At 39.3% G+C, this 57671-nt stretch carries 46 protein-coding genes and 1 riboswitch (1 of these 47 running past the window's edge); of the genes, 21 read left to right on the forward strand and 25 right to left on the reverse strand.

Translation table 11 applies throughout. The annotated features are described in order from the left end of the window. The first annotated feature begins 232 nt into the window (after nucleotides 1-232). The 3 genes from BIV60_RS29460 (at nucleotide 233) to BIV60_RS04560 (ending at nucleotide 3392) form a co-directional block, all read left to right on the forward strand. Nucleotides 233-397 carry a hypothetical protein gene (locus tag BIV60_RS29460; protein WP_177177213.1) on the forward strand — a complete coding sequence of 55 codons (165 nt, stop codon included), beginning with the start codon at nucleotides 233-235 and terminating at the stop codon, nucleotides 395-397. Nucleotides 398-1018: 621 nt separating this feature from the next. Beyond that, complete coding sequence (locus tag BIV60_RS04555) at nucleotides 1019-2497, forward strand: S8 family serine peptidase (RefSeq protein WP_071354540.1); 1479 nt, start codon at nucleotides 1019-1021, stop codon at nucleotides 2495-2497. A 172-nt stretch (nucleotides 2498-2669) separates the two neighbouring features. Continuing rightward, the gene (locus BIV60_RS04560) at nucleotides 2670-3392 is read left to right on the forward strand and encodes a DUF421 domain-containing protein (RefSeq protein WP_071354541.1); all 723 of its coding nucleotides are present in this window, start codon (nucleotides 2670-2672) and stop codon (nucleotides 3390-3392) included. Between the two features lie 132 nt (nucleotides 3393-3524). Here the strand turns inward: BIV60_RS04560 and BIV60_RS04565 are convergent, their stop codons facing one another. The 3 genes from BIV60_RS04565 to BIV60_RS04575 are packed head-to-tail and all read right to left on the reverse strand — an operon-like array spanning nucleotide 3525 to nucleotide 6515. Then, entirely contained in the window at nucleotides 3525-4412 is an 888-nt protein-coding gene (locus BIV60_RS04565; protein ID WP_071354542.1) for a glycine betaine ABC transporter substrate-binding protein, read from the reverse strand. Beyond that, a complete protein-coding gene (locus tag BIV60_RS04570; protein WP_071354543.1) occupies nucleotides 4413-5264 on the reverse strand; it encodes an ABC transporter permease in 852 nt (283 codons plus the stop codon). It lies immediately after the preceding gene. Between the two features lie 3 nt (nucleotides 5265-5267). Further along, nucleotides 5268-6515 carry a quaternary amine ABC transporter ATP-binding protein gene (locus tag BIV60_RS04575; protein WP_071354544.1) on the reverse strand — a complete coding sequence of 416 codons (1248 nt, stop codon included), beginning with the start codon at nucleotides 6513-6515 and terminating at the stop codon, nucleotides 5268-5270. Between the two features lie 247 nt (nucleotides 6516-6762). On the opposite strand from BIV60_RS04575, the gene BIV60_RS04580 reads away from it, so the two are divergent. Continuing rightward, nucleotides 6763-7296 carry a GbsR/MarR family transcriptional regulator gene (locus tag BIV60_RS04580; RefSeq protein WP_071354545.1) on the forward strand — a complete coding sequence of 178 codons (534 nt, stop codon included), beginning with the start codon at nucleotides 6763-6765 and terminating at the stop codon, nucleotides 7294-7296. A 622-nt stretch (nucleotides 7297-7918) separates the two neighbouring features. Here BIV60_RS04580 and BIV60_RS04590 read toward each other — a convergent pair. The 10 genes from BIV60_RS04590 to BIV60_RS04635 form a co-directional block, all read right to left on the reverse strand. Next, nucleotides 7919-8653: an SH3 domain-containing protein gene (locus tag BIV60_RS04590; protein ID WP_071354547.1), complete on the reverse strand. Its 735-nt coding sequence runs from the start codon at nucleotides 8651-8653 to the stop codon at nucleotides 7919-7921. A gap of 273 nt (nucleotides 8654-8926) precedes the next feature. Then, entirely contained in the window at nucleotides 8927-9514 is a 588-nt protein-coding gene (locus BIV60_RS04595; protein WP_071354548.1) for a 3D domain-containing protein, read from the reverse strand. A 577-nt stretch (nucleotides 9515-10091) separates the two neighbouring features. Beyond that, the gene (locus BIV60_RS04600; RefSeq protein WP_071354549.1) at nucleotides 10092-10574 is read right to left on the reverse strand and encodes a sigma-70 family RNA polymerase sigma factor; all 483 of its coding nucleotides are present in this window, start codon (nucleotides 10572-10574) and stop codon (nucleotides 10092-10094) included. A gap of 333 nt (nucleotides 10575-10907) precedes the next feature. Beyond that, on the reverse strand, nucleotides 10908-11987 hold the full coding sequence (locus BIV60_RS04605) for a YkvI family membrane protein (protein WP_071354550.1): 1080 nt from the start codon (nucleotides 11985-11987) through the stop codon (nucleotides 10908-10910). Between the two features lie 79 nt (nucleotides 11988-12066). Next, entirely contained in the window at nucleotides 12067-13170 is a 1104-nt protein-coding gene (gene menC / locus BIV60_RS04610; protein WP_071354551.1) for an o-succinylbenzoate synthase, read from the reverse strand. Then, nucleotides 13167-14000 carry a GNAT family N-acetyltransferase gene (locus tag BIV60_RS04615; protein ID WP_071354552.1) on the reverse strand — a complete coding sequence of 278 codons (834 nt, stop codon included), beginning with the start codon at nucleotides 13998-14000 and terminating at the stop codon, nucleotides 13167-13169. The genes menC and BIV60_RS04615 overlap by 4 nt, the downstream gene beginning before the upstream one ends. Next, the gene (locus BIV60_RS04620; protein ID WP_071354553.1) at nucleotides 13984-15138 is read right to left on the reverse strand and encodes a M20 peptidase aminoacylase family protein; all 1155 of its coding nucleotides are present in this window, start codon (nucleotides 15136-15138) and stop codon (nucleotides 13984-13986) included. The genes BIV60_RS04615 and BIV60_RS04620 overlap by 17 nt, the downstream gene beginning before the upstream one ends. A gap of 99 nt (nucleotides 15139-15237) precedes the next feature. After that, nucleotides 15238-16092, reverse strand: coding sequence for a MurR/RpiR family transcriptional regulator (locus BIV60_RS04625; protein WP_371261504.1), 855 nt, complete (start codon nucleotides 16090-16092; stop codon nucleotides 15238-15240). 258 nt (nucleotides 16093-16350) lie between these two features. Next, on the reverse strand, nucleotides 16351-16623 hold the full coding sequence (locus BIV60_RS04630) for a hypothetical protein (RefSeq protein WP_071354555.1): 273 nt from the start codon (nucleotides 16621-16623) through the stop codon (nucleotides 16351-16353). 113 nt (nucleotides 16624-16736) lie between these two features. Next, nucleotides 16737-17264 carry an NUDIX hydrolase gene (locus BIV60_RS04635; RefSeq protein WP_071354556.1) on the reverse strand — a complete coding sequence of 176 codons (528 nt, stop codon included), beginning with the start codon at nucleotides 17262-17264 and terminating at the stop codon, nucleotides 16737-16739. 345 nt (nucleotides 17265-17609) lie between these two features. On the opposite strand from BIV60_RS04635, the gene BIV60_RS04640 reads away from it, so the two are divergent. Then, nucleotides 17610-18185 carry a transposase gene (locus tag BIV60_RS04640; protein ID WP_071354557.1) on the forward strand — a complete coding sequence of 192 codons (576 nt, stop codon included), beginning with the start codon at nucleotides 17610-17612 and terminating at the stop codon, nucleotides 18183-18185. Between the two features lie 16 nt (nucleotides 18186-18201). Further along, the gene (locus BIV60_RS04645) at nucleotides 18202-19722 is read left to right on the forward strand and encodes a YifB family Mg chelatase-like AAA ATPase (RefSeq protein WP_071354558.1); all 1521 of its coding nucleotides are present in this window, start codon (nucleotides 18202-18204) and stop codon (nucleotides 19720-19722) included. 754 nt (nucleotides 19723-20476) lie between these two features. Here the strand turns inward: BIV60_RS04645 and BIV60_RS29465 are convergent. Both BIV60_RS29465 and BIV60_RS04650 read right to left on the reverse strand, forming a co-directional pair. Continuing rightward, entirely contained in the window at nucleotides 20477-20626 is a 150-nt protein-coding gene (locus tag BIV60_RS29465) for a hypothetical protein (protein ID WP_177177214.1), read from the reverse strand. Between the two features lie 16 nt (nucleotides 20627-20642). Further along, nucleotides 20643-21404: a LamB/YcsF family protein gene (locus BIV60_RS04650; protein ID WP_071354559.1), complete on the reverse strand. Its 762-nt coding sequence runs from the start codon at nucleotides 21402-21404 to the stop codon at nucleotides 20643-20645. Between the two features lie 248 nt (nucleotides 21405-21652). On the opposite strand from BIV60_RS04650, the gene pxpB reads away from it, so the two are divergent. From pxpB to BIV60_RS04670, 4 genes are all read left to right on the forward strand, one after another. Beyond that, nucleotides 21653-22387 carry a 5-oxoprolinase subunit PxpB gene (gene pxpB / locus BIV60_RS04655; protein ID WP_071354560.1) on the forward strand — a complete coding sequence of 245 codons (735 nt, stop codon included), beginning with the start codon at nucleotides 21653-21655 and terminating at the stop codon, nucleotides 22385-22387. Further along, on the forward strand, nucleotides 22384-23373 hold the full coding sequence (locus tag BIV60_RS04660) for a 5-oxoprolinase subunit C family protein (RefSeq protein ID WP_071354561.1): 990 nt from the start codon (nucleotides 22384-22386) through the stop codon (nucleotides 23371-23373). Before pxpB ends, BIV60_RS04660 begins: the two co-directional genes overlap by 4 nt. A gap of 517 nt (nucleotides 23374-23890) precedes the next feature. After that, on the forward strand, nucleotides 23891-24547 hold the full coding sequence (locus tag BIV60_RS04665) for a 5-bromo-4-chloroindolyl phosphate hydrolysis family protein (RefSeq protein WP_071354562.1): 657 nt from the start codon (nucleotides 23891-23893) through the stop codon (nucleotides 24545-24547). Further along, nucleotides 24544-25722, forward strand: coding sequence for a toxic anion resistance protein (locus tag BIV60_RS04670; RefSeq protein ID WP_071354563.1), 1179 nt, complete (start codon nucleotides 24544-24546; stop codon nucleotides 25720-25722). Before BIV60_RS04665 ends, BIV60_RS04670 begins: the two co-directional genes overlap by 4 nt. A gap of 50 nt (nucleotides 25723-25772) precedes the next feature. Here the strand turns inward: BIV60_RS04670 and BIV60_RS04675 are convergent, their stop codons facing one another. Continuing rightward, nucleotides 25773-26585 carry a M15 family metallopeptidase gene (locus BIV60_RS04675; RefSeq protein WP_083402097.1) on the reverse strand — a complete coding sequence of 271 codons (813 nt, stop codon included), beginning with the start codon at nucleotides 26583-26585 and terminating at the stop codon, nucleotides 25773-25775. Nucleotides 26586-26895: 310 nt separating this feature from the next. On the opposite strand from BIV60_RS04675, the gene wecB reads away from it, so the two are divergent. Further along, nucleotides 26896-28038 (forward strand): non-hydrolyzing UDP-N-acetylglucosamine 2-epimerase, encoded by a 1143-nt coding sequence (gene wecB, locus BIV60_RS04680; protein ID WP_071354565.1) that lies wholly within the window; start codon nucleotides 26896-26898, stop codon nucleotides 28036-28038. A gap of 79 nt (nucleotides 28039-28117) precedes the next feature. Then, a riboswitch (cyclic di-GMP riboswitch) is annotated at nucleotides 28118-28201 on the forward strand. 327 nt (nucleotides 28202-28528) lie between these two features. Here wecB and BIV60_RS04685 read toward each other — a convergent pair. Both BIV60_RS04685 and BIV60_RS04690 read right to left on the reverse strand, forming a co-directional pair. Beyond that, nucleotides 28529-28699: an acyltransferase gene (locus BIV60_RS04685; RefSeq protein ID WP_071354566.1), complete on the reverse strand. Its 171-nt coding sequence runs from the start codon at nucleotides 28697-28699 to the stop codon at nucleotides 28529-28531. A 201-nt stretch (nucleotides 28700-28900) separates the two neighbouring features. Further along, nucleotides 28901-29953, reverse strand: a complete 1053-nt coding sequence (locus BIV60_RS04690; protein WP_256218299.1) for a multicopper oxidase domain-containing protein — start codon at nucleotides 29951-29953, stop codon at nucleotides 28901-28903. Between the two features lie 476 nt (nucleotides 29954-30429). On the opposite strand from BIV60_RS04690, the gene BIV60_RS30185 reads away from it, so the two are divergent. Both BIV60_RS30185 and BIV60_RS04700 read left to right on the forward strand, forming a co-directional pair. Next, nucleotides 30430-30561 (forward strand): hypothetical protein, encoded by a 132-nt coding sequence (locus tag BIV60_RS30185; RefSeq protein ID WP_256218300.1) that lies wholly within the window; start codon nucleotides 30430-30432, stop codon nucleotides 30559-30561. A 743-nt stretch (nucleotides 30562-31304) separates the two neighbouring features. After that, on the forward strand, nucleotides 31305-32159 hold the full coding sequence (locus BIV60_RS04700; RefSeq protein WP_071354569.1) for a CPBP family glutamic-type intramembrane protease: 855 nt from the start codon (nucleotides 31305-31307) through the stop codon (nucleotides 32157-32159). Nucleotides 32160-32186: 27 nt separating this feature from the next. Here BIV60_RS04700 and BIV60_RS04705 read toward each other — a convergent pair whose 3' ends face one another. Next, entirely contained in the window at nucleotides 32187-32543 is a 357-nt protein-coding gene (locus BIV60_RS04705; RefSeq protein WP_141770402.1) for a hypothetical protein, read from the reverse strand. Between the two features lie 895 nt (nucleotides 32544-33438). On the opposite strand from BIV60_RS04705, the gene BIV60_RS04710 reads away from it, so the two are divergent. Next, a complete protein-coding gene (locus BIV60_RS04710; protein WP_071354571.1) occupies nucleotides 33439-35838 on the forward strand; it encodes a S8 family serine peptidase in 2400 nt (799 codons plus the stop codon). A 42-nt stretch (nucleotides 35839-35880) separates the two neighbouring features. Here BIV60_RS04710 and tagU read toward each other — a convergent pair whose 3' ends face one another. Beyond that, the gene (gene tagU, locus BIV60_RS04715; RefSeq protein ID WP_071354572.1) at nucleotides 35881-36807 is read right to left on the reverse strand and encodes a polyisoprenyl-teichoic acid--peptidoglycan teichoic acid transferase TagU; all 927 of its coding nucleotides are present in this window, start codon (nucleotides 36805-36807) and stop codon (nucleotides 35881-35883) included. A 323-nt stretch (nucleotides 36808-37130) separates the two neighbouring features. Between tagU and BIV60_RS04720 the strand changes: the two genes are divergently transcribed. Beyond that, a complete protein-coding gene (locus BIV60_RS04720; RefSeq protein WP_071354573.1) occupies nucleotides 37131-41270 on the forward strand; it encodes a bifunctional 2',3'-cyclic-nucleotide 2'-phosphodiesterase/3'-nucleotidase in 4140 nt (1379 codons plus the stop codon). Between the two features lie 118 nt (nucleotides 41271-41388). On the opposite strand, the gene BIV60_RS04725 is transcribed toward BIV60_RS04720, so the two are convergent. Continuing rightward, entirely contained in the window at nucleotides 41389-42597 is a 1209-nt protein-coding gene (locus BIV60_RS04725; RefSeq protein WP_071354574.1) for a HupE/UreJ family protein, read from the reverse strand. 225 nt (nucleotides 42598-42822) lie between these two features. On the opposite strand from BIV60_RS04725, the gene BIV60_RS04730 reads away from it, so the two are divergent. From BIV60_RS04730 to BIV60_RS29470, 6 genes are all read left to right on the forward strand, one after another. Next, nucleotides 42823-49383, forward strand: a complete 6561-nt coding sequence (locus BIV60_RS04730) for a lamin tail domain-containing protein (RefSeq protein ID WP_083402099.1) — start codon at nucleotides 42823-42825, stop codon at nucleotides 49381-49383. A gap of 164 nt (nucleotides 49384-49547) precedes the next feature. Next, on the forward strand, nucleotides 49548-50819 hold the full coding sequence (locus BIV60_RS04735) for a serine hydrolase (RefSeq protein ID WP_071354575.1): 1272 nt from the start codon (nucleotides 49548-49550) through the stop codon (nucleotides 50817-50819). 110 nt (nucleotides 50820-50929) lie between these two features. Next, nucleotides 50930-51643, forward strand: coding sequence for a polysaccharide deacetylase family protein (locus tag BIV60_RS04740; protein ID WP_141770403.1), 714 nt, complete (start codon nucleotides 50930-50932; stop codon nucleotides 51641-51643). Nucleotides 51644-51812: 169 nt separating this feature from the next. Next, complete coding sequence (locus BIV60_RS04745; protein ID WP_071354576.1) at nucleotides 51813-53231, forward strand: MBOAT family O-acyltransferase; 1419 nt, start codon at nucleotides 51813-51815, stop codon at nucleotides 53229-53231. Between the two features lie 18 nt (nucleotides 53232-53249). Further along, nucleotides 53250-54452 (forward strand): DHHW family protein, encoded by a 1203-nt coding sequence (locus BIV60_RS04750; RefSeq protein WP_071354577.1) that lies wholly within the window; start codon nucleotides 53250-53252, stop codon nucleotides 54450-54452. 453 nt (nucleotides 54453-54905) lie between these two features. Continuing rightward, the gene (locus BIV60_RS29470; protein ID WP_177177215.1) at nucleotides 54906-55082 is read left to right on the forward strand and encodes a hypothetical protein; all 177 of its coding nucleotides are present in this window, start codon (nucleotides 54906-54908) and stop codon (nucleotides 55080-55082) included. Nucleotides 55083-55087: 5 nt separating this feature from the next. Here the strand turns inward: BIV60_RS29470 and BIV60_RS29475 are convergent, their stop codons facing one another. The 4 genes from BIV60_RS29475 to BIV60_RS04765 form a co-directional block, all read right to left on the reverse strand. Next, a complete protein-coding gene (locus BIV60_RS29475; protein ID WP_177177216.1) occupies nucleotides 55088-55252 on the reverse strand; it encodes a hypothetical protein in 165 nt (54 codons plus the stop codon). Nucleotides 55253-55409: 157 nt separating this feature from the next. After that, nucleotides 55410-56933 carry a DUF6056 family protein gene (locus BIV60_RS04755; RefSeq protein WP_071354578.1) on the reverse strand — a complete coding sequence of 508 codons (1524 nt, stop codon included), beginning with the start codon at nucleotides 56931-56933 and terminating at the stop codon, nucleotides 55410-55412. 82 nt (nucleotides 56934-57015) lie between these two features. After that, the gene (locus tag BIV60_RS04760) at nucleotides 57016-57423 is read right to left on the reverse strand and encodes a GtrA family protein (protein WP_071354579.1); all 408 of its coding nucleotides are present in this window, start codon (nucleotides 57421-57423) and stop codon (nucleotides 57016-57018) included. A gap of 9 nt (nucleotides 57424-57432) precedes the next feature. After that, on the reverse strand, nucleotides 57433-57671 hold the 3' portion of the coding sequence (locus BIV60_RS04765) for a glycosyltransferase family 2 protein (protein WP_071354580.1). It continues 697 nt past the right edge of the window; 239 of the gene's 936 nt are visible here — the last part of the coding sequence; its start codon lies off the right edge, out of view; its stop codon occupies nucleotides 57433-57435.

Genomic DNA, 57671 nt, shown 5'->3' on the forward strand with positions numbered 1-57671 from the left:
GCATCTTTTCGTAAGAACATTTGCGAAAATTGCCTAGAAACTTAGTAAATGATCCTTATTATGGTCTAAATCCAACAAAGTTTACGAAAAGAGCCTTAATAAAAAAAGGTAGAGGAGGAGATAAACTTTATTGAAAAGAAGATGGCTGATTTCGTTAAGTTGTATTGTTTTTCTTGTAGCTATAATACGCTAAATAGTTAGGCTTATTATAGAGGATGGCAGATCTAAAGTTATGGTTGTTATAAAAAATGAAGCTGATAGAGAGTATTGGAAAATATTTAAATCAGGAGCAGAAAAAGCATTTGATGATTTTAAGATAGATGGTAAAGTAGTTGCACCTGTTTCTAAATCTCAAATTACAGAGCAGGAGATTAAGCTATTGAAGGTGGTTTTGTGATTTAAAAATTTTTTGTCCGAATCCGTAAGAATTAGCAAACCTTTTTAATTTTAAAAGCTTCCAAAAGCTTTCTGAAGTTTGGACTAGCCTTTAGACAATAAGAAATAATCATCTATCCGACCTTGCCCCGATACACAAAAAGGGTAAGGTTGTTTAGTTTTCGCTTGAAGCTTTCATGGTAATAAAAGTAAATATTACAAGGGAAAATTTAATAGTTCAATGAAGATGAAAAAATAGAAATCAAATAATCTATAAGGTAAATAGATTATTTGATTTCTAAGATAGGCCGATTCAATATTTGCAATCACTATTTTGTCGATTGGTTATACAAAAGCTATTTAATTGCACCTTCATTTTATTGGGGGCAATCAAAAACAAAGTGACAGGCACCGTTTGTGGACATTTGACTGTTTTGTCCACGATAGATGGACAGTGTATTTTTAAAGGAGAAAATGGTAGAAACGCAAGAAGAATTTTCCCTTTATTAGACAAATTTTGCTATGTATTACCAATGTTCGTGCTGTTAATGTCAATCTTTATCGAGAAGTATTTGTTTCCAACAAGAATTAGTAGATTTAAAATTAAGAATGTTAGGATAAGAAAATTTAGGAGGTCTTTCTATTGAAAAAAAGAAAAAAAGGAGCGGCTCTTGTAGCCAGCAGTGTTTTAGCCATTTCTCTAGCATCTTTTAATCTTCACACATCTGCTGCAGTACAAAGTAAAAACTACCTCATTGCTTACAATCAATCACTACCTAAAGACTATCAAACTGCCATTAAAAATGCCGGTGGGGAGGTCTTAAACGCTATTCCGGAAATTGGTGGATTAGAAGTTCGTTCGTCTGATCCTAATTTTCTAAACAATTTAAAGCCTAATTCGGGTATAGCTGCTGCTAATGTGGAAATGTCTCATAAATTGGATGATGAGCAACCTGCGGGGGCGGATGGAAAGCCTGTTACACTTCATCCTGATGCTGATGGTACATATTGGAGCTCACAATGGGATATTCGTCATTTAACCAACGAAGGAAAATCGTTCAAAATTGAATCTGGTGGTACAGAAACAAATGGAAAGGTCACTCATAAAGCCATTGTCGGGGTAATTGACACAGGTATTGATGCCAACCACCCTGACTTAAAAGCAAACTATGTCGGTGGTCAAAGCTTTGTTCCTAAAGGTGGCTATCCAGGGAATGACTTGTCTGAAACAGGTAATCCTAACGATGTGCTTGACCGTGAAGGCCATGGTACTCACGTGGCTGGTTCTATTGCGGCCAATGGAAAGGTAAAGGGGGTCGGACCTGATTTAGGAATTCGGGCATACCGAATTTTTGACTCAAGCGGTAATGCTCCAACCGGACCAATAGTCGAAGCAATTGTTCAGGCAGCCAAAGATAAAGTGGACGTTATTAATATGTCAATTGGCGGATTTGATAATTTGAAATATTACTATGAGGGATCTCGTTATAGTGATATTGCCGATGTTTTACTTTGGAAACGGGCAGTTAAATATGCTGTAAATAATAATGTAACTGTTGTAGCTGCTGCTGGAAATGAATCACTGAATTATGCTGATAAAAAATCACTTACTGATTATATGAATGAAAACTATGGTAGTGCAAACTTAGTTTACAAAGGGGTATCGATTGAAACACCTGGAGGGGTTCCAGGAGTTATTACCGTATCTTCGTCCAATAAGTGGTCAACAGATCAATTAGCCTTCTATTCAAACTATGGAAATAGTTTCATTGATGTTGCTGCTCCTGGAGGTGACAACGGTCCATTATATGCTCAGACAGGTGATTTAAGTAAACGTGATTTTACGTATCGTGCGTTGTCTACATGGCCAACATATTTGGCCCCATATTTCACAACAATTGACCCTGAACATCCAGGTTACGCCTATTTGCATGGAACTTCCATGGCTTCTCCAAAAGTTGCCGGTATTGCAGGGGTTATTAAAGCATCACATCCAAACTATAATCCTGCTCAAGTTCAAGCTCTAATTGAAAAAACGGCAATAGATTTAGGGAAACCGGGACATGATCAATATTATGGGCAAGGTGAAGCGAACGCTTATAACGCCTTGACTGGTAAATAAATAAACTTAAGACTTACCTAAAATGCATGCTAAAAATATTTTGGGTAAGTCTTTTTTTATTGGTGGAAATAGTAGTATCTGGCACGATGCGAAATTTTCATATGATACTTTTTACGCATGTTTACAACTGCAAAGGCAAATAATGACTTCATGAGTACTACAGTTGTGAAGGATGAATGAATTGGAGCACTATGTGATTTTATCAATATTTCGTACACTTGTTTCCTATTTTATTTTAATGGTCGTCACCTACTGGCTGGGAAAACAGGTCAACGCCCATAAAAACTACTATAATTTCGCCTTATCGATTTCCATTGGTTCTTTTATTGCAAACATGGCTTTTGATATTGATCTTAAATTTTTTCCGATGCTTGCCTCTTTTCTGACACTGATGATTATTTATTTTGCCATGTCTTATATTTCAGCTAACAGCAGACTTTTTCGCAAATGGTTCTCCGGTCAGCCCACGGTTATTATTGAAAATGGCAAACTTTTAGATTCTAATATGAAGAAGGTAAAATACACGCTCGATCATTTGAATTTGCAATTAAGGGAGCAGGGAATCTTTGATATTGTTGAGGTGGAATATGCACTACTTGAGGTCAGTGGGAATTTATCTGTTTTAAAAAAAACACCTTATCAACTTGTTACCAAAAAAGATCTTAATCTTAATCAGCCTAATCAAAAAAATACTCTTCCAATAGAACTGATTATGGATGGAGAGGTCATCGAAAAAAACCTTAATGGACCTTATTCCAGACAATGGCTAGAACAAGAATTGAAAACCAGAAGATTAGAAATAAAAAACATTCATTATGCGGTCATTGGAACCAATGGTTCTTTTTTTATTGACCTTTATCAGGACCATTTGAAGTCACCGGTCGATAAGGAGTAGGGATTGTTTATCAGGAAGGTTTTTGTCTAAAAAACAGATCGAAACGCGGATAAAAGTCTTCAATTCGATGATAAAATGTAAGTTAGCATCAAAAAACGGGTGGAGACAGGCACCACCCGTTTTTTGTAGAATTTACTTTTTCAAGTCTTCAATCGAATTGATATCCATGTATTTTGGAACAACAAGGCCGAGTTTTGTACCTGCGAGGTTTTCACCCAAGTCTTCAAACTTCCCTTTATATTTTTTGTAGTAATCGGCATGAGTGGATGGGAGCCATGCTGCTACAGAGGCATCAAGGCTTCCGTCAGCAATGCCAGTCCACATTGGGCCTGCCTCTACCTGTCTTAATGTGACTTTGTAACCCATGTCAGACAAGACTGTACCAAGAACATTGGTGCTGGCAATTTCACTGTCCCATGCAACATAGCCGAGGGTAATTTTTTCGCCAGAGCCTTTCTTTACATCCTTCGTCCATTCTGCAACTTTATCCGCATTTTTCTTCACCCAAGTAGCGGCAGCATCTTCAGGTTTGTCGCCATTTTCAATGTTGCTCATCACTGCATTCATATCATTTGGAGTCCAGTGGAATTGATCAATAATCTTATAGGCTTCTGGCAGATCATCTTTTAGGCCGTTGCGTGCAATCGTATGAATCGTCTCATCTTTCCCAAAAGAACCCTTTGGATCATCCAAGTATTTCAAATCAAATTTGGCGAACATCCAATGCGGGGTCCAGCCGGTGACAATAATTGGTTCTTTTTTATCGTAGGCTTTTTTCAAAGCAGCTGTCATTGCGGCACTCGAGCCTTCAACAAGAGTCCAATCATCCAACCCGTAATCTTTAATGGCTTTAGCAGATGCCTTCATTAATCCGGCGCCAGGGTCAATCCCGATGATTTTATAATTCACGCTGTCTCCGACGGTTTTTCCCTTGCCATCCCCATTTGCTTTATCTGAACCACATGCGGCAAGTCCTACGGTCAATAGAGCTGCGAGTAACATCAATATCCACTTTTTCATTTAGGCAGTTCCCCTTTGTTTTTTATTTTTTCCTATATGTTGTGTAATCCGGTCAAGAATGATGGCAATCACAACAATCGAAAGACCGGCTTCGAACCCTTTCCCAATTTGAATCTGAGTCACTGCTCGGTAGACATCCGCACCGAGACCCGGAGCCCCGACCATGGAAGCAATGACGACCATGGAAAGCGCGAGCATTATACTTTGGTTAATTCCTGCCATGATGGTTGGCATTGCAAGAGGCAATTGCACTTTTAGCAATCGCTGTCTAGTTGTAGAACCAAAAGCCTCGGTCGCTTCGATAATATCAGCTGGAACCTGCTGGATACCGAGAATCGTTAAGCGGATGGTCGGCGGCATCGCAAAAATGACCGATGCAACAACCCCTGGGACGACACCGATATTAAAAAAGAAAATGGCTGGAATCAGATAGACAAAGGCAGGCATTGTTTGCATAAAGTCCAGAACCGGTGTCACAGTTTGTTTGACTGCCTGTTTTTGCGAAGCCCATATTCCAATCGGTATTCCTAATACAATCGAAATGATGACGGCTGTTAACACAAGAGCTAATGTTTCAAGCATTGGGTCCCAATAGCCGAGATTGGCGATTAAAAAGAGACCGACCAATGTAAAAAGCGCAATTCCCTTGTTGGCAATTTTCCAGGCAAGCAGTGTTAATAGAATCATAAATATATAGGAAGGGATATAGCCAAATCCTTTGACTAACCCATCGACAAAAGACTCGAGCACTCCAGTAATGCCGTCAAATGCCACAGCAAAGGCGGTTGTCAGCCAATTGACAAACGCATCTACCCAATCAGCAATTGGGAGTTTAGGAAACCATTTTTCCATGTACTATACACCTCTACTTTCTTGGTCGGATGCGACCTCGGATTTCGCGGTTTCGAATTGATTGATGGTTTCATTGTTTCCCGCGAGCGCAGCAATGACGGCTCCCCTGACAAGAATTCCGGTCAGTCGCTGTTTTTCATCGACAACTGCTACCGGAATGGAGGCAGTGGAGACTTTTTCGAATAAATCCGTTAACAAAGTATCCGGTGACACAGTTGCAACATCTGTTTGTAAAATTTCTTGGACTAACGCGCCGCGCTCAAGGGCATCTTTTGCTTCAGAGGCGGTAATCGCTCCGAGCAGGTTTTTCTTTTTATCCACGACATAAATACTCGAGATTCCTAGTTCTTTCATCATTTTTAGTGCAACCCTTGGACCTTTTTCAATCGAAACAGACTCGGCACGTTTCATCACGTGTCCGGCTGTTAATACCTTGGAAAGGTCAACATCCTCTACGAATCTCTCAACATAGTCGTTTGATGGATTGATAAGAATTTCCTCCGGTGTTCCAATTTGGACAATCGAACCATCCTTCATCAAGGCAATGCGGTCGCCAATTCTCAGTGCTTCATCCAAATCATGGGTGATAAAGACAATCGTCTTTTTCATGGTTGCTTGAAGTTCGAGTAGTTCATCCTGCATATCCTTGCGAATGAGGGGGTCGAGTGCACTGAAGGCTTCGTCCATAAGGAGGATATCAGCATCATTTGCGAGAGCCCGCGCTAATCCAACCCGTTGCTGCATGCCGCCGCTCAGCTGTTTCGGGTACTGGTTTTCATATCCCTCAAGCCCGACAAGCTTTAAAGCTTCAAGCGCTTTTTGTTTACGGGTTTCTTTTGCGACGCCTTGAACCTCCAGCCCGTATTCGGTATTTTCTAATACGGTTCGATGGGGGAGGAGAGCGAATTTCTGGAAGACCATGCTGATTTTTTTACGGCGCACGTTCCGAAGCTGCTCTTTGTTCATTTTTACAATATCTTGCCCGTCTATAAGGACTTCGCCGGATGTGGGCTCAATCAAACGGTTGATCATCCGCACCAATGTGGATTTGCCGCTACCGGACAGACCCATGATGACAAAAATTTCGCCGGCTTCGACTTCGAAATTGGCCTGGCTGACTCCAACGGTTGCGCCGGTTTTCTTTAAGATGCTCTGTTTGGTTTCCCCTTCTTTTAAAAGTTGAAGGGCTGTTTTTGATTTTCCAAAAACCTTTGTGACGTTACGAACTTGAATTTTATAGTTGTTACTCATGGATTCACCTCAATTTTTCCAACTGACTACTCTATTGTAGGTTATTTTGGATTTATTGGGCAATCTTGGTATTGCGCCAAATCTGTTCATAAAGTACGTACAGAAAAAACTTTATAAAGTGAATTCTAATTTTTCTTACAATTACTCCGGAATGCTCCCAAATCCTCCCTAACTGGCTCCTTTACTTTTCAATTTTTCATGATAATCTAATAAAGGACACGATTGTAAAGTGAGTGTGAAGAGGATCATGGATGGAGAACAAAAGCTTGAGCATGCCCGCGAGCGGGTGATTGAGGCGATTTCTCAAAATATGAATTTATATGGAGTTACGGAATCCGTTGGACGTTTATATGGGGCTTTATATTTTCAAGAGGGTCCTTTAACTTTAGATGAAATGAAGGAAGAGCTAGGGATGAGCAAGACGAGTATGAGCACATCCGTCCGAAGTCTTTTAGAGTTGAAAATGGTTGGAAAGGTTTGGCGGAAAGGAGTCAGGAAGGACCTCTATCAGGCCGAGCCAGACTGGTATCAAACCTTTATTGATTTTTTTACGATTAAGTGGAGAGCCGGCATCTCGATTAATGTCTCGGCGATGGAAAAATCACTCCGGGAATTACGGCAGCTTTTAGAGGATGATAGTGTCGAGGAGCTGACGAAAGAGAAGGTCCGGTTGGACATTGAAAAACTAACTGCTGCCCTTGAATACTATGATTGGGTGAACCGGTTAGTGGATAGTTTTGAGTCTGAGGAGATATTTGAGTTTATTCCGAAGAAGAGATAGCTTGTATGAAGGAAACCTTTAAAGTGGGTTTCCTTTTTTTCGGAAGATTGCTTTGATTGGGGACAAAATGAACGGCGATTTTGGGTAAAGTGTCTTCAATAAGCACGATAGGGGACAAAATCAGAAGTGAAACTGGTAAAGTGTATTCAATAAGCACGATAGGGGACAAAATCAGAAGTGAAACTGGTAAAAGTGTCTTCAATAAGCATGATAGGGGACAAAATCAGAAGTGAAACTGGTAAAGTGTATTCAATAAGCACGATAGGGGACAATATCAGAAGTGAAACTGGTAAAGTGTCTTCAATAAGCACGATAGGGGACAATATCAGAAGTGAAACTGGTAAAAGTGTCTTCAATAAGCATGATAGGGTACAAAATCAGAAGTGAAACTGGTAAAGTGTATTCAATAAGCACGATAGGGGACAAAATCAGAAGTGAAACTGGTAAAAGTGTCTTCAATAAGCACGTTAGGGGACAATATAAGAAGTGAAACTGGTAAAAGTGTCTTCAATAAGCTCGATAGGAGACAAAATCAGAGATGCAACTAAGAAAAATGTCTCCTATAACAACATTTCATATTGCAAAATAAAAGAATCACCCGCCATTGGCGGGTGACCCTCCTTTACTTCTTCTTTAAGCCTTTTAAAATTGTAACAGTTTTTCCTTTATTGGTTGTTTTCACGAGTCCGATGTTTTGGGCAAAATAGGAGGTATAGCCGGAATCCTCTTTGACGACAACACAATTTTTAAAGGTCCCGGCCGGGGTTTTGACGGTTTCCGTCATAGAAGAAATCCGTGCCTTGCCATCACCTTCATAGCCGATATCCCATGATTGTCCTACTTTTACCGGGTATTTAATCTCGATATAGTATTCGGATTCAATCCACCCAGTGTACAAACCTTTGCTGTCTTCGTGAACAATGAACAATTGTTTTCCATATGTTTTAGAGGATTGATACCATTGATCCCAGCTATGATCATATTTTTTTCCGGTGGAGATTAATTGATAGGTACCATCTTGACCTTGATAAGTGTATATTTTGGTTTTGTCGAGTAGGTAGCTAGGACGTTTTCCATCCGTGAATTTCAGATATATCGTGTACACATAGGCTTTTTTCGATTTGTAGCGAATTTCGGACCATTTTCCTTGCCCTGTTTTCGAATAAACGGTGATTAAGGAGCCTTTTTTTAAGGAGCCTATTTTTTTGGCATTAAGGCTCGGTTTTTCTCTTACATTTAATATACTTGCCGTTACGGTTGCGGTCGATTTTGAAACCGCCTCTGCAGGGATATTAAATGAAATAAAGATCCCAAATAGTAGAGTAAGTAGAATCGTTACTTTTAACAGAGATTTCAAAGCTACCCCTCCATTTCTTTTATTACTATAATTGTAACCAACTGGAAAATAGAGGGTAAACCAATATAATAACAAATATTCAGACAATCCACGACGACAAAGCATGGAAAATGTAGAAGATTGGAGAGTTTTGAAAAGGGACGTTAGGTTTCGACAAAATTCGGGTGGTGATAGGCGCCGCATGAGTTTTGTCGAATCAAATTACCATAATTCCTTTCGTAACAAAAAAATCCCAAATGTGCGATTTCTCGACACTTGGGATTTTTTAAATTACTATTTTAATATTTTCACTTTAACTGTTTTTCTGCCCCATTGAATGGCTTGTTTATGAGAAGGCATAAAGACATCGATTTTTTTTCCTCTAATGGCGCTGCCTTTGTCAGCCGCAATCGCATAGCCGTAACCTTCAACATAAACCTTCGAGCCTAGTGGAATCACTCTAGGGTCAACTGAGATTACTTTTTGATTTGGATTCTTCTTTAAGTTAAGGCCTGTATACGTTTTTCCTGAGCAGCCCGCGCAACTAACAGTATAAGCAGAAGCAGATACCGTAATAACCTTTACTACTTTTTGTGAGTTCTTTGCGGTTACTTGGTTGGAAGTCTTTTTAACCGTTTTGGCATTCGTTGCTTTACTAGTGGCCGGTTTGGTAATATTTAATTTCTGATTCGGACGAATGATATCAGATTTAAGGTTGTTCCACTTTTTCAGATTAGTAATAGAGACGTGGGTTGTTTTGGAAATCTTATAAAGGGAATCGCCTTTTTTAACAGTATATGTATTGGATGCTGCAGATGCGCCACTATTATGTGCTAGTAATAGAAATGCTGCAAGACTTAAAGTCGTGAGGAATTTTTTCATAATTCAAACTCCTTTTCTTTGATACTACAAAGATACCATAGTAGTGTTACAGTTATATTTCAATAGTTTACAAGTTTCATGACATTTTTCTTAAATAAACGGTTTTTTATGACGAAATAGTGAAATATTTACCTTAGTTTGGAATTAACCGGAGAATATTGGAGTATTTGCGGGGGATGTGAAAAAATCACATGGTGCCTTACACCTATGTGATTTTTTACATTTGGCTCTTTTCAAAAAGATTGTTGTTTTTGAAATAAGTTTTGAAAACGCAACCTGTTGATAAACAGGTTGAATTGGAACGGAAGGTGCGAGACTCCTGCGGGAGCAGCGGGACAGGTGAGACCCCGCAGGAGCTGTGCTCCGAGGATGCTCACCGCTCGCCCCGCGGAAAGCGAGCATCCCTACGTTCCAATCAACCACCTTATTCAAGAGCAACAAAGTTTACAAAAACAGCCTTACATTTTTATTTCACTTTTATTTTTGAGGTAGGATTATCGATCTGGGCGGATACGCCTGCTTCTAATTTTTTGGAACTGTACAAGTTTTGTAGGATGTTCCTTTTTCATTGTTATTTTTATTGAATAATCTTCTCCTTTAACTTTTCCCTTGCCCCGGCACGCCAGTTTTTCACGGCTGTCATGGAGACCTTTTCTCTTTCGGAAATCTCTTTTATCGACAGATCCTGTAGTGCAGTATACAGGACCCACTTCTTTTGGTTTGGCGTCATGGCAGTGCAATAGGATAAGATATTTTCTTCCTCTAAAGGATGATCGATGACGATGTCCTCGACGGAATTCCAGAATTCTTCTTTTGGACAGACGCAATTTTCTTCATACTTGTTTGCTTTTGTTAATTCTAATAGAAGGAACCCTCTAATATAGTTGTAGACATAGTTGGTGAAGTTTCCTTTTTCAGGGTCAAAGCGATTGCTTGCCTTCCAAAGGGCAATCAATCCTTGCTGGTAGAATTCATCCCAATTTTTATAGATATGCAGTGTGTTAATGATTTTATGGATCATCGGCTTATACTGGACAACCAACTCATCAAAGCTTTCCAAGGGGAAATCCTTTCAGAAAGCGCGCTTCACTTGATATTCCCGGGTACCTCTACCATAACGAGAAAAGCATTTTCTATCGAATCGTTCTTTTTCAAATTTGATGGAGAAAAACGATTAAAAACTCAAAATTCAGGTTGAAATTTGAATTTTGGTTGGAGAATGAATTATTTCATTCCATTTTCATATGATTTTTGGATAGAGATTTTTCGATAGGTGCTTGCAACACCTGAATTTTTTCGCAAATAAGGGATTGACCGAAAAATGGTCAATCCCTTATTTGTAAGCTCTCATTGAAAACTTTTCGAATGGTGAGAGCACTATATTAAATTAGTTTTACCCAACAATTCTCGTATTCTTATCAAACTCGTTATTTTTTCGCGAACGGAACCAGGAAACGATGATTGCGGCAATCAACGTAAAGCCAAGATAGCCCATGACCGGGTAAACGGTGCTAACTAATTTAATGAATCCGACAAAGCTGGCGGCAAAAGAGAGCACGCCGAAGCCAACGACCGCTGGTTTGAATTTATTGGAAGCGGGTTTTACCAAGCGAACGGAAAACGCATAAAGCATCCCAACCGCTGTATTGTAAATCATTCCAAGTAAGGCTATCGACATTAACGCACCAAGAACTGGATGCATGTGGTTGGCCAGCATCAGGGTAGGCATGTCCACGCCCTTCAACTGATCCATTTTGGCAAACATCCCAATGTTGATTAATAATATTAATAACCCTAGGCCAAGACCGCCGAGAGTCCCTCCATGTCCAGCCACCTTCGAATCCTTCTCAGTTCCTCCCATAACCGCAAGCATCGCTGCTCCGGCAGCAATATTATAGGAAACATAAAGAAGTCCGCCCATTAACCAATTCGATGCTGCCTGTGGTTGTGCTTTTGCAATCGCATCAAGATTTGTAAAGCTTTGGTCCATTGTAAATAGGGAATAACCCGTGATAATCAAGACAAGTATCATTAAAAACGGTGTAATCATACTAATGATGTTCAGCAATTTTTGTACATTCAAACAAACGGTTAAAATCGTTAGAGCGGCCATGACAATGTTTCCAACCATTGCCGGCAGGCCGAATTGCTGTTCAAAAATCGAGCCGCTTCCGGCCATCATTACGACCGCTACGCCGAACAGGAAGAACGTGATGATAAAATCGACCACAACCCCTAAATAGCGTCCGCAAATATGATAGATTACATCTTTATGTGAATCTGTTTCAAGGCGTGAGCCCAATTGTGTCAGCTGCATGCCCAAAAAGGCGAAGAAAAAGGTTGCGATGATTCCTCCGGCCAATCCCATCCAGCCAAAGCTCGTAAAAAATTGTAAAATTTCCTGCCCGGATGCAAACCCTGCGCCGACGATAATTCCGACATATGCCCCGGCGATTTGAAAACTTTTTTTCATTGTCAATTCCTCCTTTTAGTATTTTTTAAAGATTTTGAAAATTCATTCCGTAAAGAGAGGAGGCCTTCTCCTCTCCAAATTAATAGCTTTGCTTCTTCACCGTAAATGAATCGATTGTATCCAGGTTTGGTTCATAGCCAATTCCTGACTGGCTTGGTACGGTAATCAGTCCATTATGAACCGTAACCTCGGGATCAATAATATCCCGTTCCCAATAGCGTGAAGATGCTGCTGTATCCCCGGGCATCGTGAAGTTCGAGAGCGTTGTCAAGGCGATATTATGTGCCCTGCCGACGCCGGCTTCGAGCATTCCGCCACACCAGACTGGCAACCCATGCTCCATGCAAAGGTCGTGAATCCGTTTTGACTCTGTCAAACCGCCTACTCTGCCAATTTTAATATTAATAATTTTACAGCTTCCTAGACTGATGGCTTTGCGGGCATCCTCATAGGAATGAATACTTTCATCCAAACAAATCGGCGTAACCATTTGTTTTTGCACAAGTGCATGGTCGACAATGTCGTCAGAAGCGAGCGGCTGTTCAATCATGGTCAAGCCGAACTCGTCCAGTTGTTTTAACAACTCCAAATCTTGCAGGCGATAAGCCGAATTCGCATCGGCCATTAGGTGGGTGGTTGGAAAATGGCGGCGGATTTCACGTATGACATCGACATCCCAGCCTGGCTTTATTTTTACTTTAATGCGGCGATAGCCTTCCGTAACGGAGCTGTCAACAATTCCTAACAAATCATCGACTGATTTTTGAATGCCGATACTGATGCCAACTTCAATTTCCTTTTTCTTTCCACCGAGTGCAGTTGCGAGTGGCAGATTTTCCTTTTTCGCATATAGGTCCCAAATTGCACCCTCAATGGCTGACTTCGCCATATTATTTTTTCGAATCGGTTCGAGTAGGGTGGTGACCTCATCAGGGTGGGAGATTTCCTTATCCTTAATCATCGGAATCAAGAAATCCTCGAGCATATGCCAGTTTGTTTTTAATGTTTCTTCATTATAGAGCGGGGAGGTGAAAGCAACGGATTCACCCCAGCCTGATGCACCATTTTCATCCTGCACTTCAACTAAAATAAATTCTTTATCTGTAAAGGTTCCAAAGCTTGTTGTGAAAGGAAAGTTCATTTTCATTTTTAAGTGACGGAGAATAACCTGCTTAATGATCATTTAAAAGGCCTTCTTTCTACCGGAAGTAAATCCCGTTTTTTTAGTAGGTAATAGACGACAGGCTCGTCACCTGTTTTCACAATTCTTACGGCGGCAAACCCATTTTCGAATAGGGCTTCAAACAATTCCCTTGTCTTTAGGCGCCAATCAAGAGCAAGCTCCGGGGCATCCTTTTTCACTTGCTGGAACTGCTTTGGTACGGGAACAAGCAATGCCAAGCGGCTGAAAAAGCTGCTTGGGTCCACTTCGGCAAGCTGGGGAAGACCATTTGTGGTTTGCAAATACGGTACCCGATCAATCGCTGATAGCTCATCCTGATGTGCTTCTTCAATATAGGGGTTGCTAATCCACCACTCCACTTGAAACCGATCTGATGGCAAGCCCTGATTGAGGCCGTCTTTCATGTCACCATAGCAATTTTTTACATAAGTACTGCAAATTGCTTTCAGTTTTGTCAAATTTAAAAAGGCATTCACGCTTTCGAGTGGGTCATACGTCCAAGTCAGTAAATCATACCCTTTCTCAATCGCTGCATTCTTCTGCGCCTTTTTTAAAAATTCACCTATGCCTTGCCCGCGAAAGTTTTCTTCAATACCGAGCATATGGGAGCATAGGTAGGGCTTGCCGTTTATGAAACCCGGGAAACCGTAACTAAAACCTACCAATTGATTTTGGTGGTAGGCTCCAACAACAATCCCGCCGTTTTTGACAGCAGTCAAGGTTTGGTGGATTGGAATTGCTTGATCTTTCCAGACGGATTTTTCCATTTGTTGGACTTGTTCGAGTTCTTCAATGGTCGTAAGCTGTTTAACTTCAACAGTGCTGTTCATATTGCTGTGGAGCCTCCTTTTCCAAATGTTCAAAGGTATTTATGATTGTTTTCGCTAAAATTTCAATGCCTGAGAATATCGCTTCATGATTAAAAGTCATTTTTGGGTGATGCAGACCCGGGTAGAGGTCACATCCGAGACCAAGCATGGTTGCTTTTATTTGAGGTCGTTTGACTGTGTAAAAGTGGAAATCTTCACCACCGCTTGAAGGATAGGGGGCTGTGGCATTTCCGAGCGTATCGATGATTACTTTTTCCATCAGCTGCTGAGCTAGGGGATCAACTTTTGCTGCTGCGACACTGGCTTTGGTTTCTAGCGGAATTTCCACGTCGTATAGGCTTGCAATTGCTTGGCTGATTTTTTTTACTTTAGTTGTCAATGACTCCATAACCTCATTTGTTTGCGCTCTCAGGTCCAGATGGAAGCTCGCGTGTCCCGGGATGAGATTACTGCTTTCTCCGCCTGCATGGAATTTGGTCATCTTTACGGAAGAAGGGACCATAGGGTCAACGTGAATTTTCGCAATTTCGTTGATTAGGGACGCCCCGATTTCGATTGCGTTTTTACCTAGATGCGGTCTGGCCCCATGTGCGTCCTCGCCAATTATTTCACCGGCGATAAATTTTGCTGCTCCGTGAAAAATGGCAGGTGTTGCGGTGCCATCCGGGATTTCCTGGATGGGGCGAAGGTGGACGCCATATAAAAAGTCAAGGTCATCGACAAGCCCTTTTTCCACCATTTTCAGGGCTCCGCTACCTTTTTCTTCTGCGGGTTGGAATAGGACCTTGAGTTTTCCACTAGGTTGATAGTTTAATTTTTTGAGAAGTAACAGGACCCCGATAATCATGGTCATATGGGCATCGTGGCCGCAGGAATGATTGGCTTGAAATATGCCGTCGACTTCCTGCCAAAGAGCATCGATATCGGTCCGAAGTCCGACCTTATGCGGCCCATCGCCAATTTCTACTACGAGACCTGTGCAATCGTCAAATGTTTGCGGCCTAAAACCGTGTTGCTGTAAAAGATTTTTTATGTAGGCAGTAGTCTCTACCTCTTCCCAACTTGCCTCAGGATGCTCGTGCAAATGATCAAAAATTTCAAGTAACAGTGGCCGTAACTCCTCAAGCTCAGCTCTCATACAAACCGCCTCCTAATATTCAGTGACTATATTCGGTGACAGGCACCGTTCGTGGACTTTTTGGTCATTTTGTCCATATGAGGTGGACAATTAATGTTTTTAGTCGCAAAATAGATGGTCGACATTAAGTGTTTCGTATTGTTGTTTTCGTTTTTCGAATTGTTCTTTATTCTGTATCGATACATTTGCTACTAAGGCATTTAATAATGAAAAGAGTGATGGCATGGCATCGAGTGTTGATTTTTCCGGTTGTGATATTGCTAAAATCACATCCGCATGCCGGGAAATCGGAGCGACCGATGAATCGGTGATTCCAATTACGGTTGCTCCTCGCATTTTTGCCAGTTCGGCCATTTTAACCGTTTCTTTTAAATAACGATGGAAGGAGATGGCTAAAAACACAGTTTGTTCATTCATCCGGTCCAAGGTTAATAAAAGATCATCGGTATCTGGTTTATATAAGAAAACATTTTCCCGCATTACTCCCATTGTGAACGATAGCCAGTGGGCCGCGGCGTAGGAAGAGCGCAAACCGGTAATAAAAATCTGCTTGGCTTGAATCAGCCGATTAACGGCTTCTTGAAAATCACCTTCATCCAATTGCTCAGCAGTCCGCCGAATATTAATGCAATCTTGTTCCATTACATTTGAAAAGAAGTGGGGCTCACTAACCAATTCAAGCTTATTGGAATAGTATTGGTCTAAACTACTTTGCGGTAAAAGCAGGCTTTCTCTGATGGTTTTCTGCAGGTCGGAAAACCCATTAAATTGTAAAGAATAGCAAAACCGAATGACAGTTGTTTCACTAACTCCAACAGCCTTTCCAATTTCCCCGGCCGACTTTATCGCAAATTGCTGTGGCTGGTCCAGCAAGTATTTAGCAATTTTTTGCTGGCTTTTGGAAAGGGTTGAGAACTGACCTTTGAGACTTTCTAGAAATAATATAAAAATCACCCTTTCATACATGGTGAAGTATAAGGTTCAAAAAAGATAACTATGAAGTGCAAACTTCATTTTAATGTAATAAAAAATAACATAATTCAGAAAATTTAGCAACCCATAAAGTGACAACTCATAAAGTGACAGGCACCGTCCGTGGACATTTGGTTTGTTTTGTACGTGTGGGGTGGATTTATTACTGAGGAGCATAAAATGAAGGGTAAAATGTGGAGGAGTGTGTGAATTTTACTATAACCCATAGCTTCGTGCATGTTATGAATCTTCAATGTCTTTGTCCGAGCCTCGATCCCCATCTGAATAGTGTCCTTCAGAAGAGTATTCTCTTTCGTATGAAATGCCATTATCTTTATAATCACTACTTTTCGCACCTTGTTTTCCAGCACCACTGCTTGGAAAAAATAAAAAGGCAACAATGATCGCTACAATTCCAAGAAACTTCTGTCCGGTTACAATAAGATATATGCCATCCAAGAAAAAAAGGCCGCTAATCACTTTTAACAGAACCCTTAAAGTTTTCAGAGCCATTCCCCCTAAAAAGCTAAATATCACGTATATAAAAGAATATTATCGATATTGAATTTTAATACATTTCCTTTGTGTTACAAAATTAAAAGCAAAAAGAGAGCCGAGGCCCTCTTTTAATCTGTAATAAACTTATATCGTAAAATAGCCGCCAATCCGGCCCCATGCTTAAATTCCCCAAGTTTGATCAAGCTCTTCAATTCTTCCATGTTAATTTTATGTAACTCAATTTGTTCACTGTTTTCAAGGTTCTGTTCGGTAGCAGTTAGGCCAGCAGCGGCAAATAGGAATATTTCTTCACTGGTTGAGCCAGGAGAAGGATAAAAGCTCCCTAAATCAAGCCAATGTTCGGCTGAATATCCTGTTTCTTCCTCTAACTCCCTTTTAGCGGTTTCGATAGGCGGGAGGTCAGCTTCGTCAATCATTCCTGCAGGAAGTTCCCATTCCCAGCTCTTTATAGCATGGCGATATTGCTTTAAACATATTACTTTATTATCTTCTGTAATCGGCAGAACACAAACCCCTTTTGCAAAGTCTAAATAGGAAAAGGTTTTTTCCTCTTCATTTGGCAGGGTGACCTCATCGATGATGACTCCAAAACGGTCTATCTTTTTCTTGTTTGAATTGTTTATCTTCCAAACCATTACATACACCTCATTCAAATTTTCGTGGGAGAGCCCCAGTGATACATTCATTTTATCTCAAAATTCGGTGACAGGCACCGTTCGTGGACATTTTGCTTTTTTGTCCATGTAGGGTGGGCAACGCAGGGGCGCATAAATCCCCGTTTTCTCGACAATTTTTTAAAGGTTCGGCAGGGTTTTAACAGAAAAGGTCGAATAGTTTAGAATATAGGGCAGGAGTTTATCCTCTAGATATAACCTCAGGAATTTCAGCTCCTCAATCCCTCTAATACCTCAGCATGGATTGAAGATTGAAAGTCCTGTCATCACTTCCAATACCAATCCACTAATTAAGGAGTGACCACAATGGCTCGTAAGCCCCGTGTCTGGCTGCCAGGCTTTAAGTACCATATTTACAGCCGCGGAATTCGAAAACTACCACTATTTCTAGATGACGGCGACCGTAATAAATATCTAAATCTAATAAAAGAAATTAAGGAAGCATACCCCTTTATTATTCACACCTACTGCCTGATGACGAATCACACCCATCTCCAACTTGAAACCATCGACACATCTCCGAGCATCATCATGAGCCAGCTCAACACCAAATACGCCCGATACTTCAACAAAAAATACCACTACAGCGGCCATCTTTTTGAGCGACGCTTTAATGCCGAGTGGATTGACTCTGCTGCCTATGAGCTTGACCTCAGCAAATATATTCACCTTTATCCGGTAAAAGCCGGAATTGTTGAACGCCCCGAGGATTACCCATGGAGCAGCAGCCGCGCCTATCTTCTTGGCGAGCCTAATTCGCTCATCGGTACGCATCAGATTTTTTCCTACTTCCCAAACCCATCATCCCAGCATTATCGTGAATTTCTCGAAAAACCATTTATTGATGAAGCCGCAAAACAATTTACCGTAGAATTTTCTTGAAAGGAAGATTAATAAAATGTGTGCAAAAGTAACAAGCATCGGTTTGAAAGGACTCGAAGGGTATCGTGTACATGTAGAAGTCGGGGCATTTGTCGGCAATGATTCAATCAAAATCGTCGGCTTGCCCGATGCGGCCGTGAAGGAATCCAAGCTCCGCATTCTAGCCGCCCTTCGCTCCCTCGGGTACACCTTATCAGGCCAGAACATCATCATCAATCTATCCCCGGCCGAGCAGAAAAAAAGCGGTCCGACATTTGATTTTCCGATGGCGGTCAGTGTGCTTATAAGTTTAAATGAACTGACCATGTCAATCCCAGAAAGCACCGGCTTCATCGGCGCGCTCTCCTTAGATGGCCAAATCCAGCCTTTCGAAGGGATGCTGGCAGCCGTACTAGCCGCCAAAAAGCTTGGCCTGCGGAAGCTTTACCTTCCCTTTGACGCCAAACTGCCCTTCTTGAAATTTCCTGAAATGGAACTCATCTATGTTTCCTCATTAAAAGAAGCCATTGCCCATCTTGAAGGATGCTGGCAGCCACCCGCCCATCATCAGCCAGAACAACCTGAAACCGCGAAAAACTGTCTCGATTTAGCACAAATCATCGGCCAGCGCTATGCAAAAAATGCCCTGGAAACAGCGGCTGCCGGTGAACATCACGTGTTGATTACCGGGCCTCCAGGCTGTGGGAAAAGCTTGCTAGCGGAGTGTTTTTCGACGATTTTACCGCCTTTGACGAGGGATGCCCAACTCGAAATGATTAGCCTTTACCAGCTGAGAGGGTATAGCATTGACGCTCCGAAAATGCCTCCATTTCGAAACCCGCATCATTCTGCTTCTGCTGTTTCAATTATTGGCGGCGGAACCTTCCCAAAGCCGGGCGAAATATCGCTAGCCCATCGAGGAGTCTTATTTTTAGATGAAATTGCCGAGTTTTCAAAAATAACATTGGAGATGCTCCGGCAGCCCTTGGAAAGTGGGAGTGTGTCCATTAGTCGCACCAACGCTACTATAACCTATCCCGCTTCCTTTATTTTGTTGGCAGCAATGAATCCATGCCCTTGCGGGTATGCCGGGTCGAACAGTCATTATTGCATCTGCACTGCAAAGCAAATCCGTGCTTATCAAAATAAGCTTTCCGGCCCCCTGAGGGATCGATTCGATCTTCAGCTTTTTATGAAACCTGAGGATTTTCGTTCCGTAAAGGGGGAAACGGAGGAGTCTTCAGAAACTGTACGAAAGAGGGTGGAGATGGCAAGAGAGAAGCAATACGATCGGTATGGGGAAGAAATTTGTAATAGCAGGGTGCCTTATGAGGTTTTAGTAAAATTGAGCCCGTTAACCAGTGAGCAGCAGCGTACACTTCAACAGATTTCCATCAAGAAAAACTGGAGCAATCGCACTTTTATTAAAATCATCCGCCTTGCCAGAACTATTGCCGATTTACAGGGAATCAGAGAAATTAAGGATCAAAATATTTGGGAAGCCATTAAATTGAACACAGGTGTGAGCGGGAGACGGAAAAGCAGTATTATTTTATAAATGGAAAGGGGATGTAGAGGCGTTATTCTACATCCCTTTTTCCGGTTTATTCATATCCTCTTTTTTCTGATTATTTTTCTGTTCCTTTAGGATTTGGAAGTTCCTGGACATCAATATCTATTACTGCTCCTGTTTCAGGTCCAGCGTAAATTTGGACTTTTCCAAGTTGTTTTGTTTGAATGATATCTATCAACTACATGCGGGCCGGCTCAAACCCAGGTAACGATTACTGGGAATTCTTTTGTGGCGTTCCCCCGGTTTCGGTGACCATTAAATAACTAATGACAATATATTGATGACAGGCAATGCCCGTGGACAGCTCACTGGATTTGTCCGTGTGGAGTGAACAGAGGGCTTTAAAAAGCTCTCTGTTATTTCTAGAAAAATAGTTATTTCGCTAGAATTGAAGAGTAAGTGTAAGTGTTTCTTTGATATGATAAAAATTTACGTTAATAAGAATGTTTAAGGGATGGAGGGATGATATGTATAACAGATCTTCAACCCTTAATCAAACAGTCACTAGATAACTTAAATAGTAATATCGAAGCACAAACTATCTTACATTAAGATACCTCCGTGCCATCAGAAGATATTATAGCTAAACACTACGAAGAATATATCCCAAATCCAACTAATATCCATTTAAGCCTAAAAGATTACCAAATCGTACCAACAGGATCTGAAAAAAAGATCGTTAAGAGCAAAAATTAACCAAAAATAAAAGAGTGGCCGACAATGGGCCCACTCTTAAACATTAATCTACCGTCCGCCTACAATGGACAAATGTGTCAATTTGTCCACAGATTATTCCAGCAGGATTCATATTTTTATAGCTGTTCATTTTGAATCCCTTACCAAACATACGGTAACCGATATTACCCGCAGCTAGTTGGAATACAATCATTGAGGTACCTCCCAATCTATGTGTTGATGGATGAAACAGCGATTTCGTTCCGTTCTAGTGTTTCTTTAATATATTTTGCAAAAGCAAGTGCATGTTCACCATCACCGTGGATGCAAACCGTATCTGCTTTTAATAAAACCTCAGTGTTTTGCTGTGACGTTACTTTGCCTTCGGTCACCATTTTGATTACCTGTGCGACCGATTGTTCTTGATCTGTGATTAAGGCATCCGGCTGTGATCTGGAGGTTAATGTGCCATCCGCCTGATAGGTTCGGTCGGCAAACACTTCATGTGCAGTAGTAAGACCAACTTTCTCCCCAGCCTTTACCAATTTACTGCCGGCAAGTCCAAATAAAACTAATTTAGGGGAAACATCATAGACTGCTTGAGCAATAGCTTCAGAAAGCAACGCATTCTTTGCGGCCATATTGTACAAGGCACCGTGCGGTTTTACATGTTGCATATCCTCGTTAAACACGGATAAAAATCCTTGGAGTGCGCCAATTTGATAGACCACCATATCATACGCTTCCTGCGGGGTAATCTTCATTTCACGGCGGCCAAAGCCATTTAAATCGGGAAGACCGGGATGAGCGCCGATTTTTACTTGATTTTCAATCGCCAGCTTGACCGTTTCTCTCATGATGCTTGGATCCCCGGCATGAAAACCGCAGGCAATATTTGCAGATGTCACATACTTTAAAACTTCTTTCTGTTCGGCCAAGCGATATCTGCCAAAACTTTCACCGATATCACAATTTAAATCAACCTTAAACACATTTTATCCTCCTTCTATTCTTGATGTTTCTCCAAAACTTCAATTTTGAAATAGCGTTTTCATAGGAAAGTTATTCTATCATAAAATAAAAAATCTGAGTAGACTGAATCAGGAATTTTCGAAAAATATAAACAGGTTAATTTTTATAAAATAAACAACTTGTTTTTTATACACTGAATATTAAAATTGTTTTTATATCTATTATTTTTAAAAAGTTCCGAATATAGAAGCTAATCGGAGGTTTTTACATGTTTTCTCATATAAATAAAGACGTTATCAAGCCTTTGGGTGATTCGGCTCTGATTGTACAGTTTGGCGACGAAATCAACCCGGCCATTCATCAAAAAGTCCAAGCGTTTTCAGCCTTGTTAAACCATATCCCATTTGAGGGCTTTGTGGAGTCGGTACCCGCTTTTACGAATTTAACCATTTATTACAATCCAGTAATTGTGAATCGTTCAAGTTTGAGTCCTCAACCAATGACACCGTTTCAAAAAGTGAGTGCGAAACTTAATGAATTGCTGAAGCAATTGAATGAACAGCAGGTTTTTGAGGGAAGATTGGTAGAAATTCCTGTTCTTTATGGAGGAGAATACGGTCCGGATTTAGGTTATGTCGCCTCTTTTCATAAAATAACTTCCGAAGAAGTCATCCAAATCCACACCGGAAGTGAATGTTTAGTGTACATGATCGGGTTTGCTCCAGGGTTTCCCTTTATGGGGGGAATGGATGAGCGAATCGCCACGCCAAGAAGAGAGAATCCAAGGAACACGATTGTACCTGGATCAGTCGGAATTGCCGGAAAGCAGACGGGCATTTATCCGCTCGAAACACCTGGCGGCTGGCAAATTATTGGCCGCACCCCGCTTGAGTTATTCCGGCCGGATTTGAATCCTCCTACCTTACTAAGAGCTGGTGATAAAATTAAATTTTTCCCTATTACGCTCGAGGAATTTAACGAATATAAGGGGGTGATTAGATGACGATAAAAGTTCTTCACCCGGGTCTTCTAACGACCATTCAAGACTTGGGTAGATATGGTTCGCAAAAATTTGGAGTGATTGTCAGCGGAGCGATGGATTCTTATTCACTCCGGGCTGCCAATCTGCTCGTCGGAAATAAAGAAAATGAAGGGGCACTGGAAATCACTTTATTCGGCACTTCACTTTTATTTGAAGAGGATAGGGTCATCGCGATCACCGGCGGAGATTTACAAGCTGTGATAGACGGTAAAAAAGCAGCAACATGGCGGCCGATTTTGGTTAGAAAAGGATCTGTTTTACAATTCAAATCGGCCATCCATGGGTGCCGCGCTTATGTTGCCTTCGCTGGCGGCATTGCTGTTCCCGAGGTAATGGGCAGCAAAAGTACCTATCTCCGCGCCGGAATTGGCGGATTTAAAGGCAGGGCATTAAAAAAAGAGGATATCATCGAGTTCGGTGAAATGAGCAAACTCAGTCAATCGATATTTACAATGTGGGAAAACTTGAAAAGCAACCCAACCTGGTCCGTCAATTACACAAAACTGGTTAACCTACAGCAATCTCAAACGATTCATGTCATCAGGGGCTCCGAGTTTGACTGTTTTGATGAAAAAAGTAAAAGACGACTGTTTCAGGAACCGTTTAAGCTCACGACCCAAGCGGATCGGATGGGCTATCGCATCGAAGGGCCCCAGCTTTCTTTGGAAAAGAAATTTGAATTATTGTCGGAAGGTGTTACATTTGGAACGATTCAAGTACCGCCAAGTGGAAACCCGATTGTCTTAATGGCCGACCGGCAGACAACTGGAGGCTATCCAAAAATCGGGCAGATTATGACCGCTGATTTATCAAGTATGGCTCAACTGCAGCCGAACGCGGTGATTCATTTTAAAGAAATTTCCCATGAGGATGCGGAAAAAGAACTACTAGCGAAGGAAAAAATCTTGGACGAGATAAAAGCAGGGATTCGCTTTAAAATATTGTGATGAGAGGAAAACAATGAATGAAATATTAAACTAAAACAAGTGGAAACAACGATTCCATAAAGCATTGCAAAAAAATGAGGTTTTAAATAGTGGCGAATTTAATACAAATTTCCTTGAAAATTCCATTATAGATAACTGGGCAAAATCTTCTAAAAAACATCCCCTATAATCCTGAGAGCTAGATAGTAGAGGATGATTTTTTAGATGAAATGATTAACATTCGACTTTAAGAATTGTCCAGCTTAAAAATAAAGTTGCTGCTTTTCCTATTATAATATCAAATTCTGGGCAGGGATTGTAGGTATTCATTTCGCTGACACATAAGCTAAAATATACGTCTCAAGTCTTAGTCTTTTTTACATTTCCAGGTCAATGGAAAGCAGGATATTTTTCGTGTATTGTGGAATTATGGAAGAGCAGTATGTGATTCCGCACAAATTTTCTATTTACATGAAACATTCTTTTCCTATTGCTCGTATGAATATAGAGGACGAATAAAGTCAGGAGTCGATTTATCATGAACCCGATTATTTCTTTGATTATCCGATCGTTTGTGGCAGTACCGGTCACGGCCATCGTTTGGCTGCTCAGCTTTTTTCCATTCGGCCAAACCTTTTTGTTTTCGAGTACAATCGCAATTGCTGCCGGGGTGATCACGCATTTGTTCCTCGGCTTATATATGCAAACTCGTTTTTTGAAAAAACATCGTCTTACCAGAAAAGAATATCTTTACTTAATGAAAAATTTATCGGAGGCGAAGCGAAAAATCCGCCGCTTGAATAAGGCCCTGTTTGGAATCCGCGATATTGCTTCTGTAAAGCAAAGGATTGAAATTTTCCGGATTTCAAAAAAAATCTATAAAATCACGATGAAGGAACCGAAACGATTTTACAAAGCCGAGCCATTTTATTTTTCCCATCTGGACTCTGTGGTAGAGCTCTCTGAAACCTATGGGTTCCTCTCCACACAGCCCAAAAAGAATGCGGAACTCGAACTATCGTTAATCGAGACGAGAAAAACCTTAAATGAATTGAACAAAACACTGGAAGAGGATTTGTATAAAGTGATTTCCGATGATATCGATCATTTGAATTTTGAAATCGATGTAGCAAAACACACCCTTAAGAAGGAAAAGGATGCAAAATTCCATGAAGAAAACAGGTGGCTGAAATGAACGAACACAATGTAAATAAACAAGGAAATTTATTTGATGATAAACTGGCCGATCCATTTGGGGATTTGGAGGCAGTCCAAACTCCAAAAACTTCCCTTCAGAAAGCCCAGTCAGAAGAAAGGCCGGTAAAACTCATCGATGTCATCCCGGAAGAAAACCGGGCCAGGGCCTATCAAATCGCCGAGCAAATTGACCCGACCAATCACCAGGCCATGATTTTATATGGAACGCAGGCACAAGGAAAGTTATTATCTTTCTCTCATGCAATGCTAGAGCATGTCCAGAAAAAGGATGTCGGGGAAATTGGCGAGATTATCAATGATTTGATGAAGCAGCTAAACCAGGTAAATCCGGATGAACTAAAGGAGGGCAAGCCGTCCTTTTTTGCCCGTATGTTTGGGAAAATTTCAAGCTCGATGCAAGAGGTTCTTTCAAAATACCAGAAAACAGGGGCGCAGATTGATAGGATTACGGTAAAACTGGAGCGCAGCAAAAATGTGCTGATGTCCGATGTTAAATTGCTCGAGCAGCTTTACGAAACGAATAAAGAATACTTTCATGCTTTAAATGTGTACATTGCCGCAGGAGAAATCAAGCTTGAAGAAATGCATGAAAAAATCATCCCGCAGCTTAGGAAAGCTGCGGAGGCAACCAATGACCAAATGAAGTTTCAAGAGGTTAACGATATGCTGCAATTTGCCGACCGCTTGGATAAGCGCCTGCACGATCTGAAGCTCAGCCGGGAAATCACGATTCAGAGTGCACCGCAAATTCGCTTGATTCAAAATACCAACCAGGCGCTCGTGGAAAAAATTCAATCGTCCATCGTGACCGCGATTCCACTATGGAAAAACCAAGTGGCGATTGCCTTGACGCTAATCAGACAGCGCCATGCGGTTGAAGCACAAAAGCAGGTTTCCAAGACGACCAACGAGCTGTTATTAAAAAATGCAGAAATGCTGAAAACCAATACAATCGAAACCGCAAAAGAAAACGAACGCGGCCTCGTCGATATCGAAACCTTAAAGAAAACTCAGGAAAGCCTTATCACAACACTGGAAGAAACAATGCGCATCCAAGAAGAAGGCCGAAACAAACGGCGTATCGCTGAACAAGAACTCGTTGCCATGGAAAACGACCTAAGACAAAAACTCCTTGAAATTAAAGGGAAATAACACAGTAGATAAAAATCGGGTGGTGCTAGGCACCACCCGATTTTTTACGGCTAATTGTTCACTGGTGTTGCATTATCGTATTCTTCCAAGGTAATTCCCTTGCTCATTATTTCGGTGGCAATTTTTTTCCCAACATAACGGATATGCCAAGGTTCATATTGGTAGCCGGTAATGGCTTCTTTTCCTTTAGGGTACCGGATAATAAAGCCGTATTCAGCCACATGTTTCTCAAGCCAAATGGCTTCATTCGTTCCGCCAAAGCAATCAGATGCGGCACATCTTCCATTCCCCCCAGTCACATCAATCGCAAGTCCGGTTTCATGCTCACTTGTACCCGGAAGCGCACTGTAAGTCCGCGCCTTTTCGTAGCCATCCCGTTTCGCATAGGAGTTAAACAGAGCGACCTGCGTGGCGTGAGAGCGGTAGGCTGAGACACCTATAAGCGTCACTCCATCTTTCTTTGCCCCGGCGAACAGTTTTTGCAGTGCAACTGCCGCTTCCTTGCGCATTTTCCGCTTATCTGCATTTGCCGGCGCCCCGATAAAGTCAACTTTTGTAAGCACTAAATCCTTTGGATTATAGCTATCCGGAAGCTTATTTTGTTTGTTTACTAGCACCGGGATGCTTTCCGGAGTTGACACCGTCAGGATGCTGCCACCACTTGTTTTTTTTACCTCTGTTTTTTTCGAGCCTTTTATTTTCGTTTGTTGCTCTTGGTTTGCCCCGGTGTTCGAATCTGACTTTGGAGAAGATACTTGCTCCGTTTTGGAATTTTGATCTACATTTTGTCCTGAAAAACTACAGCCTGCCAAAGAAACGGCTAGGACTGAACTACATACTCCTGTTAATAATGATTTAAACATCTCAAAACTTCCTTTTATAAAAAATATTAACAAGGGAGCTTGTCCGAAAAATGCTCCTATGCTATTTTGACACGATTTAAAAATACAAAGTTACAACATGCGTAAAGAATCATTGTAACCGTGACACCATTCTCTAGAATAACAAAAATATCAGCCAGTTTAAATAGAAAAAAAGTAAGGAAATAGACTCAAAAATAGAGTGAAACCCTACACAAAAGACACACCCCGAACCTAGTTTCCTTTGTGCTTTTTATAAAATTTGGTATCATGGGATTGGACGATTTTGCCAGTATTTGATTTGGAGGCTCATATGGAAAAAATTAAGGTAATGACCGTATTTGGGACAAGGCCTGAAGCCATCAAAATGGCTCCGCTTGTCAAGGAACTCGAGAAAAACCATGAACAGATCCAATCGATTGTGACAGTAACGGCGCAGCATCGCGAAATGCTGGACCAGGTTTTAAATATTTTTCAAATTACCCCTGATTATGATTTAAATATAATGAAAGCAAGGCAGTCACTGATTGATGTGACAATGCGCAGCCTTGAGGGCTTAAATGAAGTATTCCAGAAGGTGAAACCGGATATTGTTCTTGTTCATGGTGATACCACCACCACTTTTATAGCCAGTCTTGCCGCTTTTTATCATTCTATACCAATAGGACACGTTGAGGCTGGGCTGCGGACAAGGAATAAATATTCGCCTTATCCGGAGGAAATGAACCGGCAACTGACAGGTGTCCTGGCCGATCTGCATTTTGCACCGACATCCAAGTCAAAACAAAATTTATTAATTGAGAATAAAAAAGAAGAGGCCATTTTTGTCACAGGGAATACCGCGATTGATGCCTTAAGTACGACGGTGAAAAATGATTACTCTCATCCAGTACTTGAACAACTGGGGGACAGCCGTTTGGTGTTAATGACGGCGCATCGCCGTGAAAACACTGGAAAGCCGATGGAAAACATGTTTACCGCCATCAGAAGATTGGTTGAAAAACACGAGGATATTCATGTTGTCTATCCTGTTCATATGAATCCGGTTGTCCGTGAAATTGCCGGCCGAATCCTTGGGGATAATAATCGAATTCACCTAATTGAACCATTAGATGTGATTGATTTCCACAATTTTGCTTCAAGAGCATACCTCATTTTAACCGACTCAGGCGGGGTTCAGGAGGAGGCGCCATCCTTAGGCGTTCCGGTTCTTGTTTTAAGGGATACAACCGAGCGTCCGGAGGGTGTTGAAGCGGGAACTTTAAAGCTTGCCGGAACGGATGAGGAAACGATTTTTCATCTTGCCGATGAACTTTTATCTGATAAAAATGCTCATGAAGAAATGGCGAAAGCGTCGAATCCGTACGGCGACGGCCACGCTTCAGAACGAATTGTTGAAGCCATTCTCTATCATTTCGGAGTAAAAAAAGAAAGACCAGCCAATCTTTTTTCCTAAATTCATTTTTTAAAGAGGATAGGCCTTTTTTCTCTTTAAAACGCTTACACATTGGAATATAGTAGTACTAACACATAATCGTACGAAACGGCAAAACCATTGAAAAATGGTGACGCAAAACTAAAGGGGCTACTATTTTTAACAGGAGAAAAGCCATACCGTAAGAAGGACACTACTTTTCTTTTACAAAGGATAATGCCAGCCAGTTACCGAACACGAATACTCCTGCGATTTTGTGTGAAACAAAAAAAGGAGGTCCCGTGTGTGAAAAATTTTATTATTAAGGGAAGGTATTATTGGCATTTATTCCAATACCACCACAATGAGCTGCTTCAGCAGGACTGTCTTTGCGAGGAGTTAAAATCAAAATTTAAAGTCAAAGCGATCTACCATAACAGTAAAGCCATTGAATTGGCACACCAATGCGATGGATCTTGATGAATACAAAAAGCCTGGGACCACAAACTCCCAGGCTTTCCTTATGATTTATTTAAAAATCAAATTTTTGAACAAAATTACAATTACAGCAGGCTCGGCCAATCAGCCGGCGGGTTTTGGAGTTTTCATAATAAATTTCTTCTAATCCACAGACAGGGCATTCGATTATATGGAAAATTTGTCTTTCTCCTAGAATTGCATCTAACAAATGTTCAAAGTACATTCTACAAGCCCCCAATCTATCTTTTCTCTACGATAGCAAATACTAGAAGAAAGATTAGAAGAATATTGTCATGGGGAAGCTTAATTTTTTCGACAACATTTACTGTAAAAAAGAAGGCCGGACCAGCCTTCTTTTCAATCTATTTTGGAGGGAGGGGTAAGTAAACGAATGTTCTTGCTGACCAGCTTCAGCACCTACTTATTAATGTTTAGCAGCAGCAGGTTGTGCAGGCAGCTTACCATCTTTAGTGACAATTAATTTAGCAAGTGAACCTTTCATAGCCTGGTCAAATTGGTGAGACAATACTGAGTAAGTTCCTTCATCTACTACTGTAAATTCAACTACTGCCCCGCCACTGGCAGGAATCATGACGGATTGCATACCTTTAAGGTGGTTATAAGGGTTACCATCAAGATATACATCATCAAAAACTGTACCTACAACGTGGAAGGAAACAGGTTGTGACATACCCACGTTTTCAAAGTATAGACGAACCTTATCGCCAACTTTAGCAACGAATGGAGTATCTCCGAATTTACCATTCGCGAGTTCTCGAACACTCATCGTATAATGAGAAGGATTACCTTGCTTCATATCTTCAGAATTCCCACTATCAAACCATTCGTTATTTATGACGACATACTCTTTATCTACTTTATTAGGATAAGGATGAGCATGATCTTTAACAATGATTGTACCAACCATGCCATTCGCAATATGCATCATAACAGGAGCAGTACCGCAGTGATACATAAATACTCCAACATCACTGGCTTTATAAGTGAATGTACCTTTATCATTCGTTTTAACATCAGCAAAATTCTTAGTAGGTGAAGTATGCACAGCATGGAAGTCCATTGAGTGCATTACAGTTGGGTCATGATTCTCTAATGTAAAGTGAATTGTATCACCTTTATTAACAATAACAACAGGGCCGGGCGCTTGACCATTGTATGTCCAAGCTTTATATAATACATCTGGTGCTACTTGCACATCCGTAACAGTTGATGTCATGGTTACATTAACCTCATGCTCACCAATCCGTTCAATTTTAACTGGTGTAGCTTTTTCGTTAATATTCTTTTGAGTAGGCAGGATCGTATTTTCATTCACATATTTACCATGCTTCATATTCCCCATATTTGCCATATTATCATGGTTAGAAGAAACATTCGTTTGAGCAGTCCTATTGGCTGTTTTTTCGAGTTTCAAATTCGTCGTATTACAAGCACTTAAGACCAACATGGAAGTCATCATCACCGCAGCAACTTTTCCTACTTTTTTCATTTTAAATCTCCTCCATTTAATTTCATTTTTTATAAGAATAGTTTTGTATGTAGTTATTTGTTTGCTTTTAGTTTCCGATGTTCTTAGCATTTCAGTTTTTCTAATGTCTATCTCTAGCGCTTGGCTACAGAAAGCTAACGCTTTCTGTACGCATTAAGTGCGACTAAGTCTCTGGCTTCGCTCCGCTCGCCAATCGACTAGTCTTACTCTATCGGGGCTGACCAAAGCGCTTACGCTTTTTTTGTAATCTGATTACACTTTCATTCTATTCACGAGGGGGTGTGGCACGAGTGATTCAGGTCACTTAAAAAGAGATGCACAGTGAACAAATTGTGAAACAGTGAGCAAGCTAAACATAGTGAAAAACGTAGGTAATTGCTATGATGATTTCACACTATTTTGGTCATTCTAATAGTGATAATTTTAGTTTAGGAGGGTTTATTTTGAAAAAAGAACAGGATCGAACAAGTGAAGGGTTAAATCAAATATTTGAAGTAATAAATGCTAAAGGGGACACAGGTGAACTTGAGAAAATTGTTGAGCATAATGATGTGAGTGATGAAGACCAAAACTAGTTGAGGACCCGAAGGAAATGGTCTTCATCAGGTGAATGAAGACCAAAAGTCGTTGAGGACCTGAAAGAAAAGATCTTCAACAGGTGGATGAAGACCAAAAGTCGTTGAGGACCTGAAAGAAAAGGTCTTCAACAGGTGGATGAAGACCAAAAGTCGTTGAGGAGCCGAAAGAAAAGGTCTTCATCGGATGGATGAAGACCAAAACTAGTTGAGGACCAGAAAGAAAAGGTCTTCATCAGGTGAATGAAGACCAAAAGTCGTTGAGGAGCTGAAAGAAAAGGTCTTCAACAGGGTGATGAAGACCAAAAGTCGTTGAGGAGCTGAAAGAAAAGGTCTTCAACAGGTGGATGAAAACCAAAAGTCGTTAAGAAACCCATAGAAATGTCCTTCATCCAGTCGATGAAGGACAAAACTAAGCAATAGATTAAGCGATAGTAGTAAAATAAATATTCAATCCCTATGATCATTTGGTAGTATCCTGCCAATTTACCCAATATTATTTCTAGAAATTAATAATTAAAATTGAATAAAATTTAGATAACGATAGAGATATTTGCCTATCCATATGGTAAGTTATTAGTATTACAATCTAAAATAAGGGGAAAAACAAATGTCACGAAAATGGAAATGGCTAATCGCCTGTTTCTTTTTTCTTCTTTTCTTAAATGGATTCGGGATTTTCGCAGTGCATTTCTTCAGCAGGTAAGAGGGTTACGGTAAAAAGGGAGAGGTGAATACATATAATGATAACCAATCTAACGAAGCCGCTTTCGAAAAAAATGTTAATGGCCATCCTTGTCATCACGCTTGGTGCTGAAATTGTTCTTTATTTTATGAGATATAGTTATTTGGCCGGCACTTTATATGATGCCATTATGGTTTCGTCCTTCTTTATTGGTTGGAAATTGCAGTACAGGCTCGCTGACAAAGTGCGCCCACGGCCGACAAAGCTCAAGCTTACCCTTCAGTTTACAAGTGCATTTCTCCTATTTTTTATTGGGAGCACCATTATTAATATTTTTTCGAATTTGGCCTTCCCAGCCTTTAACAAGGATTACAATCAATATGTTCAAGTGTACACCGACCCGAAAACGACAACAGGTGGTACTTCTCCAGCATTTTTTTCGACGATTGATAGCGTCGGTTCTGATTTATATAATGATGCTCTTGCTGGTCTTGAGGAAGTTTGGCGCTTGGGTTATATCATTCTTGTTCTGATTGTTTGCAAAAAGGTTTTTCCCCGCCACTGGAAAACGGGTTCAAGAGATCATTTTATTCTTTTTGCGCTCTTTTTTACATCGATACTTTTCGGCATCGACCATACATTGGATACCGTCCAAGCGTGGCCTGTACGGATTGGCGCCATCGTTACTTTTGCCAATATGGGTTTGCTTTTGGGACTCATTCTTTTATGGACACGAAATCTTTGGGTAACGGTCATCGTTCACTCGTTTTACGATATAACGACTACCTTGTCGTGGAATTATTATCATTATGCTGTTGAAACTTTTGCCTTAGCCGCATTCATTCTTCATCTCATTCTTTTAAAATTCGTAAAAGCAGAGCAGCCGCCGCAAACGATTGAACTAACAAATTAGGGGATGCCGAAATAGCATCCCCCTAATCTATTGTCCCCCATATACATAGGAATGATTTTGATCCCAATATTGAATGGTTCCATCCTCATTTTCCTTATATTTCATCGCTGCTTTCTTAAAAGCGTTTATTAAACTATCCTTTTCCAATTCCTGCTTTACATATAGTTGATTCAAAGCCGGTGTCATTTCTTTTTTTGTATTTTTTTGGTAGTATTTTAAAATTTTTAACCGCTCTTTGTTTACTTCCAGGAAATCCTGCTTATGCTCGGAGAATCCGGCAGGGACCTTCAAATTATATGCCCTCTCGTACAGTTTCCTTTGCAGCGACAATGCCTGGTTCATATTGTCCCTAGATGGGCTCGGTTCAGTAAGAATATTAGCCAATATCCGATCACTTTTTACAGTTCTTGTGCTTTGGCTAAATAGCTAATGATTGCTTCCTTGTTTTCAATCGTTTTCGTATTATAAATGGCTAAAGAAAAAACAAGAAGGACGAAAATAAATAACAGCACTCCTGTAATCTTGAATCCCCTTTTGCTACGAGTATTCTCCTGTTCTAGGTCGGAATGATTTTTTTTTGATCTGATTGAAGAAGCCCGTTTATATGCAGTTCTTCAAGCTCTTGACGGATTTTTTTTTGCGCCGGGGTCAGCATTTTGAACCTCCAGAAATAGTAGAATCTTTTAGCTGTTACTATCCTACTATAAAACGTGGCAAAAAACTAAAGAATATCCAAATTTATAGAAAAAAATACCCTTAAATCCCCGTTTTATCCAATTTATATTTATGTAAAAACAATCTAATAGACCTATGAAAATAGGATTAATAGAATTTTTGTATCATAAGGGATTTGGGGCACTTTTTTTATCAAAGTGAAGTAATATATGCAGAATCCTCCGCCTAGTTCCGATTTGATTCGGGAGCTTAGCGGGGGATTTTCTTAAAATTGAAGATATGTTGGTATTTTTGTAGAAAAATCTTTAATTTTGTAGATAAGTTCCGAAAATTTGTTGATAAGTGGTTCATTTTTGGAGATATCCACTTCATATCTCAAAGACTTCCGGCTTAATTGTCGATATCATCGAAATTTGTGTTGATATCTTTCGAAAATTTGTTGATTAAATCAAAATCTGTGTCGATATCCCCAAAAAGAACATGCCTTTCCTATTTCTCCCTCTATATATACAGACAAATATTTTATTTTCCTACCATTTCCTCTTTTATATTTAAAAATGATAGAATAATATTCAAATATAAAACATAAATGGAGGGAACCGAGTTGAGATATTTATGGTCATTGGGCCTGATGGTGCTTTGCCTATCATGCATGGGAACGGCTGCCTCCGCTGATGGAGCAAACACCTACACGAATTTACTAAAAACGAATATAGAATCGAATGCTTTTCATGACCAGGAATTAATCGTTAAATTCAGCTTGAGCCTTTCGAAAACACAAAGAGATGCCATCCTAAAACAGGTTAATGCAACAGAAGAAGCCCATTTAGAAGATGGAGACTTTTCTTTTATCAAAGTTCCTAAAGGTACGGATTTAACAAAAACAGCACAAAGTTTATTAGCTCAGAAAAAGATTTTATGGGCGGAACCAAACTTTAAGGTTAAAAGCACCTATATTCCGCAAGAACCAGACTACTCAAAACAGTGGTATTTAAATAAAATTCAAATGCCGAAAGCATGGGACATCACAAAAGGGTCCCCTCAAATTAAAGTAGCTGTCATTGATGATGGCGTTCAGCAGGATCACCCGGAGCTAAAGGGGAAAATCATCAGCCCGTATAATGCGGTAACCGGAAATGCACAGTATACCCCTCATGAACATGCAACCCATGTGGCTGGAATCATCGCCGGTAGCTTCAACCGGTCAGGTATTGCCGGGATTGCTCCTAATGTGAAAATCATGCCGATTAATGTATTCGCTGGGGACGAAGCAAGTGATTATGCTGTCGCCCTCGGGATTAAATACGCGGTAGATCACCATGCAGATGTCATCAATATGAGTCTGGGAAGCCCGAACTATAGTGTTCTTCTAGACTATTATGCGAACTATGCAAAATCGAAAGGGGTCATCCTTATTGCAGCTGCGGGAAATGATGGTACTTTTACAAAAACGTATCCTGCTGCGCTGGATTCTGTTGTTGGGGTAGGGGCGACTAATAGCGCTGATCATATTGCCTTTTATTCAAATAAAGGAAGTTTTGTTGATTTAACGGCTCCCGGGAGTAATATTTATTCCTCCATCAATGGAAGTTCCTATGCATACTTGACAGGTACCTCAATGGCATCGCCTGTTGTATCAGGTGTTGCTGCTCTTATTCGATCGAAAAATCCATTTTTAGCTCCGGACCAGGTTGAAAGTATTATGGAGCATTCAGCCGTTGACTTAGGGAAGAAGGGCCGTGATGATTACTACGGTTACGGCAGGATTGATGCCTATAAGGCTGTTTCCAATACTCCCTCCCCAACAGCCAACATAACGGCTCCAAAAACCTTCACGATGACGGGGAAAAATAAAGCGGCTTTCGCTTTGAAGCTTCCTGGTCATGCGAATGTTACCGTGGCCATTCAAAATGCGAGCGGTCAAACCGTTAGGGAAATGCTGAAAAAAACGATTACCGGTACGAAGCAAACTGTCGATTGGGATGGAAAAGCAACGAATGGGAAATTTGTTCCAACTGGTACGTATAAGGCAGTAGTAAAAGCATCTAATAGCCGGGCGTCACTGGCAAAAACAACTATGATTCAAGTTGTAAATCATACGTATGCTGATATTTTAGTAAAAGGAGATTATTCTTTTTCCCCTAAAATTGGGAAGAGCATTAAGATTCCATATGAGTTAACGCAAAAGGCGAAGGTTACAGCTGTTATAAAAGATAATGCGGGACGTGTTGTCAAAAACATCATCACAGGCAAATCCTTGCCAACCGGAAAGTATTCAATCCAATGGGATGGAAAAAGTGAAAAAGGCCAAATTGTAAAAGACTCTACCTATAGTTTAGAAATGTCTCTATTAGATGTTCATAATAAAAAAGGAAAAACGAAAAAGGTTTCTATTAAAATAGACACAGTTCCTCCATCCGGCAGAATTAATGTTGCATCGGATGTATATGAAAAGGACCCAAAAAACCAAGCTGCTGCGTCACTGGAAGGAACGGAAACTGCAAATGTTTCTGTGTTTGTAATTGATGAAAAAGAAAACATAGTGAAACAGCTTTTAAATAAACAAACAAAAAATGCTAACTTCAGTTGGAATGGCATGAATGCTAAAAAACAGTTTCTCCCAGAAGGACGCTATCGCTATTTGGTCCAATTAAAGGATGCAGCCGGGAATTCTTCGATAATCAAAAGTAAATTCTTTATGCTGCAGCGTCTCCCGATTATCCAATCGGCAAAGGATGTTACATTAACAACACAAGATATAGAACCCATCACTTATACCTTAAGCAAGGCAGGAAATGTAACGATTGACATTATTCAAGGGGAAACACTTATCAAATCCATCCAAACGAATTTGGTTGAAAATCCCGGAAACCAATCATTCCTATGGGATGGTACAGATAACAGCAACAACCTTATGGATATTGGTGATTACCAATTTAAAATCTCGATTGTTGATAAATACGGGTTGACACAAGATTTTACAGGGACCATTCATATAAAATAATAAAACGAGGGTCTCCTTAGAAGGAGCCCTCGTTTTTCGTATCTATTTTAATTCTAATTGTGCTCTTAGTTCTTTTTGAAGACTTTGTTTTTCTTGATCAGGAACAATGAAATAATAGATTCCATTTATTTTTGTGCCATTTCCTGTTATGCTCATTTGTTCCACTTTACTTGCGGCACCTTTATAATTCTTTTGAATTTCCATCATTTGATCAAACGAAAGATTTGTTCTTACATTATTGCCTAGAGCCGAAAAAATACTTTGATATTTTGTCAGTGAGGAAAGACTTGCTCCCTCACGAAGAATTCCTTGAATAATTTCACGTTGGCGCAGCTGGCGGCCAAAATCCCCACGAGGATCTTCATGTCTCATTCGAGTAAATGCCAATGCTTTTTTACCATCTAATGTTACCTGGCCTTTAGGGAAATGATATCCGTCTTGGCTAAAGTCTAAATCATTGTTAACGGTAATACCACCAACAGCATCAACAATATCTTTGAAACCTTCCATATTTACTTTTACATAGTAGTCAATCGGAATATTCAAGAAGTTCTCAACAGTATTCATCGACATTTCTTCATTACCAAAAGCATAAGCATGATTTATTTTATCCACAGTCCCATGTCCAACGATTTCAGTTCTCGTATCCCGCGGAATACTTAGCATTTTAACGGATTTATTATTTGGATTTACCGTTAAAACAATTATTGTATCGGAACGGCCCTTGTCACCTTTTCGTTCGTCGACCCCAAGCATAAGCACAGAGAATGGCTGTTTATTAGTTAACGAAACTTCCCCGGCCCGTTTATCGGATTTTCGGTCCAAAGGCTGATGCATCGTTTCGACTGCATTCGTCAAAGATTTATATACAGAAAATCCATAAATTCCAATACCGACTAAGAGGACTAACAACACAATTCCTGTGACACGGAGCCATTTTTTCTTCTTTTTTTGTTTACCAGCTCGCATTAAATTTTCCTCCAGTATTTAATTTTTAAAACAAATACTAGAATAACAGATTTCCGCTAAATAATATACAAATATTTGTATTTTAATCGATATAATCGCTGTTGTTTATTGGATATTCTCAATAGTATTTTCCAAAATAGAAAGGGTGTCTAGATAAAACTATAAACTTTAATTATAACATTTTTATTCTAAAAAATTGCGAAATTTATCATTAAAATAATATGAAAATAACGTAAATTTTTGCAAAAAAACCTATTAATCTTGCTTAAATCCTAGTAGAATATTCTTGCAATCAAAATAATATGTCGAAGGGCGGAAAATGTGTGAAGAGAAAGATAAAAAGAAACATGAAGAGGCGGCTGTTAAACGGTACTCTAGCAACGGCACTTGCTCTTATAACGGTTCCAATGAATATTTTTCCACACTCTGCTAAAGCAGCAGGAACTTCTGAGAGTACTGTAAAACTACGATTCTTAGAAACCACGGATTTGCATGACAATGTAATGGATTATGATTACTACAAAGATGCTCCTACGATTGAATATGGACTTGACCGTACAGCCCAGTTAATCAAAGCTGCGAGAGATGAAAAATTAAATCCTAGTGATCAAAATAGTCCTACATATGAACAAAACTCTATGTTATTTGATGCTGGAGACTTGCTTCAGGGGAACCCAATGGCCGATTATGTGGCTAAGGTTAAGAAGTTAACAGCCGAAGAAGTACACCCTGTTTTTAAAGCTATGTCTCTACTACACTATGATGCAGGTATTCCTGGAAACCATGAATTTAACTATGGGTTAGACTTCCTTAATACTGCATTGGAGCATGTACCATATAATTTTGTAAACGCAAACATTTATAAAGATGATCATGATAATGATTCAACAAATGATAAAAATTATTTTACACCGTATAAGATTATTGACAAAGTCGTTAAGGACCAAAACGGCGCTGAGCAAACCATCAAAGTGGGGGTCATTGGCTTTGCTCCTCCACAAATCATGCAATGGGATAAAGATAACTTAGAAGGCAAGGTCATTGCGAAGGATATCGTAAAGACGGCTAAGGAATTTATTCCGAAAATGAAGGCGGATGGCGCTGATATTATTGTTGCGATCGCCCACTCCGGCTGTGATGTTTCACAAGCAGATCAGGAAAAAGCAGAAAATGCCGTATATGCATTAGCCAAAGTAGCAGGAATTGATGCACTTCTTTTCGGACATGCGCATGTAAATTTCCCTGGCGATGCTCAATTTAACAATAACGACAACATTGATAATAAAAATGGCCACATTAATAATGTTCCGGCTATGGAAGCAGGATTTTGGGGTAATAACCTCGGGGTAATGGACCTTGATTTACAAAAAGTAGACGGAAAATGGACTGTAACGAACTCTAAGGCAGCATTAAGACCGCTTACAACATCTATAAAAGATTCAAGTGGAAAAGTTACCGAGGTTGTTTCGAATGTTTCTGGACCTGACCAGAAAATTGTTGATGCCGTAAAAGATGAGCACAAAGGAACTCTAGAATATATAAATGGAAAAATTGGCATAACCTCTGCTCCGATGTACAGCTTTTTTGCACAGGTGCAGGATGATCCGACGATCCAAATCGTAAACAACGCACAAACTGATTATGTTAAAAAGTGGATTGCTTCTAAAAACCCGGAATTAGAAGATATTCCTGTCTTATCTGCAGGTGCACCGTTTAAAGCTGGGGGCAGAAGCGGCCCAGCCTACTATACGAATATTCCGGCAGGCGAACTTTCAATTAAGAGTGCCAATGACTTATATCTCTATCCAAATACATTGAAAGCGGTAGAAGTAACTGGAGCAACAGTACGAGAATGGCTGGAAATGTCTGCGGGGCAGTTTAATACAGTCGATCCTGATAAAACTGAACCTCAAAATATCGTAAATGACACATTCCCATCCTATAATTTTGACGTCATTGATGGTGTTAAGTATCAAATTGATATTACGCAAAAACCTAGATATGACAAAGATGGTAATCTTATTAACTCTGATTCTCACCGGATTAAAAATTTAACGATGCCAGACGGTTCTCCAGTTAAGGATGATCAAAAATTTATCGTTGCGACAAATAACTATCGTGCAGGTGGCGGGGGGAACTTCCCAGGTCTTAAAGGTGGAATCGGAAAAGTTGTGGTCGATTCACCAGATGAAAGCCGCCAAGTATTAATTAATTATATTGCAGACCAAGGAACAGTGAACCCCTCTGCTGATAACAACTGGAAACTTGCTCCTGTTGGCGGTTCTGCAAAAATTATTTTTAATTCATCACCAGATGCAAAACCATTTGCTGCTGCATCACAAAATATTAAAGATCTTGGGTCAGCTCAGGATGGTTCTGGTTTTGAACAATATGCATTAGACCAAAAGGTCCATGTTCAATTATTAGGAATTAACGATTTCCATGGCCAGCTCGATACATGGAGAGCTATTAAAGACAAAGATGGCAAAGTGGTCGATTATTCAGGCGGTATTGAATATTTAGCTGCTTATTTGAAACAGAGAGAAGCTACGAACCCTGCCAATACCCTTATGGTCCAAGCAGGAGACCTTGTAGGAGCAAGCCCGCCAGTATCTGCCTTGTTACAAGATGAGCCTACCATTCGTTTCATGAATGAACTTGGTTTTGACGTAGGTACAATCGGTAACCACGAATTTGATGAAGGCGTTGCGGAAATGAAACGTCTCATTTATGGCGGCAGCAATCCGAAAACAGAAAAATACGAAGAGAAGTATGGAAAATTCACAGGTTCAACAATGGACTATGTGGTTGCAAACGTAGTAGATGAAAAAACAAATAAACCTATTTTACCTCCATATACAGTAAAAGAAGTGGATGGAGTAAAAATTGGCTTTATCGGGGTTGTCACGACTGAAACACCAACCATTGTAACGCCAAAAGGTGTAGAAGGCGTTAAATTTACTGATGAAGTAGAAGCTATTAATAAATATGCGAAAGAATTAACGGATAAAGGGATTAAGACCATTGTCGTTCTTGCCCATGATCCTGGTACATCCAATACGGATGGCTCAAATGCAACTGGAAAAGTGGTCGACATGGCCAAAGCCATTGATCCTGAAGTTGATGTCATTTATGGTGCACACGACCATAAATATTTAAACACAAAAGTAGATAACAAGCTTTTGGTTCAATCCTGGTCATATGGAACGGCTTTTTCGGATATTGATTTAACCATTGATCCGGTTACACAGGATATTATTGAGGAAAAAGCTGAAGTGGTGGACACACTTCATAGTAAAATTACTCCTGATGCACATATTAAATCGGAGTTAGATGGCTATCAAGAAGATATCAAACCGATTACTGGTCAAGTAATGGGTGAAACAGCAGATGTAATGAGCAATGCAGCGAATGCAAGCGGTGAGTCTGTACTAGGTAATTTTATTGCTGATGGCATGAAGGTAACGGGAGGTACTGATTTTGGATTCATGAACTCTGGTGGTATTCGTAACCCGCTTCCAAAAGGGACGATTACATGGGGAGATTTATTCAAAGTCCAGCCGTTCGGCAATGATTTAGTGACGATGACCATTACTGGAGACCAAGTAAGAACATTATTAAATCAACAATTCCAAGCACCACCAAGCTATAATAAAATTATGGCAATCTCTGGTCTGCGTTACACCTGGTCAGATAAATTACCATATGGACAGAAAGTCCTTGATATCTACCTTCCGGATGGTTCTAAAATTGATCCGATTGGAGAATATACCATCACGGTTAATAACTTTATGGCAGATGGCGGCGATGGATTTACGGTCCTTAAATCTGGTAAAAACCGTGTAACCAATAAGGTAGATTTAGATGCATTTGTTGACTACTTTAAAACTTTTACAGGTCCAGTTAGTTCTCAAATTGAAGGACGTGTAAGAAATGTAGATGTAACTCCTGCCGCACCGGTTGTTAATACAGTCAATGACCAAGATAAAAAGGTAACGGGCAGCACGATTGCAAATGCACTCGTTAGAGTAACCGCAAATGGGAAGCTAATTGGTTCCACTACATCATCTGAAAAAGGAAGCTTTACAGTGGATATTCCAGTTCAAAAGGCTGGCACAACCCTAACTGTGACAGCAATTGATGGTTCATCAAATGTAAGTTTTGATGCAAAAGTCATCGTTAAAGATGTAACTCCTCCTAACAAACCAGTTGTAGATGATGTAGAGAATGCTGATAAAAAGATAACCGGAACAGCTGAAGCAGGTTCTATTATCACTGTTTCCAGTAATAAAGGAGTTCTTGGCAGTGCAACGACTGGGCAAGATGGGAAATACTCAGTAGCATTAAAATCTGCTCAAACAAAAGGAAATGTCCTTAAAGTAGTTGCAACAGATGATGTCGGTAATAGAAGTGAGGCTACTACTGTAATTGTTAGGGAAAAAGCTCATCCTGTTCCTCATTGATAATATTGTCTGAGGAAAAAAGAAAAAGAAAAGATAGAGAATGCTTTTAAAGTTGAACACTATTGAATGAGGAAAGGTCCCTGAAGAATAATTTTTCAGGGACCTTTTTATAAATATTTTAAAAGATTAACCTTTGCACAAGCCAAATGGCTCCCAAAACTACAATGATAATTGATCCGTATCGAACAATTTTTCCAGAAACCTTTTGCTTAAACATGTAAGTTAATAACGGTAAAAGTAGGAGGACAATGGTTAATTGAACCGCTTCGATTCCTAAATTAAAGTTTATTAAGGAAACAGCAAGATCCTTCTTAGGAATCGCCATTTCCCGTAAAAGAGTTGCAAAGCCAAGCCCGTGAATTAAGCCAAATAAAAAGGTAATCGTCCAGCGGTGACGGATTTTCTTCTTGAAAATATTTTCCACTGCTACATAGCAGATACTAAAAGCAATGGTTGCCTCGACAAATCTGGAGGGCAAAGTCACTAGACCTAAAACCGAAAGAGTAAGCGTAATACTATGGGCAATCGTAAACGAGGTCACAATGGCTGCGTATTGTTTAAAGGTTTGCTTCCTTAATAATAAGGCAAGCAGAAATAACAAATGATCGTAACCGGTTAAAATATGCATCATTCCTAGCTTGAAAAAAGAAAACCAGGTTGAGGTAGTTGGCTGAGCATATGCCGCTGGCTGCGTTTTTTTCTGGTAATGATCTTGTACGGTTTGTCCACTATCGGTTTGCTGCTCCTGTTGAACCTCGGTTAACAGCATCGTCCAAGTGCGATTATCGCCTTGCAATGCGGTTTCACTTGTTTCTCCCTGATAATTTGCCGAAAGTAAATTTACATAATTTGTTGTTGGGTCGTTGGCGTAAAAACCATCGTTAAAACTTATCGTTTCACCCGGGGAAACACCTGGGTATTTTAAATAGACAGAAAGGAATATTTTGTTTGATTTTTTGACAATCTTCATTTTTTCTAGTTCCGGAGTCTGTTCCTTGTTGTCTTTATCTAGGGCTATTCCTTCGGTAAGGAGCTCTTCAATATGGTGCTTTTCTTGATCAATTTCTGATTGCTGTAGAACCCAGTCTTTATTTTTATCAATACCATCAATGAGTTCGATAATCGACAAAGTATCAATGGAAAAAACCACTTCTGTTTTGGTAGGATCCATTGTTATTTTTGTATAACTAGCACTATAGGCATGTGCTTCCGCTGTAAATGGTTGGAAAACACAAGATATAAACATTACGAATAAAAAAATCGGAATGCAAAATCTATATATGGTAGACGTCTGACCTCGTCGATTTTCACCTGAAAAAATGTTCACTTAAAAACCTCCTGAATTACTATTCTAAAATAGTTTCCTGAATGTTCCAGTTTTTTGAGTTTATTCAAATTACCTTAATATAATCACATTCCTCCTATGATTGTATACAGTTGATTAAGAATTTACAAAATCTTTATATAATAATTTCGGTTTCTATATATCTAAAAAACAAAAAATTTTGTAGAATTAAAGTGTATTAGAAATAGATTAAAGGGAGGTTAGAAAGTGGATTTTAGAAATAAAAAATTCAAACGCTGGACAAGCTCATTTCTCGCAGCTCTGATCTTAATCAGCACATTTTTGCCAAGCAGTTTGATTGGCAAAGCACATGCCGATATGGCGGATCATGTGGTGATATCGCAATACTTTGGTGGGGGAGGTAATTCAGGGGCTCCGTATAACAAGGACTTTATTGAATTATACAATCCCACAGATCAAGATGTTGTCCTTGATGGATGGTCTGTCCAGTATGCATCCAAAGCTGGAAGCACTTGGTCTGTTACGCAATTAAAAGGGACCATTAAGTCCCACGGTTATTACCTCATTGTTGAAGCAGGAGGGGCAACTGGTGTGGATCTTCCAATTCCGGATGCGTCAGGCGCTATAGCGATGTCCGGTACAGACGCAAAAATTGCATTATTTAAAGATAAAACAACTGCAGCCTCCGGTTCAAAGCCTGCAGATGCAATTGATTTTGTAGGGATTGGTGGAGCGGATGCTTATGAAGGGTCTGCATCAACAAAAGCTACATCCAATACTACAAGCGCGCAGCGTCGCCCATATGCAAACATCGACCCAGCACTCGGAAAAGGTAATGCATGGGACACCGATGATAATGCAGCAGACTTTTATGTAGGACCTGTTGCTGTACCGAGAAATACTGCAAGCCCAACAGAAACTCCTATGGTTCCACAAATTAGCTTGCAACCAAAAGGAAATAATATTCAATTTTTACAAGATGGTAATTCAGTTAAGGTTACAGGGGCAGCTGATGCCGTTGAATCAAACTCAACTGTTACAGTCTATGAAAACGCATCCAAGGGTACTGCTCTTAAAACAGTATCTGCTAAGGCAGATGGAAGCTTTACAATCAATTTCACGAGTGATAAAACACCCCCATCCGTTTATGTAGCTTCAACACAAACTGGGCTTTCTGAAAGTGCACCCATTGAAATCAAGCTGGCAACAGCAAGTACGTCGGTTGACCAAACTAAATTAAGCTATGTGGTTAACGATGGAACAGGTACATTAATTGGCGGTGCAGGCAGTGCTGCTGCGAATGCGATGATTAATGTTTATTCAGAAAAAACTGCTTCATCAGCTGCAAAATTAAACAGTCAAGATATTAAAGCAGGAACATCAGGCGATTTTTCAACCACGATTAACAATGCTCCTGATACGGTTTATGTAACGCAAATTACAAACTCTGCAAAAGGTATTATGCTCGAAAGCGTTCCTGTATCCGTTACAAAGGCAGATACAAGTGCATTAACATCGATCAAAGATGTAAGAGCATATGATTCAAATGGGCAACCGTTAAATCTAAATAAGTACTATACAATTAAAGGTGTCGCCACTGTTGATACACAGATTCTTGGTACACAGAAGCAGAACTTCTATTTACAAGATGCTACAGGTGGAATTAACATATTTAGCGGTTCTTATGATACTCCTTATAAGGTTACAAAAGGAGATCAATTAAAGATTACGGGTAAAGTTTTGATTTACAATGGATTGCTTGAATTCGAACCGACTTCCATTGAAAAAATTAGCGAAGGAAATCCAATTCCGGAGCCAAAGGTTTTATCCATTGTTGATTCAACAACCTTTGCAACTGCTGAACCACTGGAAGGTAGTCTTGTTACGGTTACAGGTAAGGTATCTGCAACAGCAAGTACACCTCCTAACTACAATGTAACTTTTGTGGATGAAAACAATAAAGCAACCACATTAAGGGTCATGGGAGCTACTGGGATCAATCCTGACAAAGATCTTGTGGTTGGAAAAAGCTACACAGTTACAGGGGTATTAGGACAATATACTACGAATAAACAACAATTAACATCAGGATACCAAATTTATCCACGTGATGTAAAAGATATTGCGCCTATTTTAAGCATCACTCATACAGCTTTAACACAAGTATATGAAAATACCAACGTTCCATTTGAAGCAAATGCAGATGGTGCAGAGTCTGTGACGGTTTACTATAGAGCAGCGGGCACCACTGATTATACGGCATTGCCGATGGCGAAAGGCAGTGATGGACGTTACACTGTCACTTTAGATAAGGTGAATGTCCCTCAAGACGGCTTTGAATATTATATGGAGGCCAAGCAAGGGGAACAGGTTAGAACAGCAGGGAAAAGTGATTCGCCGTTTGTTGTAAAAGTTATTCAAGATAAAGAGGGACCGGAATTCAGCGGGGAAACACCACAAAATGGTGCGAAGGTAGAAACCCCAAAACCTGAAATTTCCGTTTTACTGAACGACCCAAGCGGTATAGATGAAAATTCTGTGCAAATGTGGTTGGATGACCACGAGCTTAAAGCTCCAGATGCAACAATCAGTAAAACGCAGGTAAAATACACACCAACAGCAGACCTGGCACTGGGAACTCACACAGTTAAGGTCTCAGCAAATGACGTAAAAGGAAATACAAGCACGAAAGAGTGGACATTTGAAGTCGTGCCTCGTTTTACAGGTGGACATCATTTCCGTGGGACAACCCATAACCACACAAATATTTCACATGATGCTGCCGGTACACCGGAAGATGCCTTAAAAGCAGGTAAAGCACATCATTATGATTGGTTTGCATTCTCAGATCACTCCCATGATATTGACCCATCGCTTCTTGGCCAAGATACTGTGGACCATAAAGGAATGCAGGAACGTAAAGGCGGAGAGCAGTGGCAGCAAGAAAAAGATCTTGCAAAAAAATATACAACCAGTGATTATGTTGTTTTCCCAGCATTTGAAATGACATCTACGACATGGGGACACTCCAATATTTTTGGAACAGATAATTTTATCGACCGAAATATTAACGGCAAGCAATACCAAGATTTGAATCAGTATTATGCGTGGGTTTTAACCTATGATGATATTGTTGGTCAGTTTAACCACCCTGATATGTCTGCAAATGCATTTAATAACTTCAAGCCATACAATAAAAACTTAGACAAATTATTTACGATGCTTGAAGTAGGGAATGGTTCCGGCCACTATGGTTATGCAAATGCCGAAGGAAAGTTCTTCTCAGCACTAGACCTTGGATGGCATGTTGCCCCAACATATGGTGAAGATAATCACGAAGGAACATGGGGTCAAACGAACCAACGAACTGTTATCGTTGCGGATGATCTTTCTCAAGATTCCTTAATGCAATCAATGCGTAATATGCGCGTGTACATGGAAGAAGATCCAAACTTTACGTTAGATGTTTTAGCCAATGGCTACTACATGGGTTCAACAGTTGATAGCAAAACATTAAAATTTGATATCAAAGGAAGCGACCCTGTATCAGAAGCACATAATAGCACGGATTATAGCTATCTTCCAACCTCTTATAAATCAGATGACCGTATTGCAAAGGTTGAATTGATTTCAAATGGTGGAAAAGTAGTGGATTCCATTTCACCAATGACAAAAGATTTTACTTGGAACCCATCCTATACAGTTACAAGCGGTCAGCAATGGTTTGTTGTTAAAGTAACTCAAATGGATGGTGAAAGAATTTATTCTGCCCCAATTTGGTCAAAAGAACAACCGGTTGATGTGAAAGTAAACGGAATTGATATTGATGGCGGAGTTATCATTGGAGGAAATCCGGCAAAATTATCTGCTACTGTTGCCAATAATGGTACAGAAACCATTAATAATCTTAAGGTGGATTTCTACTATGATTCCGTTGACCAAGGTCATATTATTGGATCAAGTGATATCTCCTCTATCTTAAGTAAAGGTTCAGCATCTGCCTCCACCATTTGGTCAAGCCCTGTTACAGGTGATCATAAACTGATTGCAGTGGTAACCTCAAAGGATGGACTGGATATTGGGGATGTGGAATATTCCTTACCAGTAAAAATTAAAGATCCACTTGGTATTAAGGTTTTAATTGATGCCAACCACGGAAACGAAAATACCTCGGGTGACAGTGGAACGTATAAAGATAACTTAAAAGCTTTCACATTACTTCTACAAAAAGAAGGATATACAGTTGCTGAAAATAAAACAGCGATAACAGATAATGTGTTAAGCAATGTTAAAGTTTTAATCCTTACACATGCGAGAACAGCCCTTACAACGGATGAAGATGCGGCAGTATCCAAATTCGTTAAAAATGGCGGATCATTATTAATGGCTGGAAAAAGTAATAATAGCACTGACCCTACGATTAATAACCAATTATTGAGTGATATTGGAACAAGTATCCGTATGAGTAACGATGGAGTATTCGATGATAGTAAAACCGGAAACTTTTGGAGTGACCCTGCTGTCAGCCCTTATGCAGTTAGAGTTCACCCAGGATTAGTCTCAAACTACATTACCGACCGCGTGTCATTTATCGATTACTATAGCGGATCAAGCTTGTCGTCAGCCAATAATCAACCACTAACACAAAGTGGTAAAGTCGTTATTCTTGCAAAAGGAAATGAAACCACTTATCAAGGCAATATCAAGGGTGGCTATACGTATGATTCCGTATCTGACAGCACGGGCGGATCACAGATTCCATTAATTGCTTCTGATGAGATTGGTGACAATAAGGGACGTGTGATTGTCTCAGGTATGAACATCTTTAATGATAAGCAAATGGATGAGTCATACGAACCAAAAGGAAATGACGAGTTTTCACTCAATTCTGTGAACTGGCTGGCCCATCGCGATACAAAGGTTTCAAAAATTGCCGATGTTCGCAAATTAGCTGACGATCAGGATGCAGTAATTGAAGGAACAGTCACAACGGGATCCGGTATATTCTTTGATGCCTTCTATATTCAGGATGAAACTGGCGGTATTATGGCGTTTAAAGAAACTCCAGACGATTCGTTAAAAGCAGGGGACAAGGTCCGAGTTTACGGTCACCTTAAAACCTTTGAAAATAACAAAGAATTCGAGTTTAATAGTTTTGCAACCGATGTGATTAAACTCGGCAGCGGCACCCCTATTGATCCAAAAGAAGTGAAAACGAGTGATGCGACATCAGATGCAAACCAAGGATTACTTGTGAAGGTAAAAGGGACTGTCGTTAAAAAATACGATGAAAATTCTTATGTCATTAATGATGGTTCCGGTGATGTGCTCGTATTTACTGATGGGTATATCGTGAACCAAAGCGGGCCAGTTCCAACTCTTAAAGCGGGTGACACATTAGAGGCTGTGGGACTAGCTGGTAAATTCGCAGAAGGCGAACGGATTCGTGTTCGCGATACAAAAGAATTAATTGGTACGCCAGCAAAAGTACCTGAAGTAACAGGTGTAGAAAACAATCATTCCTATAATCATGCTGTGACGATTTCCTTTGATAAAGGAATGGCTACATTAAATGGTAAAGAGTTTGAAAATGGAACAAAAGTTAGTGAAGATGGAACCTACACACTGGTGGTAACGGATCAATATGGAAATGCAACCACCGTTATTTTTACCATTGATCAAACAGCTCCAAAAATTACTGGAGTTAAGGACAAAGGCCTTTATAATCAAGATGTGCTAATTACCTTTAATGAAGGAACTGCGACATTAAATGGAAAAGCATTTGAAGGTGGTACCATTGTTAGTGAAGAAGGAAAATACACATTAATCGTAACGGATGAAGTAGGAAACGAAACAACCATTCAGTTCACGATTGATAAAACGGCTCCAAAGGTAAGTGGGGTTGAAGATGGTTATTATAATCATGATGTAATAGTTACCTTTGATGAAGGAACGGCAACATTAAATGGTGAAAAATTTACAAGTGGTACAACCGTTTCCGCTGAAGGAGAATATATATTAGTAGTCACAGACGAAGCCGGAAATGCATCAGTTGTGAACTTTACTATTGATAAAACTGCCCCAACTGTAACTGGTGTCTCAGACAATAGCTACTACAATAAGGATGTCACAATTGAGTTTAATGGAACCGCAACATTAAACGGTGAATCATTCGTGAGTGGAGAAAAAGTCAGTGAAGAAGGAACTTACACATTAGTGGTTAGGGACAAGGCTGGAAATGTAACTACTGTTCACTTTACGATTGATAAAACCGCACCTGTAGTCTCTGGTGTTAAAGACAAGGGTCTCTACAATCATGACGTAACCGTTGAATTTAATGAGCTTGGTGCTGTATTAAATGGAAAGCAAGTGGCTTCTGGAACTGTCATTACAAAGGAAGGAACCTATACATTAGTTGTAACAGACCAAGCTGGAAACGTTACAACGGTTAATTTTATCGTTGATAAAACGGCACCTGTCCTAAAAGTTACAGTGGATAAACCGATCCTTTCCACACCTAATCATAAAATGGAGACGATTAATGTGATTCTGGATTCTTCAGATGCATTATCGGGTATTGACTCCGTTGTACTGGAATCTATTACAGTGAACGAAACAACTGCAGCAGACGATATTCAAGATGCAGACTATGGAACATTGGATACAAAATTTAAATTGCGCTCTGAACGAAACGGTAACGGTAATGGCAGAGTTTATAAGATTACCTATTCAGCAAAAGACAAAGCAGGCAATATTACTAAAGCTACTGCAACGGTCACTGTTCCAAAGGGGAACCAAGGGAAATAGACAGAGTGAAAAAGTACGAAAAGTAAAAGTTTGAAAGAATGCCCTCGAATTTTTTCGAGGGCATTCTTATTGGAAATACGTTAAATGTTGCGAAATTCATATAAACATATGGTTATTTTTGCTAGAATTATAGTGTAATAGACTTAAAAAAGGTGGGGAAATAGTTGAGGGTAAGACGCTTATTTATAGGGATTATAGCTGCTTTTATGTTTGCTGCGATCATGGTGCCAGGCAAAAATGCAAGTGCAGCGGAATTAACAGCTCAACAGGATTTCTTGACAAAGGCATCTGGAGAGTTGAATCAATACATAAAAAAGGCCGGGGGAACGGTTACACTTCAATACCAAGATTTAATAACGGGTGACAGCTTGCAAATAAGAGGGAAAACAAGCGGCAGGGCAGCAAGCACAATTAAACTTCCGCTGACTCTTTATATCATGGAGCAGGCGTCTAAAGGAAAAATTAACCTAAATCAAAAGCTGACGTACCAAAAGTCTCATTATTACAGCGGGAGCGGCGTGATTCAATATCAAAAGGTAGGAACCCACTACACGATTCGCGACCTGGTCAAAAAAGCAATTATCTATAGTGATAACATTGCTTTTATTATGCTAAAGGAACGGGTCGGCCAAGACAATTTTATCAAATATATGAAAAGCCTTGGCGGCCAATATACCTATCCAAATGGACAAAACTTAACCTCTGCCAATGATTTATCGATTTATGCGAAAGAGCTCTATCAATTCTCGAATAAGAGTAACTACGGCAAGGAACTTGTTGGCTATTTGAAACAAACCATCTATAATACTACGATTCCCCGCGGGATAAAAGCGGTTTCTGTCGCCCACAAGGTGGGGATGATCCCGATGTACAAAGTGTATAACGATGTGGCAATTGTTTATGATAATCAGCCTTTTACGCTAGCCATTATGACAAAAAACATTTCCTATGAGAAATCTCAAAAGGTAATCGCCGACCTGGCCGGAATTGTTTATAAATATCACAAAACAAAAACAGCTGCAAAATATATTAAGACGAAAGCAGATGTTATGGTCTACTCAAGTATGTCTAAATCTACTGTAATGGGAACTTTGAAAAAGGCAGAAACCTTTAAGATTACTTTAAACCAAGGTTCCTGGTACGGAATTAAATTTGGCAAGGGAACAGGATTCATAGAAAAGGTTTCTGTTACCGCATTAAAGAGTCCGGTTCAATTGAATTGGACAGCCAATGCACCGAAAAGTGGTACTATAAAAATGATTCAAGATGGTAAGGTTTATAGCCAATCTACTGGAGGAAAAGTGATCGGTGACATGAAAAAAGGTCAACAATGCTATTTTTCTAAATTGGAAAATCATGTTTATACGATTGATCTTGGTGGAAGAATCGGCTATGTATCAAGCAAAGATGTAACGGCCATTTCCGCCAATCAGTAAAATGAACCAGTCCTAGTATTATTTTTTAAAAGGAGCAAGCCGGCGCTACTAAAGTAGGATTCTTACACATAACTATAGCAATATATGACTTTTTAGGGGGAATCGCAATAGTGAGAAAATCCGCAATCGTCCTGTTTGCTATGGTGTTAATTGTAAGTACTGGAATCTTTTCTGCTCCCGTATCGTATGCTGCTGAATATCCTTCCAGCAAGGTTGTCTATCTAACTTTTGATGATGGACCCAACCAGTATACGCCTAAAATTCTTGATATTTTAAAGACAAAAAAAGCTCATGCCACTTTTTTTATGATTGAAGGAAATATTAGACAGAATTCCAAAATTGTCAATCGCCTGATTAAAGAAGGCAATTATCCCGGACTGCACAGCGTGTCTCATAGTGTTGCGAAACTCTACCGCGGCAGCCCCAATAATGTCGCCATTGAAATGGAAAAAACAAGACAGACGCTATTAAGGGTGACTCATTTTAATAGCCATTTGACAAGAGTTCCATATGGAAGCAAGCCCTATATGTCAAAGCCGTTCCGGGATGCATTGGCCCAAAAGGGTTTTAAAATGTGGGATTGGAATATTGATACGCTAGATTGGAAGTATAATAGAACAAGTCCTGGCACCATCACATCAAGGGTGAAGTCAGGACTTGCCGGAAAAAATGGACCGATTGTGATCCTGTTCCACGATTCAAGAGGCACTGCGCAGCAGCTCCCGATCATTATCGATTATCTGCGGAAAAAAGGCTATACATTAGCGGTCTATAATCCGAAGTATCATATTGTGATAAATTTTTGGGGGGATCGTAGGTTTTAATTAAATAATTCCAAACGAAATAAAGACAAACCAAATAAATGGTTTGTCTTTTATTATTCATTAATTGCATTTTTAACAATTCACCTCAAAAAAATATGTTATAATTCCAACGGGATTATGTATTGATTATTCCTAGAATAATATATAGAAAAATTAGGAGGGAGACAACTTGTTATTTACCTCAACGGTATTTCTGTTCCTTTATTTACCGATTGTCCTAACACTTTATTATATCGTACCTAGAAAACTGAAAAACACACTGTTGCTTGTTGCCAGCTTGTTTTTTTATGCGTGGGGTGAACCTAAGTTTCTATTAATTCTAATCTTTTTCATTTTGATTAATTATATATTTGCCATTTTGGTGGATAAATATAGAGATCATACTGTAAGAGTTAAATGGTTGTTAGCGTTAACGGTTATTGTAAATCTTTCCATGTTAGGCATTTTTAAATATGCCAATTTTTTTGTTACGAATGTCAACTCTCTGTTTGGCAGTTCGATTGTATTAAATCATATCGCATTACCTTTAGGAATATCCTTTTTTACTTTTCAAGGATTAAGTTATGTGATTGACGTGTATCGTAAAGATGGGAAAGCTCAGCGGAACATAATCAATATGGCTATGTATAAAGCGCTGTTCCCTCAGCTTATCGCAGGTCCAATTGTCCGTTATCAAACGGTTGCAGACCAAATCACGGATCGAAAAGAAACGGTTGAGAAGTTTGCGGTCGGGACTAAACGATTTATTATTGGGCTAGCTAAAAAAATGATTTTAGCGAATAATTGCGGCTGGGTTGCAGATCAGATATTTTCAATGCCTGCAGATCATTTATCTGTTGGTCTTGCTTGGATTGGTGCTATTTGCTATTCATTGCAAATTTACTTCGACTTTTCAGGATACTCTGATATGGCCATCGGGTTAGGGAAAATGTTTGGCTTTGATTTCTTGGAGAACTTTAATTACCCTTATATCTCCCGATCTGCTACAGAGTTTTGGAGGAGATGGCATATTTCCTTAGGCACTTGGTTCAAGGATTATTTATATATTCCTCTAGGAGGGAATCGCGGCACCACCTTTCAGAGCTACCGCAATTTGTTTATTGTCTGGCTAGCCACTGGTTTCTGGCATGGTGCAGCATGGACGTTTATCGCTTGGGGCTTGTATTACGGAGTGTTGATCATGTTAGAAAAAGCCTTTTTGCTAAAAGTATTAAAACGGATTCCAAAAGTATTTCAGCATCTTTATGCGCTGTTTGCCGTCATCATTGGCTGGGTGTTTTTTCGTGCAGAAACCTTTGGATATGCCTTCGGTTATTTAAAGTCAATGTTTGGAGCAAATGGAAATTCTCTATGGGATCAGCAGGCTGTTTATTATTCTACCCAATATGGAATTATCATATTACTGGCCATTATTGTCTCCATTCCTGTTTTCAATTTAATAAGAAACTTCTTACCGAAAGGGCGAAATGCTGGAAATGTTTTCAGCCGAAATTTAATCGTTTCAGCAGGTTATGTACTCATTTTCTTCTTGTCGCTAGTTAGTGTGGTTTCATCTACATTTAATCCATTTATTTATTTCCGTTTCTAATAAAATTTGGAGGATATTATGAAAAAAACGAATGTGCAAGGAGTTATCTTAATTTCCGTTTTTCTTCTTACGATATTTGGGTTCTTTTTTACCAAATTGGTGACACCGTCAAAAGCGCAATCTGTTATAGAAAATAGAAAATTAACGCAAAGGCCTGATTTAACCGCTAAAAATATTCTAGTGGGGGATTACTCCAAGCGTTTTGAGCAATATTATAATGATCAGTTTCCAATGCGGGATTCATTTATTGAAGCAAACGCCGCGATTAATAAAGATGTTCTTAATCAAAATGTAGTAAAAGATGTTTTTGTTGCAAATGATGGCTATTTGCTATCACAAGTACCTGAAGTGACTCCGGAAAATGCAAAGAAAATTGCCGGACACATTAATGATTTTGTTAGTAATATGGCAAAAAGGAATGTTACAGTATTCACAGCCTTAATGCCAAATAAATCGACGATGATGGAAAAAGAATTTCCAAGTTATTTTCCAAGCTACGGTCAAAAAGACATGGATCTTATTTATAAAAACTTAAATAAGCTTGATCATCCAATTGATACTCGAAATACACTGAAAAAACATATGAATGAGAAATACATGTTTTTTTATACGGACCATCACTGGAATGCAAAGGCGGCATTTTATGCTTATCAAAATGTGATGAATGATATTATTAAAACTGAAAAAAGCCAGGATCATGTCTATAAATATAATGATTATTCCTGGAATTTAGAGGGGAAACCATTTTATGGTTCTGATGCTAGAAAAACAACCAGTGCGAATGCGGAAAAAGACGATCAAATTCTTGTTGCACAGCTTAGAGGTCAAAATAAGCCTTTAATTGTGAAATCGGAAACACGTAAGCTAAGTGGTTTATATAACCAGAATTATTTAAATTTCCCTGATAAATATACGAATCGTTATATGGCTTTTTTAGGCGGAGATTATCCGGAAACGACAATATACAATCCAAATATGCCGAAGGGTAAAAACATCTTAGTAATAAAAGACTCGTATGCAAATGCATTTGTACAATTCATTGTGCCACATTATAAAGAAACACATATATTAGACCTAAGGCATTACAAAAAGATGTCAGTTGAACAATATGTTGTGAAGAATAAGATCGACCAAGTAATCTTACTAAATAATATAAATTCGTTAGTTGTAACTCCAGCATTAACCAATTTTAACCACCCGGGACAGGGCGAAAATCAATAGGTCTAATATACAATACTGCTCTCAAACAAAAGACGTGTGAATTGGCACACGTCTTTTGTTTTTTAAATTTATATTCATTAAATACAATTTTAACCATCAACCTCAATGGTGTGCCTTCCTTATAGCCATATGATCAGCTTTACAAACGTACATCCAAGCATTTTACGAAAACCTTTCGTTACAGAGGGATTTAACTTGGCTACTAATTATTATTTCATTCTCAAGAAAAAAGGTATAGCTCCTCTAAAATATGAGGTATTTTACCTTTTTTTAGGGGACTTTTTCAGTGCCCTCTAATGGTAGCATGTCTTTTTATTTTACAAATTTTATCGAAAATTATCTTTTTATTAGAGACATAAATCGACGGATGATTCAGATAATTAATTATATAATTTTAAAAAACAGTTTCCTTAGAAATAGAAGGGATAGATTAAAGTAAGAGGGGGAGGGACCATGGCGAATGTAGAGATGCTCTTTCTGATCGGTGTATATCTTTTGGCTGGGATAGTTTTATCAAGATTTTCAATAAAAAATTGGTTTGCCAAATTTTTATTTATTTTATTTTGGTTGCCTAGTACAATCGTAACATTATTATATTTACAGTTCTGTTTAATTTTGCAAAAAGAATAATTTTATCACTCCATGTTTGGAAATAAATTTCTTACAGGATCAAAATGAGTCCTATCCATCTCATCATCCAAATCCGGAGAAATAACATGGAACTCTAAACAATCTTCACAAATGCCGTTTACTAGGTAGTTTGCTGTTTCTTCATTTCCACAATCTTGGCATTGCGGCATAATCTTCACCTCCATTCATATTTATACTTAGAGATAGTATATCCTCATAATCATATTTCATACCAAAATATGCTAACAATATTCAGCAGTAGTTTTGCTTCCTATTTCATGGTAAACAAAAGAGGATGACTCTTTGTGTGAGTCATCCTCTGTTCTATTAATGGTTCATATTTTGCCACTTTGTGTAGGGTATAATCTTTAATTCGGTATCGGCTGGTATACGGTAAAAGGTCTTAAAAGTATCATATTGGACACTTGGAATCATAGGTGTACTCATCTGCAAAAACTGCGGATAAGGTAATCTGGTTAAAATAACTTTCTTATGATTTTTTGCGACCTGTTGATGGATATAGTGAATTCTTTCATTATGAACCATTGAATTCATCGTGAAGACATAAATATAACAAACAGCTAAAAATAATGATGCAATGGCAAATAATTTATTTAGGGAACTGAGATTAAAATAATTCTTATTTTTAATATAAACCCCTATTTCAATTATAAACATGGTAAAAAAGGTATAGGATGCGATAAAACATCTCGGTCCAAAAGGCTGAGCAAAAATAAGTGGCCCGGCCAGTAGAACGGCTGAAAATAAGTAAAAGAGCATTTTGTGTTTAAAAGAATGAAGTTCTGTAAAGAACAGAACGGTTAATATGATGCCAGCAAAAAAGATGATAGTGAAGATAGCCTCCACACCATTAGGATAAATTTCAAAAAAATTGAGATGAAACGTATCTAATGCTAAAGGTCGATAAAAAGGGTATACCATAAAAATAAATAAAAGAATAAATTGCAGGGATTTCTTTAAGATCCCCATTGTTTCTTTATGCTTCACAAGTAGAATGACACAAAATATGGAAATAAAAATATTCAAGATGACATTATTAGAAAAAAGAAATGGATACATCTGGTGTGAATATACATCTGAAATCTTTTGAAACAGTCCTACATTTGCAGTCGTTGTATCAATGGATCTGTATTGATCATTGCCGCTAACAATTTTCGAGTAAGCACTGTTGCTAAACATTATCACGGCTCCGATTATAACAGAAATAAAATAAAGGAAATGTAATAAGAAGACTTTTCTGTATTTAATAAATGAAAAAATGATGATATATAAAGCCATAATGACCGTATAAATCGATACATGTTCAACAAATAGCACTGTTATGAATCCCAATGGAATTACTATCAGTGATTTCCATATTGGATATTTAGGTAATTCATCTTCGAAAATATTTTTAACAATTTCCAGATAAATTAGGACAAATACAATCGAAGTTATGTAATTTGAGAAGCCTGCCACCCATGCATACGTCTGGCTAATCATGTTCACTGGCACAGATAAAAACAAAAGAAAGCTAAAAAAATAATTGAATTTGGAATTTACTTTCGTTCGATTAGCTGTTAGAAAGACTAGAAGCGTTGAAAATAAAGCCATAATGAAGATTCTTTTCAAATAAACACGGGTTAAATATATTTCAGTCAAGTTCCCCATGTAGCGTCCATTATAATCTTTAAACCAATTCTTAATGCGATCGATTCCCTCATTTGTCCCCCACGTCCAATCATCATGTGTTAACGGGGTCCTATAGGCTAAGTAAAGGTAAAAAATAAATACAACGATAAAAAATAAAAAGATAAAGCCTCGCCCATTTTTATTGATTTTTGAGCTCATTCCTATTTGCACACTCCATTTCAGCGGAAAAAAACATCTCCTTTTTCCCTATAAATTTTAGAATAAAAACCGCTTAACTTGTTTAAGGGGTTTGCTCTCTATTTTTAAAGATAAACCATTTGCTAAAGACATAGTTTGCAACTAATACCACAACGTTTGACCATACTTTTGCCCAAGTGCCGTTCATACCAAATCCACTGACCAACGCAATCATCACACCCAAATCCATAAAAAAGGATAAAAGACGAAATCCAAAAAATGACCCCATTTCAATCAAGCGATCTTTTAAGGTTGGGGTATGGCTTTCAAAGACGAAGCGTTTATTTGTTACATAGGCAAATAATACTGCGGCAATCCATGCATATGTTGTAGCCAGTCGATAATCAGATTTAAATGGTACCGAAGAAACCCAATACACCACAATATTAACCAAAGTGGTAAAACCGCCCATTATTAAATACATCATGATTCTATATAGATCTTTTTTCATATGATCCCATTACACTTTCTTATTATTGTATTCTTCCACGAAATACAAAGGTCGATTCTTTGTTTCATTAAATACTCGCCCTAAATATTCACCGATAATCCCTAGGGAGATTAATTGAATCCCTCCAAGAAACAAAATGACTACCATTAATGAGGGGTAACCACTAACATCAGGGCCGAGAACAATGGTCTTAATGATAATATAAACTAGATAAATAAATGTACAAATTGACACGATAAAGCCCATTA

The organism is Bacillus sp. MUM 116, from assembly GCF_001866655.1.
Lineage (GTDB): Bacteria > Bacillota > Bacilli > Bacillales > Cytobacillaceae > Neobacillus.

What these genes read in the sequence shown, in the direction of transcription:
- BIV60_RS04675 (WP_083402097.1), bottom strand. Translation starts at nt 26,585, where the DNA reads ATGTTTAAATCATTATTAACAGGAGTATGTAGTTCAGTCCTAGCCGTT.
- BIV60_RS29475 (WP_177177216.1), bottom strand. Translation starts at nt 55,252, where the DNA reads ATGCCGCAATGCCAAGATTGTGGAAATGAAGAAACAGCAAACTACCTA.
- BIV60_RS04670 (WP_071354563.1), top strand. Translation starts at nt 24,544, where the DNA reads ATGAACGAACACAATGTAAATAAACAAGGAAATTTATTTGATGATAAA.
- BIV60_RS04580 (WP_071354545.1), top strand. Translation starts at nt 6,763, where the DNA reads ATGGATGGAGAACAAAAGCTTGAGCATGCCCGCGAGCGGGTGATTGAG.
- menC (WP_071354551.1), bottom strand. Translation starts at nt 13,170, where the DNA reads ATGATCATTAAGCAGGTTATTCTCCGTCACTTAAAAATGAAAATGAAC.
- BIV60_RS04755 (WP_071354578.1), bottom strand. Translation starts at nt 56,933, where the DNA reads ATGAGCTCAAAAATCAATAAAAATGGGCGAGGCTTTATCTTTTTATTT.
- wecB (WP_071354565.1), top strand. Translation starts at nt 26,896, where the DNA reads ATGGAAAAAATTAAGGTAATGACCGTATTTGGGACAAGGCCTGAAGCC.
- BIV60_RS04570 (WP_071354543.1), bottom strand. Translation starts at nt 5,264, where the DNA reads ATGGAAAAATGGTTTCCTAAACTCCCAATTGCTGATTGGGTAGATGCG.
- BIV60_RS04575 (WP_071354544.1), bottom strand. Translation starts at nt 6,515, where the DNA reads ATGAGTAACAACTATAAAATTCAAGTTCGTAACGTCACAAAGGTTTTT.
- BIV60_RS29460 (WP_177177213.1), top strand. Translation starts at nt 233, where the DNA reads ATGGTTGTTATAAAAAATGAAGCTGATAGAGAGTATTGGAAAATATTT.
- BIV60_RS04615 (WP_071354552.1), bottom strand. Translation starts at nt 14,000, where the DNA reads ATGAACAGCACTGTTGAAGTTAAACAGCTTACGACCATTGAAGAACTC.
- BIV60_RS04565 (WP_071354542.1), bottom strand. Translation starts at nt 4,412, where the DNA reads ATGAAAAAGTGGATATTGATGTTACTCGCAGCTCTATTGACCGTAGGA.
- BIV60_RS04645 (WP_071354558.1), top strand. Translation starts at nt 18,202, where the DNA reads ATGTGTGCAAAAGTAACAAGCATCGGTTTGAAAGGACTCGAAGGGTAT.
- pxpB (WP_071354560.1), top strand. Translation starts at nt 21,653, where the DNA reads ATGTTTTCTCATATAAATAAAGACGTTATCAAGCCTTTGGGTGATTCG.
- BIV60_RS04620 (WP_071354553.1), bottom strand. Translation starts at nt 15,138, where the DNA reads ATGAGAGCTGAGCTTGAGGAGTTACGGCCACTGTTACTTGAAATTTTT.
- BIV60_RS04635 (WP_071354556.1), bottom strand. Translation starts at nt 17,264, where the DNA reads ATGGTTTGGAAGATAAACAATTCAAACAAGAAAAAGATAGACCGTTTT.
- BIV60_RS04595 (WP_071354548.1), bottom strand. Translation starts at nt 9,514, where the DNA reads ATGAAAAAATTCCTCACGACTTTAAGTCTTGCAGCATTTCTATTACTA.
- tagU (WP_071354572.1), bottom strand. Translation starts at nt 36,807, where the DNA reads ATGCGAGCTGGTAAACAAAAAAAGAAGAAAAAATGGCTCCGTGTCACA.
- BIV60_RS04750 (WP_071354577.1), top strand. Translation starts at nt 53,250, where the DNA reads ATGAAAAAAACGAATGTGCAAGGAGTTATCTTAATTTCCGTTTTTCTT.
- BIV60_RS04665 (WP_071354562.1), top strand. Translation starts at nt 23,891, where the DNA reads ATGAACCCGATTATTTCTTTGATTATCCGATCGTTTGTGGCAGTACCG.
- BIV60_RS29470 (WP_177177215.1), top strand. Translation starts at nt 54,906, where the DNA reads ATGGCGAATGTAGAGATGCTCTTTCTGATCGGTGTATATCTTTTGGCT.
- BIV60_RS04760 (WP_071354579.1), bottom strand. Translation starts at nt 57,423, where the DNA reads ATGAAAAAAGATCTATATAGAATCATGATGTATTTAATAATGGGCGGT.
- BIV60_RS29465 (WP_177177214.1), bottom strand. Translation starts at nt 20,626, where the DNA reads ATGATTGTATTCCAACTAGCTGCGGGTAATATCGGTTACCGTATGTTT.
- BIV60_RS04700 (WP_071354569.1), top strand. Translation starts at nt 31,305, where the DNA reads ATGATAACCAATCTAACGAAGCCGCTTTCGAAAAAAATGTTAATGGCC.
- BIV60_RS04690 (WP_256218299.1), bottom strand. Translation starts at nt 29,953, where the DNA reads ATGACTTCCATGTTGGTCTTAAGTGCTTGTAATACGACGAATTTGAAA.
- BIV60_RS04660 (WP_071354561.1), top strand. Translation starts at nt 22,384, where the DNA reads ATGACGATAAAAGTTCTTCACCCGGGTCTTCTAACGACCATTCAAGAC.
- BIV60_RS04685 (WP_071354566.1), bottom strand. Translation starts at nt 28,699, where the DNA reads ATGTACTTTGAACATTTGTTAGATGCAATTCTAGGAGAAAGACAAATT.
- BIV60_RS04560 (WP_071354541.1), top strand. Translation starts at nt 2,670, where the DNA reads ATGAATGAATTGGAGCACTATGTGATTTTATCAATATTTCGTACACTT.
- BIV60_RS04630 (WP_071354555.1), bottom strand. Translation starts at nt 16,623, where the DNA reads ATGGCTCTGAAAACTTTAAGGGTTCTGTTAAAAGTGATTAGCGGCCTT.
- BIV60_RS04605 (WP_071354550.1), bottom strand. Translation starts at nt 11,987, where the DNA reads ATGAAAAAAAGTTTTCAAATCGCCGGGGCATATGTCGGAATTATCGTC.
- BIV60_RS04640 (WP_071354557.1), top strand. Translation starts at nt 17,610, where the DNA reads ATGGCTCGTAAGCCCCGTGTCTGGCTGCCAGGCTTTAAGTACCATATT.